Below are 57671 nucleotides of genomic sequence, written 5' to 3' on the forward strand. Positions count from 1 at the left end.
CTTTTCGGGAGGGGGCAGATTTCGGGAGGGCGGATACCGGGAGGCGCTTTTCGGGAGGGGCAGATTTCGAGATGAGCCGCGGGTCAGTGCGCCCCGACCGGCGAATGACCCAGGAACTCCAGGATCGACTGCCGCCGAAGCTGATACGACTCCTCGAACTGCGCCTTCGGGTCCCGCGGCCGGTCGATGGTGATGACGTCGGCGACGGTGGCCGGGCGATGGGTCAGCAGCACCACACGGTCGGCCAGCAGCAGCGCCTCGTCGACGTCGTGGGTGACGAAGAGAATGGTCATCTGGGTCTGCTCCCACACCGAGATCAGCAGTTGCTGCATGTCGAGGCGGGTCTGGGCGTCGAGCGCACCGAACGGTTCGTCCATCAGCATGACCTGCGGTTCGCAGGCCAGGGTCCGCGCCAGTTGAACACGCTGACGCATACCGCCGGACAGGTGGCTCGGCAGGTGATCGAGGTAGGAACCGAGGCCGACCTGTTCGAGATATCGGGTCGCGGCCTGCTTCGACTCGCGTCCCCGGACTCCGCGCAGACCGAGCGGGAACTGCACGTTCTTCAGAGCGGTACGCCACGGGAACAGCGCATCCTCCTGGAACACCATCGCGCAGTGCGCGTCGTTGCCGGTGATGGCTTTTCCGTTGACGGTGGCCTCGCCGCCCATCGGGGTCAACAGGCCGGCCAGGGCGCGCAGGATCGTCGACTTGCCGCAGCCGGACGGGCCGAGGAAGACCACGACCTCGCCGGGATCGATACCCAGCGTGACGTTCGCGGCGACCTTGCCGTCGAATCCGAGCCGGAGGTGGTCCAGGATGACCGAGGCACCGGCCCCGGTGCCGTGGACGGGGATGTCCGAGGTGGCCTTGGCGGAGGTGGTGGAGTGCGCAGTTGTCATGGTGGTCGTCCTCGTGAGGTCGGTGGGGGTGGAGGTCATCGCGATGCTCGCGGCAGCCAGTGGTTGATGCGCCGGCCGATCAGCTCGACGATCCACGCCGTGATCAGGCCGAGCGCTCCGATCGACAACATGCCGACGACGACGCCCGCATAGTCGAGCAGACCGTAGGACTGCCAGGTGTAGTAGCCGATGCCGAACTGACCGGAGATCATCTCCGCGCTGACCACGCAGATCCACGCAACGCCCATCGCGACGGAGAGGCCGGCGAAGATGCCGGGCATCGCACCCGGCAGGACGACGCTGCGCAGGATGGTCCACCGGCTCGCGCCCATCGTGAGCGCTGCCTCCTCCCACACCTTCGGCAGGGAGTCCATCGCGTGGATGGTGCTGACGAGCACTGGGAAGAATGCGGCGAAGAAGGTGATGAACACGATGCCCTGCTCGCTCGACGGGAACAGCAGGATGGTGAGCGGCACCAGTGCGATGGCCGGGATGGGCCGGACCATCTCGATGAAGGGGCGCAACGTCTTCCGCGCGATCTCGGATCGTCCGATCAGCATGCCGAGTGCGATGCCGACGATCGCGGCGAGACCGAAGCCGAGCAGGATGCGCTGGAGACTGGCGAACAGGTCGGCGTAGTAGCCGCCGCTGTTGACGCGGTCGATGAAGCTCTCGAGGACAGCACCCGGGGTGGGCATCCGGTTGAAGCGCAGCCACGCGACGACCTGGTTGTCGGTGAGGACATGCCAGATCACCACGAACGCGGCGATAGGGATCAACGGCAGCAGGATCGACATCGCGATCGTGCGCAATCGGTGGGACGGTCGCCTCGACGACGCGCTGTCGTCGGCCGGGGGCTGGTGCTCGCCCGCTGCGGGCACACCTGCCTGGCGGGTCTCGTCGGTCGCCGCGGGTCCGTCGTCAAGACGGTCCTGGGTCGGGGCCATGTGCGCCATGTCTGTCTCCTTCTGCGCGGAGACTCCTTCTTCACGGAGTCTCGATCGTGCGGGGGTGCGGGGATCGGGGTGGGTGGTCATCGGGCGTCGTGGATCAGAGGGTCGAGCAGGGTCAGACGGTCGAGCAGGTCAGGTGGTCGAGCAGGTCAGGTGGTCGAGCGGGACTGCGACACCGCCGTCTCGTACGACACCTCAGTCAGTTCGGGATGCGATGCCCGGTACGTCGCCGCGCCGGCTGCGGTGGCGAAGGGCAGGTAGCGACGGGACGCGGTCGCGGTCGGGTCGGCCAGCCAGGTGGCATGGGACGCGAAGAGTTTGGTCGCGGTCACCGCGTCGGGGACGTATGCTGCCCGCACCGCGGTGTCGGTGTCGGCGATCCGCCGCAGGGCACAGCTCGGTGTGGCCGCGACGTCGGTGGAGTCCTGCCCCGCGAACCACACCTCGGACGCGAGGGCAGGATCGCCGACGGGCAGACCGCAGAGGTCGTCGGTGCCGCGGAGCCGACTCGGATTGCCGACGTCGGAGGCTTTCGCCGCATACTCCGGGCCGTACAGGCGTCGGAGGTACTCGGTGTCGGTGAAGCGCGCGATGTCGAAGTCCTCGGCGACCGATCCCCGCGACACGAGGTAGGCCTTGACCTTCTCGAGTGCCGGACCGAACTGTTCCTTGATCGTCGGGTCGAAGGAGACGAGGCCGTTGGGACCGTTGTAGAGGTACACCACCTCGGGTTCGATGCCGGTGATCTCGCTGACCCGCTTCGCCGCCTGCATCGGCTGGCCGGTGATGTAGTCGGTGGTGTCCCGCAGCGCCTGCATGAACGCCGTCATCACCTCGGGGTTGGCTTGAGAGAACTGGCTGCGGGCGACGATGCCGTGGAACGTGGGGACTTCGTTGTCGCCACCGTCGTACAGCAGCCGGCCCTGGTTGCGGAAGATGACGAGTTGCGGCCACGGGACGAACTGGGCGAAGGCGTCGACCTGATGCCCTTCGACCGCGGCAGCGCCGATCGAGGGATCTTGATTGGCGACGTGGACGTCGTCCTTGCTGATGCCCGCCTGCTGGAGCGCGGTCGACAGCATGCCGTCGCCGGCCGAGCCGAGGCTCGTGGACACCGATGCGCCGCGCAGGTCGTCGAGGTCGGTGGCCGTCGACCCGGTCGGCACCACGACCTGGTTGAGCGAACCGCGCAGGTTGTAACCGGTGGTCGCGATGAAATCGGTCGTCGCGTCGTCGTACTTCTTGGTCTTGGAACCGTTGGTCAGCAGCGGATAGTCACCCATCGAACCGATGTCGACGTGCGAGGCGATCATCGCGGCGGTGAGCGGTGCCCCCGACGAGAAGTCCTGCCACACCACGCGGTACCGCTTGCCGGACTCCTCGCCCGCTTTCGCCAGGGCCTTCTCGAACTCGCCCCGGTCGCGCATCAGGGTGCCGGCGTTGACGGTGTTGATGGTCTTGGACTGATAGCCGACGTTGACCACGACCGAGTCGGAGTCGAACATCCCACAGCCGGTCAGCGCGAAGCTCAGCGCGACGGCCGCGGTGGTGATGGCCGTCGCAGCCAGAGCCCGGCGACCCGGACGCGCCGCGATGGTACGGGGTGCGGACTGCGAAGTGGTGTTCTTGGACATGACACAAGACTCGGAGCCGTCTGTTACATCTCTGCGACCCACCGTTGCATCACGGTTAAGCCACCAGGTCAGAGGCCCGGCCGGTGGGCGCAACTGAATCACAACGGTGTCAGATCGACCGTAAACCGCTGGTAGTAACCGTGTTTCGGCACCGCCGTCGTTCTCCACGCGATCCGCGTCATCATCGGAAGGCCGCGAAAACATGCCAACGCCACCATGATTCGGTGGCCTCGCGGGGCGCCGACGACAAGACTGGAGGGCATGGATCACACCAACTCCGCCACTCACTCGGACGCGGTCACGGCCGAACCCGACTACCGGTTCACCCTCGCGAACGAACGCACGTTTCTCGCGTGGCAGCGGACGTCCCTGGGCCTGCTGGCCGCGTCGGTGGGCGTCCTGCAGTTCCTGCCCGACGACAGCGGCCCCGGTCTGCGCTACGGCCTCGGTGGCGTCCTCGGTCTGCTGGCGGTCGTCACCGCAACCGGCGGCCTGCACCGCTGGCGCCGCAATGATCACGCCATCCGGCGCGATCAACCACTCCCCCGGTTGCAGATCGCCGGATATCTGTCCTTCACGTTGGTGGCGATCGGACTCGTGGCCGTCGCCGTCGCGGTGATCGCCACGATCACCCTGTGATGCACCCGCTGATGCAGCCACTGCCGATGCACCCACTGCCGCCCGACGACCCGGGCCTGCAGGCCGAACGGACGAGTCTGTCGTGGACGAGGACGTCGCTGGCGATCATGGCCAACGGCGTCCTGGTGGTGGGCCGTGACCTGACGCATCATCCGACGGAGTGGGGTCCCGCGCGCTGGCTCGCTGCGGGCGTGGCCGCGACGGTCGCCGCCGCGGTCTACGCGATCGGCCGTCGGCGCTGCCGCGACCTCGAGCGTCGCCCGCTGGCCCACCCGGTCACGGGTCGGGCGATGATCATCGGTTCGGGCATCGCCGTCGTGCTGCTGACCGCCACCCTGGTCACCGTCGCGCTCGCGTGACCGGGACACGACGAGACGGCCCGGGTGTCCGATCGCCGTGATCGGTCACCCGGGCCGTGCGGTGTGGGGACGACGCCGTCAGTTCGGCTCGACGCCGCTGGAGAGCCTGGTGTGCAGCGCTTCGGACGCTTCGTTCAGCCCGACGAACGTGACGGTGGTGCCGTGCTGTCGGTACTTGTCACGAATCGTGTCGAGGGTCGCCACCGTTGTCGCATCCCAGATGTGCGACGCCGAGAAGTCGACGACGACCCGCTCGGGATCACCGGCATAGTCGAACCGGTCGATCAGACCGTGACTCGACGCGAAGAAGAGGTCGCCCGTGACCCGGTACGTCCGGGGCATGTCGGGGCCGTCAACGTCGTCGATGTCGACGCGATCGGCGCCCTCGATCGACGCCCGCCCGGCGGCGCGGCTCACGAACAGGATCATCGCGCACAGCACGCCGACGATGACACCGTAGGCCAGATTGTGGGTGATAACGGTGACGGCGACCGTGGCCAGCATCGTCGCCGACTCCCCGATCGGCATACGACGCAATGTCTTCGGTGAAATCGATCGCCAGTCCATGGTCGCGACGGAGACCATGATCATCACCGCGACGAGTGCGGCCATCGGGATCGCCGCCAGCGCCGGGCTGAAGAAGAGCACCATGCACAGCAGTGCCGCGCCGGCCACGAATGTCGAGATCCGCGTGCGCCCTCCACTCTTCACGTTCATCATCGTCTGCCCGATCATCGCGCATCCGCCCATGCCGCCGAAGAACCCGGTCACGAGGTTGCCGACGCCCTGCCCCCAGCTCTCGCGCTTCAGATCCGACGACGTGTCGGTCAGATCGTCGACCAGTTTGGCGGTGATGAGGGACTCCAACAATCCCACCAGGGCGACGGCGAGGGCGTACGGGAAGATGATCCGCAGCGTGTCGAGGGTGAGATGAACGCCCGGCAGGCCGAGGGTCGGCATGTCCGAGGAGACCGTGCCCTCGTCTCCCACTCGGGGCACCGCGACGGTGAACACGACCGCGATCACGGTCAGGATGCCCGTCGCGACCAGCGGCGCAGGGACGACAGTCGTCAGTTTGGGCAGTGCGACCATCATGATCAGACCGGCCGCGGTCATCGGATACACCAGCCACGGGACACCGATGAGGTGGGGCAGCTGTGCCGTGAAGATCAGGATCGCGAGCGCGTTGACGAAGCCCGTCATCACGCTGTGCGGGATGAACCGCATCAACTTCGCGACCCCGAGGACCGACATCGCGACCTGCAGGAGTCCCGCCAGGATCACCGTCGCGATCAGGTAGTCCACTCCGTGGTCACGAACCACCGGAGCCACCACCAGCGCCACCGAGCCGGCCGCTGCGGAGACCATCGCCGGCCGGCCGCCGACCACTGCGATGGTCATCGCGAAGAGGAACGACGTGAACAATCCGACCGCCGGCCCGACCCCGGCGATGATCGAGAACGAGATCGTCTCGGGGATCAGCGCGAGCGCGGTCACCAGTCCGGCGAAGAACTCCGTCCGGAACCGCCGGGGATCGCGGAGGGCGGCCAGGGTCGACGACCCGCGGAGCCCACCCGCCGACCGGGTGACGGCCGACGCCACCCGGGACCGGAACTCCGAAGGCGGCGAATGTGGTTGTGTGTCAACACTCATCAGGATCTCCTCTCGATCGTCGACGGTGTGCGGTGTGCGACTCGAGCTGTCGGTGGCGCCGTGGCACCACCGACAGCTCGACGTAGGTACTAGACCGCGACCTCGGCCTGGCGTTTCGGGACGAAGTCGAGGGGGGCGCCCGGCGGGATCAGCTCCTCGCGCTCCACCGACTCGTCGTGTTCCCGGATGACACGGTGCGCGTGCTGCATGACCCACCACCGCACGAAGGTCTGATTGACCGGTTCCCGCTCCTTCGGGTCCTCCAGCAGGTTGATGATGCGGGCGAATCCCAGCGGGATCTCCGGATCATGGAAGTGCTGCTGGCGGACGAAGCTGATCTTGAACTGCGACCACTTCACCGCGTGGAGCTCGTCGTTGAGCCACACCATGCATGCCTCACGCGCCGATTCCTCTGCGCCGCCGAAGAACTCCCGCTGATCGATTCCGTCGATCAGTCGATCGTCGGGGACCTCACATCCCGCGTAACGCAGCAGGGTGGTGAACATGTCCGTCACGTGCACCATCTCGTTGCTCTCCCGCGGCGCGACGTGCCCGGGCCAGCGGATGATCGCCGGGGTGCGGATGCCACCTTCAGCGGAACTGAAGTACGAGCCGTCGAAGAAGCCCGCGGTGCCGCGACCGGCGAGGTGATCCTCGGGACCGTTGTCGCCGGCGAACACGACGATCGTGTTGTCGGCGATCCCGAGTTCGTCCAGTTTGTTCAGGATGCTCTGGAAGTCGTGGTCGAGCATGAGCAGCGCGTCGCCCCAGTCCCCATTGCTGCTCGTGCCGCGGAACTCTTCACGCACCTCGATCGGGAAGTGCAGCAGAGAATGGTTGTGGTACAGGAAGAACGGCTTGTCGTCGGCGACGCTGCGCTCCATGAAGGCATGGGCGCGACGGTCGTACTCGGCATCCATGCGGCCCTTGAGTTCGACAGTCAGCTGCTCGTCGGTGGTGTGGACGCCATTCTCTTTGGTGCCGTCGTACATGTAAGACCAGCCATCGCGTTCGCCCTTGTACCACGGGTCGTCGGGCCAGAGGCACTCGTCGTAGGTGCGGGCGGGGCCGTACCACTCGTCGAAGCCGTGGTCGGTGGGCCAGCGCCCGTCCTCGGCGCCGATGTGCCACTTGCCATAGCAGGCGGTCGCGTAGCCGGCGTCGGACAGGATGTCGCCCATGGTCCTCTCCCAGGCGACGAGGCCGCCGGCGTTGCCGCCCAGCGCGATGGTGTGATTGCCGGAACGGATGGGGTAGCGACCGGTCATCAGCGCCGAACGTGTTGGTGTGCACTGGGGTTCGACGACGAAGTGCGAGAGCTTCAGACTCTCCTCGGCGAAGGTGTCGATGTTCTTCGTGTCGGCGCCCCGGAGGATTCCACCGCCGTAGCAGCCGAGCTCGCCGAGACCGAGATTGTCGACGTGGAAGTACACGATGTTGGGTTGCTTGTCTGATGTGGACATGGGTATGCCTCACTTCCTTTCTGTTGATGACACTGGTGGTGCAGGTGTGGGGGTGACCGGCGAGGGCGGTCAGTGATCGGCGTCGGTATCCGCCGGGCGGACCCGGGGATTCACGGAGACCAGCGACAGCCGGTCACCGCGGTACCGAACGGATTCCAGATCGAACGGTGTCCCGTCCTCGAGATAGGACAGGCGGTGCAGGAGCAGAACCGGCGACCCGATGCGCACGCCCAGAAGACGTGCGGTGCCCTTGTCCGCGGCGACCGCCTCTACGGTGTTCTCGGCCTGCCCCAGGCGGACACCCAGCTTCTCCTCGAGAAGCCCGAAGACGTCCTCGTCGGCGAGATTGGCACCGGCGAGGGCATCGATGGCCTCGGGCCGCAGAGACGTGGTGTCCAGGGAGAGCGGGACGTTGGCGACCGACCGCAGCCGTTCGATGAACAGGATCGGGCTGCCCTCGGGAATCCGCAGTTTGTCGGCGACCGAGGGGGTCGCGGTCGCCTCCCGGGCCGACAGGACCTCGTTCTGCACCGACAGCTGATGTCCGGCCAGAGATTCCGCCAGCCCCTCGAGGCGATCGATGCGCTGCCGGAGCTTCGCACCGGTGACGAAGGTCCCCGCCCCCTGCACGCGGGTGATCAGGCCCTCGGCCCGCAGGAGGTCGAGCGCCTCACGGATGGCATTGCGACTGACGCCCCACTCCGCGGCGAGTTCGTTCTCCGGCGGCAGGAGCGGGCGCGGTGCCGCGAGTCCGCCGAAGGCGCCGTCGAGGATCTGGGTCCGTAGCACGTCCCGGACCCAGCGCGCGGCATCTTCCCGGGTCCCGGCGTACTTGCGTACCGGGGGCCGCGGGAAGTCCTTCGGCGGAATCCGTGGTCGCGATGTCATGTGATCACTTTCCCAACCGCACATTCCCGCGGATTTTCGTGGGAATTATCGATCGGTTACGCCACATCATGGTCGCACAAACTGCTGGCCAGCGCGTTTCCTCTGGCGCAATCGGGCGAGAAACGCCACCTGTACGCATCGTCGCCGTGGTCACCATCGACTTCACCGACCGCGATATGCAAGCGCGCCCCCTCCGCCACAGTGGCGGAGGGGGCGCGATGTGGACAGCACTCACACGTCGAGGAACCGCTCGTCGCCCGCGTTGCGAGTGATGAAGCTGCGCCGCGCATCGACGTCCTCGCCCATCAGGATGGAGAAGATCTCGTCGGCCATTGCGGCGTCGGTCACCGTCAGCCGCCGTAGGACGCGGGCCTGTGGGTCCATCGTCGTCTCCCACAGCTCTGTCGCACTCATCTCGCCCAGTCCCTTGTAGCGCTGGATACCGGTGTCGGAATCGAGCCGACGACCCGCTTCCCGTCCGGCGGAGACCAGACGATCGCGTTCTCGATCGGAGTAGGCGTACTCCGGTTCTCCGCGATGCCATTTGAGTTTGTACAGCGGCGGTTGCGCCAGGTAGACGTGGCCGTGCTCGATGAGCGGTCTCATGTAGCGGAACAACAAGGTGAGCAGCAGCGTCGAGATGTGCTGGCCGTCGACGTCGGCGTCGGCCATCAGCACGATCTTGTGATAGCGCAGCCTGGTGATGTCGAACTCGTCGTGGATGCCGGTGCCGAATGCTGTGATGATCGCCTGCACCTCGGTGTTCTTCAACACGCGGTCGATGCGGGTCTTCTCGACGTTGATGATCTTGCCGCGCAACGGGAGGATCGCCTGGTGGAGGGAGTCGCGACCGGATTTCGCACTGCCGCCGGCGGAATCGCCCTCGACGATGAAGATCTCACTGCGCTCCGGATCCGTGCTGCGGCAGTCGGCGAGCTTGCCCGGCAGTCCGCCGAGCGCGCCGGCGGATTTGCGACGCACCAGTTCCCGCGCCTTACGCGCAGCGATTCGCGCCTGCGCCGACGACGCCGCCTTCGTCAGGACCGTCTTGGCCTCGGCGGGATTGGCGTCGAACCACTCGGCCAGATGCTCGTGGCACACCTTGTGGACGAAGGACCGGATCTCGCTGTTGCCGAGCCTGGTCTTCGTCTGTCCTTCGAATTGCGGATCGGCGACCTTGACCGAGATCACCGCGGCGAGCCCCTCGCGGATGTCGTCGCCGGAGAGGTTGGGGTCCTTGTCCTTGATCACCTTGAGCGACCGCGCGTATCGGTTCACGACAGCGGTGAGCGCAGCGCGGAACCCCTCCTCGTGCACTCCCCCGTCGGGGGTGTTGATGGTGTTGGCGAACGTGTGGACCGATTCGGCGTAGCCGGTGTTCCACTGGAGCGCGACCTCGACCTCGTACCCCGTTCCCACAGAGGAGAATCCGATGACGGAGGGATGCAGGGCGTCCTTGGTGCGGTTGAGGTGGGAGACGAACTCGGTGAGACCACCGGGATGGTGGAAGCGGCGAGTCTGCGTGTCGCATCGGTCGTCGGCCAGTGTCAGGGCCAGCCCCTTGTTGAGGAAGGCCATCTCCTGCAGACGCCGCGCGACCACTTCGGCGTCGAGGTCCGTGGTCTCGAAGACATCCGGGTCCGGCCAGAACCTGACGGTCGTACCGGTCTCCGAGGTGGGCGTTCCGCGGCGGAGTGTGCCGGGCACCGACCGCTCGTATCGTTGGTGCCAGGTGTGACCGTCCCTCGACACGTCGACCTCGAGGCGGGTGGAGAGCGCGTTCACCACCGAGACGCCCACGCCGTGCAGGCCTCCGGACACCGCGTACGCGCCGCCCTCGGCGTCGAACTTCCCACCGGCGTGCAGCTGCGTCATCACCACGTCGATGGTCGGTATCCCGCTGGCGTGCAGGGCGACCGGGATTCCCCGTCCGTCGTCGATGACCTCGGCGCCACCGTCGGCCAGCAACCGCACCGAGACCCGCGTTGCGTGGCCGGCCATCGCCTCGTCGACGCCGTTGTCGATCACCTCCCACAACATGTGGTGCAGTCCTCGGGACGCGGTGGAGCCGATGTACATGCCCGGCCGCTTGCGGACGACGTCGAGACCCTCGAGAACGGTGATCGACTCGGCACCATAGGAACTCACATCGCGTTCGGTGGTCGTCACGTGGTCTCCCGGATGATGCAGCGGAAACCGATGTGTCCGGTCGATGCGTCCTCGGTGTGGCCTTGACGCGCCGCCGGTCGGTAGCGATTGCAGTAGTTCGGGGCGCAGAGGTGTGATCCGCCCTTCACCACCCGCCGCGCGAGATGCTCGGAGTCATCGGAGATGGACTCCTGCACGGGATTCCGCGGCACACAACAACTGCTCGCCGGGGCCGTGTTCTTGTCGCTCTCGGCGTGGCTCGCCGTGTAGCGATCCCGCGTCCACTCCCAGACGTTCCCGGCCATGTCGAAGAGGCCGTAGCCGTTGGGACGGAACCGACCGACCGGCGACGTCCCGGCGTAACCATCCTCCTCGAGGTTCTGCCAGGGGAACAGGCCCTGCCAGACGTTGCCGCCGGGGCGGCCGTGTGGTTCGTCGGCATCGCCCCAGACGTAGGGCATCCGGTCGAGCCCGCCGCGCGCGGCGAACTCCCATTCGGCCTCGGTGGGGATCGACTTGCCGGCCCATTCGGCGTAGGCGCACGCGTCGAGATAGGACACGTGGGTGACCGGGTGCCGATTCCGTTCCCCGACATCGCTGCCCGGACCTTCGGGATGACGCCACTGGGCTCCGGGTACGTAGGACCACCATCGCCGATGGTCGTCGAGGGGCACCGGACCGGTCGGCGGGGTGAAGACCATCGACCCGGGGGCCAGCAGGGCAGGGTCGGCGTCGGGGAAGTCCGCGGCGTCGGGCTGTAGCTCGGCGGTCGTCACGTAGCCTGTGTCGCGGACGAAGCGGCGGAACGCGGCGACCGTCACCTGCTGGGTGTCCATCCAGAATCCGTCGACCGCCACCTGGTGCACCGGCCGTTCCTCGGGATAGAAGTCCTCGGAACCCATCCAGAACGTCCCGCCCGGCACCCAGACCATGTTCTTGCGGGTCGTCGACGGGGTCGGCGTCATCAGCAACATGCGCCTCATCGTGCCAACCGGACGGGCCTTCGGCGTTGTCTGTCGTGTTACGCCACCTGGTCGTCGCCGAACCCGCAGCGCACGGTCATCGCGGAGGCGGAATCGGTACCGTTACGCCACCTCGTCGGGGGGTGCCGAACCCGCCCGCGTGCAGCACCGCCGACGGGAGCCGTCGACCGAAGACACCTTCGAGCCACGCACCCGCGTCTTGCAACGCCTCCGTGTCCAGACCGTGCGCGACACCTGTGCGGTCGAGCGCGTATGCGAGGTCCTCGGTGGCGATGTTGCCGGTCGCATTCGGCGCGAACGGGCATCCGCCGATACCGCCGAGGCTGGAGTCGAGAATCGTGACACCCGACTCGACCGCGGCAAGCGCGTTGGCGATGCCGCAGCTGCGGGTGTCATGGAAGTGGGCGCGCAGCGACATATCCGACGGCACGAGATCGGCGGCCACCGCGAACCGTTCGTGCACATCCCTCGGCACGGCGACGCCGATCGTGTCGGCCAGCGACAGCTCGGTCGGCGCCTCCTCGAGGACCCGGGCGAGGATCGAGCGCAGCCGTTCGAGGGACACCTCCCCCTCGAACGGACATCCGAACGCGACGGCGATGGTCAGGTTGGCGCTCACCCCCGCCTCCCTTGCCGTCCGCGCGATCCGATGCCAGATCCCGACACCGCCGTCGATGTCGGTGCCCTGGTTGCGCTCACTGAAGGTGTCGGTGCAGTGGACCACCGCATTGATCTCGCCGACCCCGGCCGCGATCGCACGATCGAGGCCGCGCTCGTTCAGAACGAGTGCGCTGTAGGCGATCCCGTCATCGGCGGGCAATCGGGCCACGAGGTCTTCGGCGTCGGCCATCGCCGGCACCTTGCGCGGATGCACGAAGCTCGTCACCTCGACACGGCGCGCACCGAAATCGACTGCACGGCTGACGAGTTCGCGTTTCTGCGCCGTCGTCAGCTCGACCTTCTCATTCTGCAGGCCATCGCGCGGGGCGACCTCGACGACGGTCACAGCAGGACCGGTGGCAGTCATGAGGTCAGCCTACTCATCGCGCTGAGCACGCCGTGCCCGCGCTCACCGATGCATAATTCAGACAATGTCGCCGCGAGCGTCGCCGCGCATCCACATGGCCGACCCGGCGGAGACCGGCAGGACGGGAGTCGAGGTTGGTGCCACCGACCACCAAGGGACGACGGACCGAGGCGGCGTTTCTCGACGCCGCCCGTCGGACGTTCGCCGAGAAGGGCTACCTGAACACGAAGATCGCCGATATCGCCGAGGCCGCGGGGCGGTCGACGGCCTCGTTCTACACCTACTACGACAACAAGGAGCAACTGCTCGAGGCATTGCTCGAGCAATTCAGCACCGGGGTCGTCGAGGACGCCCTGCGCGCCAAACACATCGACCCTGAGGCGGGTGTCCGTGCGGCGGTGTCCGCGTACTGGACCCATTACCGCGAGTACCTGCCGGAGATCATCGGACTGTTCCAGATGTCGATGCTCGACGAGACATTCCGGAAACGGTGGCGGGAGAAGCGGGCGTCCGGGATCGAGCAGATCCTCTCCGGGCTCGAGGGCGCCGACCGCGCGGGCCATCGCGTGGATCTGCCGCTACCGCTGCTCGCGTCGGCACTCGTGTCGACCCTCGAAGCGAGTTGCTGGATGTGGCTGACCGCCGACGGCGACATCGGCGTGGATCAGCCCGATGACGAGGCGGCGATCGATGTGCTCACCGCGATCTGGTTCCGCACCGTGTACGGCCGGGGACCGCAGGCAGGCCATCCGCGGACGGCCGAATAGATTACTGACCATGAGGACTGTGCGGCCCACGGATCGGGCTCACCGGCGTATCGGCATCGTGGTGTTCGACGGGGTCAAGATCCTCGACTACGCCGGACCGGCCGAGGTGTTCGTGGAGGCCAACCAGTTCTCCGGCGACTACGAGGTCGTCACGCTGTCGCCGTCGGGCGGCGAGGTGTCCACGTCGGTGGGCGCCCGGCTCTCCACCGAACCGATCGCCGGTTCGGGAGCCTTCGACACCGTTCTGATCGCGGGCAGTGAGCTGCCGCCGCCCGTCTTCGTGACCGACGATCTGATCGCGTCGGTGCGCCAGATCTCGACTCGCACGCGCCGGCTGGCCTCGATCTGCACCGGTTCGTTCGTGCTCGCAGCGTGCGGCCTGCTCGATGGGCGGGTGGCGACCACCCACTGGAAGTTCACCGCCGACCTGGCCCATCGGTATCCGGCCGTGCGCGTCGATCCGGACGCCATCCATGTGCGCGACGGCGACATCTACAGTTCTGCCGGCGTGGTGGCCGGCATCGACCTGAGCCTCGCGCTCGTCGAGGAGGACCACGGTGCCGAGGTCGCTCGCCGCACCGCACAGGGGTTGCTCGTCTACATGCAGCGCGGTGGCGGCCAGTCGCAGTTCTCCTCCTCGTTGGCCGGCCCCATTCCGCGGAGCAGTCCGGTGCGCGCGGTCACCGATCACGTGCGCGGCAATCCCCATCTCCCGCACACCGTCGGAAGCCTTGCCGCGCACGTCAACGTCAGTGCGCGTCACCTCACCCGGTTGTTCCGCGACGAACTCGGGACCACCCCGGCAGGCTTCGTGTCGACCACCCGATTCGAGGTCGCCCAGGATCGGCTGCTGTCAGGGCTCAGTGTGTCCGACGCCGCGCGCGCCGCAGGCTACGGCAGCGCAGAGGTGATGCGCCGGGCGTTCGTCACGCGTATCGGTATCTCGCCCCGCAAGTATCAGCAGCGATTCGCGACGACGCGACCGGTCCTGGTCGACGCCGGGAGCATGGCGGGCTGAGCGTCGGCGGCCACACTCGTGGTCGCAATCGTGGGATTTGTGTCGGGAGAAGTGGGACACGCGGACCCTCATCTGCGGCAGACTCGACTCTGTCGGTCCCGAATCGCCATCTGCGCGGGGTCGACGCGCCCATCCCCTTGCCGCATCTCATCACTCGAAGGAGTGCCACCATGCCCACGATCACCACCCCCGACGGCGTCGAGATCTTCTACAAGGACTGGGGAACCGGCCAACCCATCGTCTTCAGCCATGGTTGGCCGCTGTCCTCCGACGACTGGGACACGCAGATGATGTTCTTCCTCGACCATGGTTACCGGGTCATCGCCCACGACCGTCGCGGTCACGGACGCTCGACCCAGGTCGCCGACGGCCACGACATGGACCATTACGCCGACGATCTCGCCGCCGTCGTCGCACATCTCGATCTCTCGGACGCCATCCACGTCGGTCACTCGACCGGTGGCGGCGAGGTCGCGCACTACCTGGCGCGACACGGCCAGGACCGCGCCGCCAAAGCCGTCCTGATCAGCTCCGTCCCGCCGATCATGGTCAAGACCGACGCCAACCCCGACGGTATCCCCAAGGAGGCGTTCGACGACATCCAGGCGCAGGTGGCCACCCGACGCGCAGACTTCTTCCGTACCTTCGCCGAGGGACCGTTCTACGGATACAACCGCGACGGTGCAGAGCCGTCCGAGGGGATCATCGCGAACTGGTGGCGTCAGGGCATGATGGGCGGCGCGAAGGCGCATTTCGACGGCGTCGTCGCGTTCTCACAGACCGATTTCACCTCGGATCTGCAGTCGATCACCATCCCCACCCTGGTCCTGCACGGCGAGGATGACCAGGTGGTCCCGTATCAGAACACCGGTGTGCGTTCGGCAGAACTCCTGCCGAACAGCACCTTGAAGACCTATCCCGGATTCCCGCACGGCATGCCGACCACCGAGGCCGCCGTCATCAACGCCGACATGCTCGAGTTCTTCCGCCCCTGACGGATGGTGGACGGCGCCGGGAGCGAAGCGAGCGGGCCGAATCGGACCGGCGCCGGGAGCGAAGCGAGCGGGCCTATCGGACCGGCGCCGCGCCGCGCGTGCGGGGTCACGGTGGATCACGTTGCAGGATCCACACGGTCGGCCCTCCCGTGACCGTGTAATGCGCGCGCGGCGTCGTTCGCCATCGTCGCTCGTAGGTGACCGCGAGTTGTGGATCGCATGTCTGCACCACCACCGGCACCCCACCGTCGTCGGCCATCGCGATGACCGGGTCCACCAGATCGCCGAGCAATCCGCGCCGCCGAGAGGTCCGCTCGACGCCTGCGAAAACAATTCCCAGTGATGTTCCTGCAGGTGACGCTGCGGTTTCTGCCGTCACCATCTCCTCATACCGTTGCGTGAAGCCTGGTATTCGTGTGATCATCGCAGCGGTGGTCCGTCTCAGGTCCTCCGGATATTCGGTGGGACGTCGGTTCGGCGGCGACCACAGGATTACGCCGCGCATTGTTCCGTCGTCGCCGACCAATCCACGCGCCCCGTCGGCGACATGAGCGGCGAACAGCGAATCGGCCCACCAATGGATGACGTCGTCTCCCGGATCGGCCCCCAGTAGCCACCGATAGAGGGGCACCTCACCGATCCCGGTAGCCACGAGTGGCACCGCGATATCCCGATCTTCCCAGTTCAGGTCGCGTACCGAGACAGATTCGACCCCGACTGTGGAGGTCATTCGCGTTCACCCGACAAACGGGGCCACATCTGCGGAAAAGCCACCATTCCTGACTTCGTACCACACCGGGATGAATCCCCACAATGGTATTCACGCATCGTCGGAGTAATTGTTCGTCGCGCTACTCCGAGCGACAAGGATACGTCCAAACAATTCTCTGAAAGCGTTGAGATCTTATTCGTTTGAAATCTTCGTGAAATCGTTTTGTGTATGTACAGTGGGCCGCGTGATTCCATTCGCCCCGCTGCGAAGGAATTACAACAAATGTTGGATCTCAACCTCGAAGATAGGAGCAACCATGGCTGGAAGCATCGACCTCGAAGAGATCTTGGGCGCGGCTCTGAGCGATCTGGTCACCGGATCCCTCGAAGGTGGAACCGGTGGTGGCGAAACGGAGTAGTTCTCCGGCGCCATGCCAATACTCGGCGAGCCGTCTCGCGGCACTCCCCCGCGGGGCGGTTCGTCGGCGTCCACCGACCTCACCGACCAAGGAGCACACCGGCCGCGATGAACGACGTGTCCGTCACGGAGATCCGGGTCCTCGGCCGGGTCATCGTTCATGCGATCACCGAACATCGAAGGGCCACAGCGGCATTCGTTGTCTGCCAACTGGCTGCGGTGTTCACCACACTTGCGCAGCCGGCGCTGAACGCCCGCATCATCGACGACGGCATCCTGCGCGGCGACATCGACACGATCAAGCATCTCGCCGTGATCATGACCGGCGTTGCCGTCCTCAATCTTCTTGTCTCACTGGGCTCGACATATCTCGCCTCGCATATCTCAGCCTCGGCCGCCCGTGATCTGCGCACCCGTGTGCACACCACCGTCGCGGGCTTCGGCGACACCGAGGCAGCCCGATTCGGCGTGCCGAGCCTGCTGACACGTTCCACCGGTGACGTCATCAACGTCCAGGCATTCCTGTTCGCCTTCCTGACCATCACGGTGACCGCACCATTGATGCTGGTCGGCGCGACGGTGCTGTCGGTGGTCCAGGGCTGGCGGATGGCCCCGGTCGTCGCCGGTGCGGGTGTACTTCTCGTCATCGTCGTCTCGGTCATCGTGCGCAGGCTGCTCCCCCTGTCCGGACGGCTCCAGCGTTCGGTCGACGCGGTCAACCACACGGTTCGGGAACAGCTCTCCGGAATCCCCGTCATCCGGACATTCCGGCGCGAGACCACCGAGATCGCGCGGTTCGAAGCGGTGAACTCCCAGCTCACCGACATCTCGTTGCGTGTCGGCCGCCTGCAGACCGCTCTGCTGCCCGTCGTCACGGTGATCGCGAACCTGGCGACGATCGTGGTCGCCGGAGTCGGAGCCGTGCTCGTTGCCGGCGGCACGATGCAGGTCGGCCAGATCGCCGCGTCGACCGGCTATCTCCTGCACCTCCTCGTCGCCGTGTCGATGCTGTCGGTCCTCGCCGGTGTCCTTCCCCGCGCGGTCGCCAGCGCGTCACGGATCGACGAGGTGCTGCGCACGCCGATGTCCCACTCAGGCCCCTCTCGACGCCCCGCGAACGACGATCGTTCGGCGGGTTCGACGGGATCGGCGAGCATCGTCTTCGATTCGGTGACACTGCATCTCGACGGCGCCGAGGCGCCCGCTGTGCGCGACGTGTCGCTGGCGTGCCCCGCAGGACGCACCACCGGGCTGATCGGCGGGACGGGCAGTGGCAAGTCCAGCCTCCTGTCGATGGCGATCCGACTGTCCGAGCCCACCGGCGGATGCGTTCGCTTCGACGGGATGGATGTCGCCGAACTCGGAATCGACTGGTTGCGCGGACGGACCGCCTTCGTCTCGCAGGGCACCTCGCTCATCGCCGGCACCATCGGCGACAATCTCCGTCTGGGACGCGAGGACGCGTCCGACGACGACCTGTGGGCAGCGTTGTCGGTCGCCGCGGCGGAAGAGTTCGTCGCCACCCGTGCGGGCTGCCTGGACGCCCCCGTCGCGCAGGAGGGCCGCAACTTCTCCGGTGGCCAGCGCCAGCGTCTCTCACTGGCGCGGGCCATCGTGCGACGACCGATGGTGTATCTGCTCGACGATCCGTTCAGCGCACTCGACGTCGAGACCGAGCAGATGATCATCGCCGGACTCCGTGCAGCACAACCGGAGGCGACGATCGTGATCGCAGCGCAGCGTGTCTCGTCGGTCCGTCATGCCGAGACGATCGCCGTGCTCGACGCCGGGCGGATCACCGCGGTCGGCAACGATGACTCCCTGATGTCCGCTTCGCCGATCTACCGGGAACTGGCCGACGCGCAGGCGGCGACCAGTGCCTGACCGGTCTCGGGACGGTGCGCTTCGGTGGCTGTTGCGTCAGGTGCGCCTGGGCCGGGCACGCGGTGGTTGCGTCTCGGTCCTGGCGCTGCTGGCGGCCTGCGGAACCGCCTGTGCGCCGGTCCTCTACGGACTGATCACCGACGTGATCGTCGACGGCGCCGACGGCACCATGGCGTGGTCCTCCCTCTGGTGGCTGCTCGGGGCGCAGGTCGGCCTGTACTCCGCGGTGTTCGCCTGCACGTTCACCCAGAGCCGGTTGTTGAACACGGCCGTACAGCGCGCGGCGTATCGCCTGCGCTCGGAGATCGAGCGGGCCGTGCACCGCCTGCCGATGCGTTTCTTCGACTCCACCACGCGCGGCGACCTGCTCAGCACGATGACGGTGAACACCGACAACGCCACCACCGTCGTCGGGCCGGTCCTGGTGACATTGCCGACGAGCCTGTTCACCATCGTCACCGTCACGACACTGCTCTTCGTCCTGTCCCCGACGCTCGCTGCGATCGCGGTGGCCGCGGCTCCGGTGTCGGCGGTCATCGCGCTGCTGGTGGCACGCCGCGCCCGACCCCACCTGGTCGATCAGTGGACCACCACCGCAGCTCTCACCGGACATGTCGAGGAGGAACTGAGCGCACGGCGGATGATCAGCGCCTACGGTGCCGAAGAGGTCGCCGCGCGCCGATTCGAGGCCCTCAACGATCGGCTGTTCCGGTCGGTGCGGTCTGCGCAATGGTCGTCCGGAACCCTCGCACCGCTGGTGACGACGGTCAACGCGCTCGTCTTCCTCGTCCTCGCCGTCGTCGGCGGACTCCAGGTCGTCGACGGCGCGCTCAGCCTCGGTGCGGCCCAGGCCGTGGTGCTCTTCGCCCAGCAGCTGAGCAGTGCGCTGCGAGAGCTCGCGGGCTTCTATCCGCGTATCCAGTCGGGATCCGTGTCGGCCGGCCGGATCCGCGACCTGCTCGAGACTCCCGACGACGAGACGACGACGGGCCCGCCGGAGAGCAGTGGTGACCGGGACCCTGTCGACCCGCTCGGGCGAGGAGGCGGGCCGCCCGAAATCGTGTTCTCGTCGGTCGATTTCGGGTATCAGCCGGATACGCCCGTGGTGCGGTCGGTCGACATGACGCTGCCGTCCGGTACGACGACCGCGATCGTCGGTGCCACCGGGTCCGGCAAGACCACCCTCACCCGCCTGCTGCAGGGTTTCTACACACCGGACTCCGGGCGGATTCTGATCGATGGCGTCGACATCGCCCATCTCGGACCCGAGCGAACCCGATCGTCGATGGCCGTGGTCACCCAGGAGCCCTGGCTGTTCCATGGCACGATCCGCGACAACATCTCCTACGGTGCGGATACCGACGGCGACACCACGCGGGACGGCATGATCCCGGGTGGCGCGCCCGGGGACGACGTGGTGTCCCGGGCCGTCGCCGACGGGCATGTCGCCCAGATCATCGCCACACTGCCCGACGGGCTGGACACCGTCGTCGGCCCCGATGCCGACAACCTCAGCTCCGGTGAAAAGCAACTCGTCACCGTCGCGCGCGCGATCGCCGCACGACCGCGCATCCTCGTCCTCGATGAGGCGACCAGCGCCGCCGATCCGCGGACCGAACTCCTGATCCAGCAGGCCCTGCACCGCTTACGCAGCCACACCACCACATTGCTGATCACCCACCGTCTGAGCACGGCGGCCCAGGCCGATCGGATCGTCGTCCTCGACGACGGCCGGGTCGTCGAAACCGGTTCTCACCAGGAATTGCTGGCCGCCGACGGCATGTATGCGCGGCGATGCCGGACCGATGGAGTACGCGGTTCCGTTGCGCGCGCCGCCCTCGCCGGTAATCCTTGACACATGGCGATCGAGGTACGCCCGGCGACGCGATTCGCCGATGTCCGCACCATGGTCGGCCCGAAGCGGCCCGACGCGAATGTCTGCTGGTGTCTGAGCTACCGGATTCCCAACAAGCTCAACCAGGAACTGGCCCGCGAGGCGCGTGGGGAGTACGTGAAGAAACTGTGCCGCCGCACGCCACCTCCCGGGGTCCTCGCCTATGACGGCGACGAGGTGGTGGGCTGGGCGGCGGTCGCACCGCGCGCCGATACGACCTTCGCCGGCAACCGCCGGATCCCACACGTCGATGATGTCGATGTCTGGTCGGTGTGGTGCATCCGCATCCGGCCCGGGCACCGCAAACAGGGCATCTCTCATCCGCTGCTCGCCGGCGCCGTCGACTTCGCTCGTGACCGCGGCGCACCGGCCGTCGAGGGCTACCCGGTCGACAACAAGGGCGAGAAGGTCGACCTGACGATGGCGTACGTCGGAACACGAAAGTTGTTCGAGTCAGCCGGATTCCGCAAGGCCGCCGACACCACGTCGGTGCTCAACGGATTCCCGCGGGTGCTCATGCGACTGGATCTCGACTGATCGCCTGCGAGCGTCCCCTGGCCCCTGAGGAGCGAGCTTGCGAGCGTCACGAAGGGCCCTTCGTGACGCGACCACTCGCGCCCTACACCAGTTCCGACAGCGCCCTGTGCGGTACGTGAATCCAGCCCTCGCGCTCCGCGATCGGTCGGTCCGTGCCGTCGGGAAGGTGCGTCCCGCCCACCGCGGCAGCACGCGCGATCAGCGCTGTGATGACGGCGTCGAAGGCGTTGTCGTCGGCCATCAGCACCTCACGGTGTCCGGACAGATCCAGCCAGGGCGCCTGCTCGGTCAGCATCGCGCACGATGTCTGCAGCTGCGACCGCCGGGCCACGCCTTTGTAGCCGCGTGAGGCCAAACCCCAGACCTTCAGTGCCGCAGCCGGGTACGCCTCGACCGCCCAGCCGTCGACCCGGTCCGTCACGCCCAGGTCGGCGATGAGGCCGGCGGCGCGAAATGCCACGTGGGCGATCTGGTCGGCGGAGACACTGAGCGGACGGCCCCGACCTTGCTCGACGACGACGCGGTCGGTCCGCCGGTAGGCCAGCGGGCGGCGATTCTCGATCCGGTCCAGGGCACGACCTTCGGTGAGCTCACCCCGCTGTTGTGCGACAACGAAATCCACGAAGTCGTCGGGCCAGCCGAACGGGGCGTCGATCCCGATCCGATCGGCGCCCGATGCCAACTCGCGGATCCGGCCGTCGTCGGCGGGTAGCACCAGATCGGTGAGCCGCGCAGCACCCGATGACCACTCGACCGATGCCGCGGCGGTCAGCTTCGGCGAGGCCGCGAGATCGACACCGACAGTACGCATCACGAAAGCACCCTTCGTGACGTCCACTCGTACCTCGCGGACTCCTCAGGGACCAGGACGGACCGATCCCTGAGGAGCGAGCTTGCGCCCCACCGATCCCTGAGGAGCGAGCTTGCGAGCGTCACGAAAGGTCAGAACTTCCCGTCGAGAAACTCCGCGTACGCCGGCAGGTCGAGCTGGCCGTGCCCGGACAGTCCGATGACCACGACCTGCTCCTCATCGCTGTCGGCGACATGCGCTGCGCAGGCGGCGATCGCGTGGGTCGACTCGGGTGCCGGCACGATGCCCTGCGTGCGGGCGAACTGCACGCCGGCCGAGAACGCATCGTGTTGGCTGATCGCCGTGGCCTGGACGAGACCCAGTTCGACGGTGTGGCTCAGCGCAGGTGCCATGCCGTGATAGCGCAGGCCGCCGGCATGGATCGGGTCCGGGACGAAATCCATGCCGAGCGTGTGCATCTTGAGGAGCGGCGTCAGCCCCGCGACATCGCCGTGGTCGTAGCGGTACTCGCCCTGCGTGATGGACGGACAGGCCGCCGGTTCCGCGGCGATCACCCGCGGGGTCGAGCGCTGATGGATCCGTTCCCGAAGGAACGGGAACGACAGCCCGGCGAGATTGGAACCGCCACCTGCACAACCGAACACCACGTCCGCACCTCCGGGCTCGACCGCATACAGCTGCTCGACGGCCTCCTGCCCGATGACACTCTGATGCAGCACAACGTGATTGAGCACGCTGCCCAGCGCGTACCGGGTGTCGGGATCCCCGGCGGCCACCTCGACCGCCTCACTGACTGCCATGCCGAGACTGCCGGTGGTGTTCGGATCCTTGGCGAGCATCGCGCGACCGGACTCGGTCAGATCGGACGGCGACGGGTGCAGTGTGCCGCCGTACGTGCGGATCAGGTGACCTCGATACGGCTTCGAGTCGTAGGAGGCGCGTACCTGCCACACCTCGATGTCGATGCCGAACTGGGCGCCGGCGAACGCCAGAGCGCTCCCCCACTGACCCGCTCCGGTTTCCGTCGTCAGCTTCTGCACGCCGTCGACGCTGTTGTAGTAGGCCTGCGCGACAGCCGAATTGGTCTTGTGACTGCCGACGGGGCTCACACCCTCGTACTTGACGTAGATGCGCGCCCTGGTGTTGAGCGATTCCTCGAACCGTCGTGCTCGGATCAGCGGGGACGGACGCCACATCCGGTAGATCTCGCGCACCGGCTCGGGGATCTCGATGTAGGGCTCCGTGGACACCTCTTGCGCGATCAGTCCCGACGGGAAGAGCGCGACGAGGTCGTCGGGGCCTACCGGTTCCTTGGTCCCCGGGTGCAGGTGCGGCGGGATGGGCTGATCGAGTTCGGCCGCGAGGTTGTACCAGTGGGTGGGCACACCGACGGTGACCAGATCGGGGTTGGTGGCGTCCACGTTCATCGTCATGCGAACACCATAGCCAGACTTACGGTCGGTGATGCAGCGAAGTCCCAGCTCACGAAGTCCCAGCTCACCAACCCACCGTCACGAATCCCCCATCACGAACCCCACTGTCACGGACCCCCCGTCACGAACGCCGCCGGGCCGCGGAGTTCGCCGCGTCCACCTGTTCGAGCGCGGCGATCAGCGTCCGTGCGTCGTGGGGTCCGCGGTGGCGGTGCCCGTTGAGGAAGAACGTCGGCGTACCCCGGGCGCCGCTGTCGAAGGCGCTCTGTTCGTTCGTGGCGATGACGACCGCGATCTCCTCGCTCTCGAGATCGCTGACGAACCGGTTCATGTCCAGCTCGAGCCGCTCGGCATAGCTGAGCAGGTGATCGACCTCGAGCTCGGATTGGTGGGCGAACAGGATGTCGTGCATCTCCCAGAACTTGCCCTGATTCGCGGCCGCCTCGGCCGCGGTCGCGGCGAGCAGGGCGTGCGGGTGATAGTCGTGCAGGGGCAGGTGGCGCACGATGTAGCGCACACGATCACCGAAGTGGGCGTGCACGTCGTTCCACATCCCGGTCGTCTTGGCACAGAACGGACACTCGAAGTCCATGAACTCGACGACGGTGAGCGGCGCGTCGTGCGGGCCGCGGATGTGATCGCCGACGGCGTCGACGGGCGGGTCGAGCGTGACCGGCAGGTCGGCCGACGTCTCACCCCACTTCACCCGTGCGCGTGTGAAGACCAACCACCCGAGCAGGGCCGCGAGGACCATGGCCGCCAGCACGCCGACGGTCGCCTTCGCGGCGTCGTCGGAGTCGGTGAACGCGAGTCCCACGATCAGCAGCGAGACCGTGAAGCCGATCCCGGACAGGGCAGCGCCGCCGAGCACGCTGCCACGGCCCACACCGTCGGGCAGTCGTCCGAGCCCGGCCCGGATCGCCAGCCATGTCCCCAGCGAGATGCCGACGAACTTGCCGAGGACCAGCCCGACGACGACACCCCAGGTGATGGTCGAACTGAACGCCTCGGCCAGTACGCCACCGCCGAGGTCGATACCGGCGTTGGCCAGCGCGAACACGGGGACCACGAACAGGGAAACCGGTCCTCGCAGGACGTCGTGCAGGCGTTCGTTCACCGAGATCGAGCGAGCCAGACCGCGGCGGGCCGTACGGGCGACGGTCGCCTCGGGCGACTGCCAATAGTCGCGGAACAGGGTCTTGGCCTTCTCGACGTGTCCGCGCTCGGTCGGCCTGGCCGGCACGAGCAGTCCGGCCGCCATGCCGGCCAGCGACGGATGGACGCCGGAGGCCAGGGTCGCGGCCCACACGATGACGACGAGGAGCACGTACGGCGCACTGCGCCATTCGGAGGTGCGGGAGAGCAGCCAGAGTCCGACCAGACCGACGAGCGCGACCACCAGCGGACCGATCTTCAGGTCCTCGGTGTAGACGACACCGATGATCGAGACGGCGAGGAAGTCGTCGACGACGGTCAGGGTCAGCAGGAAGATGCGCAGCTGATTCGACATCCGGGGACCCACGATCGCCAGGGCGCCGAGCAGGAAGGCGGTGTCGGTGCCGACCACCACCCCCCACCCGTTGACGGCGTCGCGACCGGCGATCGCCAGGTAGATCACCGCCGGGACGATCACGCCGGTGATCCCGGCGACCATCGGCACCATCGCCCGTCGCCGATCGCGCAACGATCCGATCGCGAATTCCTGGCGCACCTCCAACCCGATGACGAAGAAGAACACCACCATCAGGCCGTCGTTGATCCAGTGATGCAGGTCCATCTCGAAGTCGTGCTCGCCGAACACGATGCCGAGACTCGTATGCCAGAGTTCGGTGTACGAGTGACCCATCGGGGAGTTCGCCCAGACGAGCGCGATCACCGTCACCAGCACGAGCAAGGCCGCGCTGCCGGATTCAGTCCGCACCCAATCCACCATCCGCCGGGCGTTGGTCACCACCTGAACCCACACTCCTCTCGGGCGCCACCCGCCGTCGGGCGACGTCCGATCAGAACGTTAATGCGCCGCCCGATCATCCGCGGGTCGACGGGTGCGCGGAAATCCGGCGCTCAGGACCAGGTCCAGTCCCTGATCTCGGGTAGATCCTCGAAGTGTTCGCGGACGTACTCGTGATGACGCGCCAGTTGACGCCGGCAGTACTCGGCCAGATCGTCGCCGCGTTCCGGAACGCGGCGGGAGCGCCGCAGCGCCTCGAGGACGAGGTGATAGCGGCTCATCTTGTTCAGCACGACCATGTCGAACGGTGTGGTCGTCGTGCCCTGTTCGGTGAATCCGCGGACGTGGAACCTGTCGGCGTCCGGTCGGCCGTGCAGGAGTTGATGGACCGCGCGCGGATAGCCGTGGAACGCGAAGACGACGTGACCGGTCTCGGTGAACAGGTCGGCGAAGTCGTCGTCGGACATGCCGTGGGGATGATCCGCGGGCGGCAGCAGTGCCATCAGATCCATCACGTTGACCACGCGCACCCTCAGGTAGGGAACCCATTCGCGCAGGATCTGGGCGGCGGCGAGGGTCTCCTGCATCGGCACGTCGCCGGCGCCGACCAGCACGATGTCGGGATCGTCGGTGCTGTCGCCGTCGGTGCCGGCCCACGTCCAGATCGACGCCCCGGCGGCCGCCTGGTCGTTGGCCTCCTCTAGGGTCAGGTACTGCAGGTGCGGTTGTTTGTCGACGACGAGCAGGTTCACGTGATCGCGACTGCGGAAACAGTGTTCGGCGATCGACAGCAGCGAGTTGGAATCCGGCGGCAGCCAGATCCGGACCACGTCCGGCGCGAGAGGCAGGACCGCGTCGATCAACCCGGGCCCCTGGTGGGAGAACCCGTTGTGGTCGTTGCGCCAGCAGGTCGACGTCAGCAGGATGTTCATCGAGGCGACGGGTTCGCGCCAGTCGAGAGTCGCCGCGTGTTGGAGCCACTTGGTGTGCTGGATGACCATCGACGCGCTCACCATCGCGAACGCCTCGTAGCTGGCGAACAGCCCGTGGCGCCCGGTCAGGAGATACCCCTCGAGCCAGCCCTGGCAGAGGTGTTCGCTGAGCACCTCCATGACCCGGCCGGACGACGACAGCTGGTCGTCGTAGTCGGTGACCGGCAGCTGCCAGCAGCGGTCGGTGACGTCGAAGACGGCGGCGAGACGGTTGCTGGCGGTCTCGTCCGGACAGAACAGGCGGAACGATCCGCCACCGTCGGACGTGGTGTTCTCGGCGTAGATGTCGCGCATGTATTCGCCGAGGACACGGGTCGTCTCGTGAAGGGTCGCGCCCGGGTTGTCGATGTCGAGGGCGTACCGCGCGATCGGCGGCAGCCGTAGCGGCGTGAGCAGGCGGCCGCCGTTGGCGTATGGCGTCGCACCGAGCCTGCGGTCGCCGGTCGGCGCCAGAGCGGTGATCGACTCGATCACGGCACCGTCGTCGTCGAAGATGTCCTCGGGACGGTACGAGCGCATCCAGTCCTCGAGTTGCCGGAGGTGAGCAGGATTGTCGCGCACCCCCGACAACGGGACCTGGTGTGCCCGGTGGGTGCCCTCGACGAGCTGCCCGTCGACTTCGTGCGGACCGGTCCATCCCTTCGGGGTGCGGAACACGATCGCCGGCCAGCGGGTGTTCGGCGTCGGTCCGTTCGCCCGTGCGTCCGCCTGGAGTTCGCGAATGATCCTGTGTGACCGATCGATTGCTGCTTTGAGCGCGGTGAAGACCTTTCGCGGGTCGTCGCCCTCGACGAAGATCGGGTTCCATCCCTGCCCACCGAGATAGTCGGTGACCTCCTGGTCGGTGCTGCGTCCGAGAACGGTCGGCGAGGCGATCTTGGCTCCGTTGAGGTGCAGGATCGGCAGCACCGCGCCGTCTCGGGCGGCGTTGAGGAATGCCGGGATCTTCCACGATCCCGAGAGCGGTCCGGTCTCGGCCTCTCCGTCGCCGACGACACACGCCACGGTCAGATCGGGATGGTCATACGCGGCGCCCGCGGCGTGGACGAGCGCGTAACCGAGCTCGCCGCCCTCGTGGACGCTGCCCGGGGTCTGCACACTCACGTGGCTGGGAATGCCACCGGGAGTGGAGAACTGGCGGCACAGGCGGCGGACGCCACGCGCATCCGGGGACACCGGCGGATAGATCTCGCTGTAGGTGCCCTCGAGGTAGACGTTCGCGACGAGTGCGGGTCCCCCGTGTCCGGGACCCGTGACATACAGCCACTCCGAATCGGTCTCGCGGATCACCCGGTTCAGGACGGTGTAGATGGCCGACAGGCCCGGACTGGTCCCCCAGTGGCCGAGCAGCCGGGGTTTGATGTGCTCGCGCATCAGGGGTTCGCGCAGCAACACGTTGTCCTGCAGATAGATCTGGGCGACGGTGAGGTAGTTGGCTGCCGCCCACCACCGGAGATCGGCGTCGAGTTCGGCGTCGGTGTAGGGGGTGTCGGCCGGTGGGGCGTCGGCGGCTGCGTGATCGTCGGCTGGGCGGTCGGTCGCGGGGAGATCGGTCATCTCCACTCCTCTGGCGCTCGGGGATCAGATCCGTTCGAGAAGGTCCTGCAGGTTGTGCCGTATCCGTTCGATGGGTGCTGCGGTGGGTTCGGTCGCGGCGAACGCGCGTCCGGTCTCCGAATCCAGGAAGTCGCCTGCCGCCTCTGCCGACGGGCGCAGGTGATATCCGGTCTCCAGCCAGAACTCGTTGCCATGTCGATCGAGTTCGACAAGGGGGCGTGGTGTGGAGAAGAAGGTCGACGACGCGTACGTGCGGATGCGGTTGATGACGTCCGCCCCGAAGTGCACGTGCTGCATCGCGCGGAGGACGTCGGTGTCGTACTCGATGTCGAGCACGATGAAGCCGGTGTCACTGTCGGAGTCGTAGCCGACCGCGGGAACGACGACGGCTGTCACGATCTCGAACCACCATGCGTTGTTGTATTCGACGAAGAACCGCAACGGCATCCGCGAGTCGTCCGAGAGGGTGGTCTGCAGATAGCCGCCGTCGAGGTCATAGTGCTCGTCGAGAAAATGCCGGTCGCGGTAGGTCTGGGCGAACTCGCGCATCAGGTCGAGACGCTGTGCTGGATCGGGCGCGGACACGGCGACGGTCACGCCGACAGCTTACGTTTTCGTCGACACCGGCGCCGGACATCGGCGCATCACACCGGGCTGATCACACATCCGCTCGCGCTCACCGATCTCGTTCCCGTTCACGCGGCCGGATGCGCGGGAACGGACACCGTGCGCGCCGAACCGCGGCGCGGACTACTCGACCAGTCGATACTCCTGCCGCGGCCGGCCGGTGGTGCCGTACTGCAGCGACATCGCCAGCCGGCCCGAGGAGACGAGACTCGCGAGATGCCGCCGCGCGGTCGCGGGGGAGACTCCGACGGCCTCGGAGACCTGGTCGGCGACGAGCGAACCGTCGACCGTGGCGAACAGGTCGAGGATCTTCTGCTCTGTGTGCGATCCCGCCTCGGCACGGTCCGATCCGCGGGTTCCGAATCGCAGCGCCGACAACGCCGCGTCGACGGCACGCTGATCGACATTCTCGGCGTCGAGCACACGCCGATACTGCGCGTAACCGGCCAAGCGACGTGCGAGCTCGGTGTCGTCGAACGGTTTGATCATGAACGCCAACGCCCCCGACCGCATCGCGCGGCGCACGGCAGCAGCCTCGGTCTCCGCGCCGACGATGAAAGCGTCGCAAGACAATTCGGAGACGAGATCGATCCCCGACCCGTCCGGCAGATAGACGTCGAGAAGTGCGAGATCGATGTCGACAGCACGATCGGCCATCGCGGCCCGGGCCGCGGCCACGCTGCCGGCTCGTGCGATCACCCGGAAGCCGCGTACGGCGTCGACGATGGTGGAATGCAGTGCGGCGACGCGGAAGTCGTCGTCGACGATGAGGACTCCGAGATCGCGGGCCACGTCAGATACCTCCTGTGTCGTCGGCCATCACCGCGGGCAACCGTGCGACGAGGACCGCACCGCGGAGCTCCCCGGCATCTCCATCATCGTCTCCGCCGGGATCGGCGACCCAGATGTCACCCCCGATGCGGCGCACTATCTGCCGCGACAACGACAGGCCCATCCCTCGCCCGCCGACGACCCCCGTCGGCGACTTCGTCGTCACTCCCTCGTCGAATATCTGTGCAGGATCGTCGAATCCGATGCCCGGCCCGCTGTCGGCGACCGTGATGAACATGTCGTCGCCGTCGGTCAGCACCTCGACCTCGACGACTGCGGCCGCGGCCCCGTCCGCGGCCGCCTCTGCGGCCCCTTCTGCGGACGCATCGATCGCGTTGTCGATGAGATTGCCGAGCACGGTGGTGACCACGACCGGCTCGCGCAGCGCTCCCTGCACCCAGGTCTGGTCACCCAGGCGCAGCGTCGCGCCGCGCTCGCGGGCGTGAGCGGATTTCGCATCGAGGAATGCGTGCAGATGTGGTTCGCCGACGTTGTCGAGCCCGTCGAGCAGTGTGCTGTCGGGTCCGCTCCCGGTCAGCTGATCGAGATAGCGTGACGCCTCGTCGGTGTGGCCGTGACGCACGAGCCCGGCCAGCACGTGCATCCGGTTGGCCGTCTCGTGCCGATGGGCCCGCAAGGCTGTGCTCATGGCGCGGATCGAATCCACCTCCTGCGTGAGTCGTTCGACGTCCGTGCGGTCGATCACCGACAGCACGGTCCCCAGATCGCGGCCGTCGGCCTCCACCGTGTGCGAGCTGACCAGCACCACCCGGTCGCCCACGGTCGCGGCCACCGGCTCGGGCGTCGGTTCGGCCAGCACTCCACGGATTCGCGGGGTCAGCCCGAGTTCGTCGACGTCCCGGCCGATGGGGTCGGTCAGACCCAGCAGAGTGAGGGCGGTGTCGTTGGCGACCCGGACGACCCCGCCGCTGTCGACCGCGAGCACACCGTCGGCGAGCGAGTGCAGGACCGCACGCTGCTCACGGACGAGCTCGGTGAGCTCGTCCGGCTCCAGGCCGAGCGTCAGCCGACGCCACCGACGCGCCAGCAGCGCCGAACCCACCGCGCCGACACCGAGCGCGGCGAGCGCGATGAGGACGGTGGCGATCGTGTCCCGTCGTGTCTCCGACGCCAACCGCTCGGTGGATACTCCGACGCTGACGAACCCGACGACCCGCCCGCCATCGAACACCGGCACCTTGGCCCGCACCGACTCGCCGAGGGTGCCGCGGTCCGTGGTCACCTCCTCGTTGCCCGACAACGCGTTGGAGGGATCGGTCGACACCGTCTTGGCGAGCTCGTCGAGCTCGGGGTGGGCGAGTCGCAGGCCGACGTCGTTGCCGATGACCACGAACAGCGCACCCGTCCGTTCACGCACCGACATCGCCTCCGCCTGCAGCGGACCGGACCCGAGTTCTGCGGCATCGAGGTTCTGTCCCTGATGGGCGGCAACCTCGGCCTGGACATCGGCGTCGGCGGCGACCGACTGCGCGATCGCCAGCGCGCGCTGGGCGTACTCGTCGCGCACACGATCGTCGGCGCCGGAGATCACCAGCCCGAAGCCGACGGCAAGGCTGACCGCGATGACGGCGAGCTGCAGGAGAAGTACCTGCGTTCGCAATCGCATGCGGTCAGCCTAGGCCCGCGGGTGGACGGCGCCGGTCAGAACGGGATCGCGCCGACCAGGCCGCCGACGACGAGCATCACGATCGACACCGCGGCGGCGCGCCACAGCACCTTCTTGTGGTGATCGGCGAGACTCACACCGGCCAGTGCGACCAGGAGCAGGATCGCGGGAACCAGCGGGCTCTGCATGTGGAACGGCTGACCCGTGATGGAGGCGCGGGCCATCTCGGCGGGATCGATGCCGTACCGGGTGGCCGTCTCCGACAACACCGGCAGCACTCCGTAGTAGAAGGCGTCGTTGCTCATCAGGAAGGTCAGCGGGATCGACAGCACACCGATGACGATCGCCATGTGCGGGCCCATCCACGACGGGATGCCGGAGGCCAGCCAGTGCGCGATCGCATCGACCATCCCGGTTCCACTGAACACACCGGTCAGCACGGCCGCCGCGAGGACCATCGCCACCACCGAGACGATGCTCGACGAGTGCCGCGTGATCGCTTCCTGCTGATCCTTGATGTGCGGGAAGTTGATCGCCAACGCGATACCCGAGGCGATCATGAACAGCACCGGGATGGCGACGATGTCGAGGCCGAGCACGGCCAGCAGGGCGACCGTCAGTCCGGCGTTGAGCCAGAACAGCTTCGGGCGCAGAGTGGGGCGGTTCGGATCGAGAACCCCCGTGAAGCTCGATTCGCCGTCGTCGTCGTCGTCGTCCGAACCGGTTGCGGCCGGGCCCGCGCCGGATGCGCCGCGCCCGCGTCCGGACCGGCCCGTCGAGACCGGGGTGTCCGTGCCAGAGCCACCGCCCGCGGCGACCAGCACCTCCTCACGCGGCATCAGCATCGACTCCTTGATCTCGATCCGGCCGATCCGGCGACGCTCCAGCACACCGAGGTGATACGAGAACAGCAACACGACGACCAGACCGGCGACGAGCGCGGGCACCATCGGCAGGAACACCGCATTGGTGTCGATCTTCAATGCGCTCGCGGCGCGGGCGGTGGGGCCGCCCCACGGCAGGATGTTCATCGTGCCGTTCGCCAGGCCGGCCGCCACGGTCAGCACCACGGGACTCACGCCGAGCTTGAGGTAGAGCGGCAGCAACGCGGCCGTGGTGATGATGAAGGTGGTCGATCCGTCACCGTCGAGCGACACGACCATCGCCAGCACGGCCGTGCCGACGACCAGCCGGGCCGGGTCGTTGCGCACCATCCGCACGACGAAGCGGACCACGGGATCGAATAGTCCGACGTCGATCATGATGCCGAAGAAGATGATCGCGAAGAACAGCATCGCCGCGGTCGGCGCGAGTTCCTTGATCCCGTCGGTGATCATGTCGCTGATGTCGAGGCCGGCACCGGCGAACAGACCGAACGCCACTGGCACCAAGATCAGCGCGACCACCGGCGTCGCACGTTTCGTGATGATCAGGAACATGAAGGTGGCCACCATTCCGAGGCCGAGTGCTACCAACATTTGTCATGCTCTTTTCTGCGTGTGGGGAACGGCTGGGAGGTACACCGCCGGCAGATCCGGACTCGACGTAGCAGCCGTTACACACGCAGTTTTCGGGTAATCCAGGTCACAGTCACGCTTGTGCTCATAAGTCGTCTTTTGCGCATTGTGCGCACGGACGCACCGCAAGATCTCGACCGCGACGACGACACCCCACCCGCGTGATCGACGCGGATGGGGTGTCGGCTGGATCCCTCGGAATCCCGGCAGGTGGCGGCCTACTCGGCCGGGACCACCTCACCGTTGACGGTCACCTCGACCTTGTCAGTCGCGGAATCCCACGTAATCGTGCCGTTCTCGAAGGTCGACTTCTTCACGGTGCCCTCCTCGGTCTCATCGCTGGTTGCGACACCGAGCGGGCCCTGGGACCCCCCTTTTCCATTCGCCGAGGGCTTGCCGGACTCATCGCGGGGCACGTTCCATGCGTCTCGGATCTTCCCCCAGGTGATGTATGCGGGCGTACTGCCCTCGTCGTTCTTGGCAGTGATCACACCCCCATCGAACTGCTGGAACACCACTCCGTTGTCGCCGGTGCCGGAGGCGTCCTCACCCACCTTGACCGCGCCGAGATCGGACTTCTGCGCCTCGGTGGCGGACTGATACTTGGCCGCGATTGGGCCGCTCAGCGTGACTTTCGTTCCGTCAGCTGCGGTCAGCTCGACCGACCCCCCTTGGTCGGCTGCATCGCCGGATTCCGACATCGCGGACTCACTCACCGCGGCCGGAGACGACGACGCCGAGGACGTGTCGTTGCTGTCGTCGCTGCATCCTGCAGCGACGAGCACGGCGATGGAGGCGGCGGCGGCAACACCGACCACCCGTCGAATTGACTGCTTCATGATCTCCCTCTCGGTATCTCAGAGCATTTACCAAACTGGATGCATTTCACTGAAGCACATCCACGGTGAGGCTAGCCGTATCCGTCGTCGAAGGCGAGACCTCGGCCCGGTCGGCGCGTGAACCGCACGGACGACGATCAGTCCGGCAGCATCGGCGCGTCGTCGCCGTGGTGGCGTCCGACGAGGACCGCACGAGTGACGGCGTCGCGGCCGAACCGGTCGCGGAGCTGATCCATCGCGATGTCGAGTTCCGCACCGTGGTCGGCCTCGAACGGAAGTGCGAGCTGGATGTTGTCGTGGTCGTCGAGATTCGTCAGCGACAGTCCGATCAGGGTGCATCCGCGGTCCCGGATGAGCGGCATCGCATCATCGAGCAGTCCTCGGGCGACGGCCATGATCACATCGGTCCGATCCGTCGGCTCCAGGAACGACCGCGACCGTGTCGCGCGGGCGAAGTCATCGAATCTCAGCCGCAGAACGACTGTGCGACAGAGACGTTCGGCACCACGCAACCGCTTGCCCAGTCGTTCGACGATGGCCACCAGCGTCGCCTCGAGGTCGGCTTCGGACTTGGGGCGCCGACCGAGCGCGCGCTGGGAACCGATCGACCGGCGCCGGCGGCCCGTCTCCACCCGGCGCGGATCGCGCGCCATCGACAACGCGTAGAGATGCCGTCCCGAGCCGCGCCCGAGCAGGTTCGTCAGCCCGTGCTCGCCGAATGACGCCAGATCGCCCACCGACCGGATCCCGGCGTCCGCGAGTTTCGCCTCGGTGACCGCCCCGACACCCCACAGCCGCCGGACCGGCAGCGGGTGGAGGAAGTCCAGTTCGGTCCTGGCGGGCACCTCGAGCAGACCGTCGGGTTTGCCGACGGCACTGGCGACCTTGGCGAGGAACTTGGTGCGGGCGATCCCGACGGTGATGGGCAACCCGACCTCGGTGGCCACCCGCGCCCGCAGTCGAGCGGCGATCTCGACGGGCGAGCCGGCGATGCGCCGCAACCCGCCGACGTCGAGGAAGGCCTCGTCCACCGAGATCCCCTCGACCACCGGCGTGATGTCGTGGAAGATCTCGAACACCGCCCTGCTCGCGTCCATGTACGCGTCGAATCGGGCCGGCACCTCGACCGCACCCGGACACAGCGCGCGCGCCTCACGCCCGGACATCGGGGTCCGCACCCCGTAGGCCTTCGCCTCGTAGCTGGCCGCGAGCACCACCCCACCACCGACGAGCACGGGCCGCCCCCGCAGTTCCGGATTGTCGCGCTGCTCGACCGAGGCATAGAAGGAGTCCAGGTCGGCGTGCAGAATCGTCGCCTCCGCCCGCTCCTTCCGCTCGATACGCATAGAACATATGTTCGCATGCCGGTCCGACAGGTTACCGTCGAATCATGAGCGAGCACACACCGGATGATCACTCCGCGGCCGAATGGGATGAGCGGTATCGGAGCGCGGACCGCCTGTGGACCGCCGACGTCAATCCCGCACTGGTCGCCGAGGTCTCCGACCTCCCGGCCGGAACCGCTCTCGACGTCGGCTCCGGCGAGGGCGCCGACGCCCGCTGGCTCGCCGATCAGGGTTGGCAGGTGACCGCGGTGGACATCTCGCAGGTGGCGATCGACCGGGCGCGGGAGGCCGACACGCGCGAAGCGATCACCTGGCTGCGTGCCGATCTCAGCGCGGACGAGGTGCCGGGCCGTGACTTCGGCCTCGTGTCGTTGCAGTACTTCCCCATCGCCCGCACCGACGACGCCACGGTGCGCCGGCTGCTCGATGCCGTCGGCGCCGACGGGCACCTCCTGGTCGTGTCGCACGAGGCCGAAGGCGTTCGCGCCCATGGCCGCAACCCCGACGACTACTTCCAGCCCGCCGACGTCGCCGCACTCCTCGACGACGGGTGGACGGTGATCACCGACGACACGCGTGAGCGCGGGGTTGCGGCGGGCGGCGGCGCACACACGCACGACGTCGTCCTGCACGCGCGCAAGACGCGCTCCTGACCTCCGCTCCTCCGTCGTCTCCCGCGCGTTAGACTCGGGCTCCCACGTCCGGGGGAACGACGGAAGGGAGTGCCGGTGTCACTCTCCGCGCGTATCGACGGCTTCCAGCGTCGTCATCCCGCGACCGGGTTCCCGCTGGCAGTCGTCTACAAGTTCGTCGACGACCAGGGCGCCTACCTCGCGGCGCTGATGGCCTACTACGCCTTCATCTCGCTCTTCCCGCTGCTGCTGCTGTTCGCCACCGGACTGGGCATCGTCCTCGCCGACAACCCGGAGCTGCAGGAACGGATTCTCGACTCGGCACTGAGCCAGATCCCGGTCATCGGCGGCCAGCTCGAGCAGCCCGAACAGCTCAGTGGCGGCGTCCCGGCGATCACGATCGGCGTGCTCGGCTCGCTGTACGGCGGGCTGGGTGTGGCGGTCGCGGCGCAGAATGCGATGAACACCGTGTGGGCGGTCCCGCGCAACGAACGCCCCGACCCGATCCGCGCCCGCCTGCGTGGACTGGTCCTGCTGTCGACGGTGGGTACGGCGGTCATCGGGTTGACGGTCATCAACGGCGTCGCCGCTGCTTTCGAACTGGGTACGGCCGGGCGCGCCTTCGCCATCGTCGGCTCGGTCGTGCTGAACACCGGCGTCTTCACCGCCGCGTTCCGCATCGGGACCGCCCGTGACGTCACGATCCGGCAGGTGCTGCCGGGCGCCCTGGGCGCGGCTGTCGGGTGGCAGGTTCTGCAGACGTTCGGCAGCGTCTACGTCCAGCACGTCATCGGCAACGCGAGTGCCACCAACGGGGTGTTCGCGGTGGTCCTCGGCCTGCTGGCCTTCCTCTACATCGCGGCGCTGCTCATGGTGATGTGCCTCGAGTTCAACGCGGTTCGCGTCGACAAGCTGTTCCCCCGATCGCTGCTCACCCCGTTCACCGACAACGTCCAGCTGACCGCGGGCGACGAGGCCGCCTACGCAGCCCAGGCACAGGCACAGCGCAGCAAGGGATTCCAGGACATCGCGGTCACCTTCGACAACCCGGCCGGCACCCACGGGGCAGACACGGTGGCTACGGACGAGCCGGAGCACTCGGCGGCTCCCGCGACCACCGATGCCGACGTGATCCAGCCGGTCGCGCGGGATCAGACGCCGTAACGCTTGTCCAGCAGCCGGATTCGCCCGCCGACGACGGGCCGGTCGGGATGGCCGGGCGGCAGACGATGCTCGAGGCGACGCCACGCGGCGAGGTCGTCCCGTCCGTGCGCCGACGACGTCCACTTGCGCAACGCGGCGACATCGCCCTCGGCGATGATCCGGGAACGCAGGTCCTCACGAAGTTCCTCGAACATCTCGGCGACGCCGGGCGCCGACGATTCGGCGAGCAGCCCGCCTCGTCCCAGGACGTCGATGACGGCGCTCAGGTCACCCCCTCCCGCGATCCGGTCACGGATCTCGGAGACATCGGACACCAGCGCCACGGTCAGTCGATAGGGTCGGGATTCGACCACGTCGGTGCCGAGATCGCGTCGTAGGCGGGAGATCTCGGCACGAACGGTGACCGGGTCGACGCCGTCCTCGGCGAGCATCACGGCGAGCTGTTCGGTGTTGAGGCCTTCGGGATAGGCCTGCAGCAGGAGCAGGATCTCCGCGTGCCGCCGCGACAGTGCGCGCTCGGGCGTACCGTCACCCGCACGCCGCCAGCGATAGGCGCCGCCGAGCACGGTCAATCGGGCACCGCTTTCGGCGAGGAACGTCGAGGGATCGGCGAGATCGACTGCACGGGATTGCATTTCACGTTCCACCGCCGCCACGACGGAGCGCACTGCGGCCAATGCGAACGGCGCGGCGACCTCCCGCCCGCCGGTGACGTCGATGACTCCGATGACGTGGCCGGTGATCGGATCGTGTACGGGGGCAGCGGCGCAACTCCACTCCTGGACCGCCCCGGCGAAGTGTTCGGGTCCCACCACCTGCACACCGCGGTCGACGGCCAATGCGAGACCGGGGGCGTTCGTGCCGACGATCTCCTCGCTCCACATCGATCCCTCGACGAAGTTGATGTCGGCCGCGCGGTCGCGGGCGTCGGTCGCCCCTTCGACCCACAGCAGTCGACCGGCCTGATCGGTGAGGGCGACGACCACACCGGAGTCGGCGATGTCGTCGAGCATGAGCGACTGGACGAGTGGCCGCACCGCCGTGATCGGATGGGCGTCGCGGTACTCGGCGAACTCGGTCGCCGACATCGACGTGCCGTCGTTCTCGGGCACGACGTCGCCGGGATCGACCCCCCGCTGGATCGAACGGGCCCACGAATCACGGACGACCGACCGCACCGAATCATCGGTCGGGGTGATCCCCGACAGAAAGTCCTCGTACGCGCGACGGACGCGCGACGATGTCGAGGCGGAATCGCTCATTCGTCCTCCGTCAATGGCCACATCCGTGTTCGGATCACGCCGCGCCGACTGTGATGGGAGCAACATCCCATGATGCCAGGGTAGTCGATCGTTCGGCCGACCCCCGCCGTCACGCCTGGTCGAAGCGTGCCGCGAACTGGCCCGGGGTCATCCCGGTGACGGTCCGGAAGTCCCGCACGAGGTGCGCCTCGTCGGCGTAGCCGAGTTCCGCGGCGACCATCGCCAGCGTCGTCTCGGGTCCGCGGAGCCGCTCGGCCGCCTCGTGCAACCGGCGGCGTTGGATCAACCATTTCGGGGTGAGCCCGAGTCGTCGCTGTGTCAGACGCTGCAGCGTGCGTTCGGTGACGTGGAAACGGTCGCAGATCTGGGTCACCGAGGTGACGGTCGAGTCGTTCTCGACGAACTCGACGATCGCGTTGATCAGCAGGCCGTCGTCGTCGGCGGGCAGCATCGGACGGATCCAGGCCTCCACCAGGTCCGTCGCCTCGTGCTGCCGCGACGGATCGTGCGGATCGGGACCCATGAGAGCGCGGACGTCGGCGGTCAGCGTCCGGCCACCGCCGACGACGGACAGGTCGTCGTGGCGGTCGGTCCACTCGGCGACCGCGCCGCCGGTGATCACCGACCCGGCGGCCGGGGCGAGCATCGTGCCGATCGCCCAACCGTCGCCGGTCAGTTCGGTCTCCGACAGCCCTGACGTCGGGCCGTAGAACCTCGAATAGTCGGCGGTCACCACGACCAGGCACACGGGGTACTGCAGCACCCGCTGCGGTGCGGTGGTCCCGGGCGGCACCGACCAGGTCGGCACCCAGAAGCGGCGGACCAGATCCGTCAGATCCGGCGACGGAGCCCAGCGCCCGATGCTGAACGAGGTGTCTGCGGGGTCGACGAGGTGGGCGCGTTCGACATCATCGATGCGCGTCCCCGCCGATCCTGATCTGTCGGGTTTCATCAATCGCCACTCCGGTCGCCGTCGTTAGGTTTCCATCATGACCACTTCATCCGACATCGCACCCGACGACCATGATTTCGCAGACGACCTCAGCACACAGTTCCGGCAACTCGCCGGTGGTTTCGGCGAGGTCCTCGACGCCCTCGATGCGGACGCCTGGTCCGCACCATCCCCCTGTGACGGCTGGACCGCGCGAGAGGTCGTCGGCCACGTGATCGAGACGCAACGCGACTTCTTCGCCGGACATGGCGTCGATCTCGGCGACGCGCCGTCCCTCGAGGATCCCGCAGCGGCCTGGCGCACGCACAGCACCGTCGTCGCCGACCGGCTGGCCGACCCCGCCGTCGGCGACAAGGCCTTCGACGGCCACTTCGGCCCGACCACCGTCGGCGAGACCTTGCTCCGTTTCTACGGATTCGACATGGTGGCGCATCGCTGGGATGTCGCCACGGCCGCCGGCCAGGACCTCCGTTTCACCGACGACGAGCTGACCATGATGGAAACGGCGGCAGACGGTTTCGGCCCCGCGCTGTACAGCGACGGGGTGTGCGCAGCGGGCGTGGAGGCTCCTGCCGACGCCGACCGTCAGACCAGGCTGTTGGCCCGGCTGGGCCGTTCGGCCTGATCACGCCGGGCCTCGTCCCCGGGTATCTCATCGTCCGCCGCGAGTCGATGGCGGATGGGGTGATGCCCGGGGGCGAACCAGTAGGCGATGGCCGCGCCGGCACCCGCCCCCTACGGAATCCAGCCGTTGCGGCGTGGGTACCGGGCGCGCAGAAGGCTGTACAGGTACGTGCTCCCCAGCAGGACCGCGGCGGTGATCACGGCCGGCCAGAGGAACGAGTTGTCCATCGACCCGCGCACCGACATCAGCGCCCAGCCGATCGTGAGCAGCACGAGGGCGATCGTCGCGATCAGGCGGACCACCAGCACGAGTGTGGTGATCACCGCCCACACCGCTTCACGTCCCCGATCGGCCATGGCGTCAGGGTATCCGGCAAGGCCGGTCCCGCCCACCGGCCGAGGCGTCCGTTCGCCGACGCACACCCGCGCGGTGGCGGACAATGAGCGCATGAAGACGATCCTCAACGTGATCTGGCTCTTGCTGTGTGGCGTGTGGATGGCGATCGGCTACGCGGTGGCCGGGATCATCTGCTGCATCCTGATCATCACCATCCCGTTCGGCATCGCATCGTTCCGGATGGCCAACTACGCCCTGTGGCCGTTCGGCCGAACGGTCGTGCGCAAGCCGACGGCCGGCGCGATGTCCCTGGTCGGCAACATCATCTGGCTGATCGTCGCCGGGATCTGGCTGGCCATCGGTCATATCGGGACCGGGATCGCGATGTGCCTGACCATCATCGGCATCCCCCTCGGGATCGCGAGCTTCAAGATGGTGCCGGTCTCGCTGCTGCCGCTCGGTGCCCAGATCGTGTCCACCGACCAGGACATCCGGGCCGGCGGCCCGATCGGCACCACCGGGTACTGAGTCCATCGGACGCGGACTCGCCCGAGGTCACCGGGCGATTCGGACCCATCCGGACCGCGGTCGGTACCGAACACCGGACATGAACCTTTCCGTGTCCCCCCGGCCGGCTCCCCGATCGGTCGCGATCGTCGGCGCGGGTGTGTCCGGGCTCACCGCCGCACATCTTTTGAGCGCTGCGGATCGGGTCACCGTCTTCGAGGCCGACGACCGCCTCGGTGGCCACGCCCACACCCACGATGTGACGTTCCCCGACGGCGCCGTCGTCCCCGTCGACAGCGGTTTCATCGTCCACAACGACCGGACCTACCCGACGCTGCTGCGGCTGTTCGACGATCTGGGTGTCGCGACCCAGGACACCGACATGTCGATGTCGGTGCGATCGGAGATCACCGGCCTCGAGTACGCCGGTGCCAAGGGCCTGCGCGGTCTCATCCCGACGGCCCGCACCCTGACCCGCGGCCGGTATCTCCGGATGCTCGTCGAGATCACCCGATTCCACCGGTCCGCACGCGCCCTTCTCGACGCCCCCGACTCCGACGAGCCATTGTCGGAGTTCGTGGCGCGCGAGAACTTCTCGCCGTATTTCGTGGACAACTTCCTCGTCCCGCTCGTGGCCGCCGTCTGGTCGTGCGATGCGGATGTCGCCGCCGACTACCCGGCGCGCTACCTGTTCACCTTCCTCGAACACCACGGGATGCTGTCGGTGTTCGGCTCGCCGACGTGGCGCACGGTCTGTGACGGATCGGCACGCTACGTCGAGAAGATCGAGGAGCGCATCCTCGGGGCCGGCGGGACCATCCACGTGGGGACACCGGTCCGATCGGTACGCACCCGGTCCGGTGGCGGCGTGCAGATCGGCACCGACGGTGCCGATCAGGATTTCGACGCAGTCGTCATCGCCACCCACCCGCATCAGGCACTCACCATGCTCTCGGCACCGACCGCCATCCAGCAGCGCGTGCTGTCGGCGATCCCCTATTCGGTCAAACCCGCCGTACTGCACTCCGACATCTCGCTCCTCCCGCGCGCGCACCGCGCCTGGGCGTCGTGGAACTACCAGATACGCAGCGACGGTTCTGATGTGGCGGTCACCTACGACCTGACCCGACTCATGCGGCTGCCGAATCCGACGCCGCGCATGCTGGTGACGATGGGTCGCACCGACCTCGTCGACGAATCCACCGTGATCGCCGAGATGACCTACGAGCATCCGGTTTACACCACAAACTCCGTTGCCGCACAGGCACTTCTCCCCGATGCCTGCACCGACGACATCGTGTTCGCCGGCGCGTATCACGGGTGGGGATTCCACGAGGACGGCGCACTCTCAGGCGCACGGGCCGCCGAACGTCTCGGCGCCTCCTGGTCTCCGGTCACCCGATCACAGGTGAGCGCATGACCCCGATCCCCGCGGTGGTCCACACCCGCATCACCCACACCCGGACGACACCGATCCGGCATTCCTTCGTCTATCGCAGCGCCTCGTGGCTGATCGACATCGACGACCCACCTCGGCTGCCCTGGCTGCTGCGGATGTTCGCACGATTCGTCGCGGCCGACCACTTCCCCGAATCCGACAGTCCCGGTGACACTCTGCGCTCACGTCTGGACGCGCATCTGGATGCTGCGGACGTGGTACCCCCGAACGGCCGGGTCGTCGGTCTGCTGTCGCCGCGGGTGGCGGGACACGTCTTCAATCCGCTGAGCGTCTACTGGTGCCACGACCTCGATGGCACCCTGCGATGCGTGGTGGCCGAGGTGCACAACACCTACGGCGAACGGCACTGTTATGTGACGACCCCCGACGCACGCGGAGACGCCCGGGTACGCAAGGAGTTCTATGTCTCCCCGTTCAACGACGTCGACGGCACGTACCGGCTGCACGTACCCGAGCCCGACCCCGACGGCCGCGTCGCCGTGTCCATCATCCTCGACCGTGAGGACCAGGGCTCGTTCGTCGCGTCGCTGACAGGGCGGGCGAAGCCGGCGACCGTGCGAGCGATTCTGACGACACAACTCGTCGCGCCACTCGCCCCACTGCTCGTCACCGCACGTATCCGCATCCAGGGAATCCGTCTGTGGCTCAAGCGACTTCCTGTCGTTTCCCGGCCCGTCCACGATCATGCGACGACCATCGCCGATGACACCCGACTCTCCCTCACCCCCTCTCGGAAGGACTTCGATGAACGCTCCGCTTCGTGACCTCCCCGGCGACTTCACCCCCGACGAGGCCGCTCGCTGGCCCGATGTCGCACACGCACCGCGCCGACGCACGACCGCGATACGCAGCGCGGCGGCGGCCTGGTTGTTCCGGAACGCCACCCGTCGCGTCGACGTCCGCGTCGAGTTCCCGGACGGCTCCACCTCGGGCCGCGACGACGAACGGGTACTGCCGCGCATGATCATCCGACGCCCCGATGCCTTCGCCCGGCGCGTCGGCACCGACGGCCTCATCGGGTTCGGGGAGTCGTTCATGGCCGGCGACTGGACGACCGACGACCTCGTCGGCGTCCTCACCCCGTTCGCCACCCGCCTGGCCCGACTCGTCCCGCGACCGCTGCAAGTCCTCCGCACCGCCGTCCTGCCGAAACAGCCCGACACAGAGGACAACTCGACCGCCAACACCCGGTCGAACATAGCCCGGCACTACGACCTGTCCAACGACCTGTTCGCTCTGTTCCTCGACGAGTCGATGACCTACTCGAGTGCCTTGTTCGCCGACCTCGAGCGTGGCACGCGTCCGCCGTGGTCGGATCTCGCCTCCGCGCAGCACCGCAAGATCGACCGACTGCTCGACCTCGCGGGAGTCGGCGAGGGAACGCGCCTGCTCGAGATCGGGACCGGTTGGGGCGAACTCTGTCTGCGTGCCGCCGCGCGCGGAGCAACGGTGCATTCCGTCACGTTGTCGTCGGAGCAGCAGGAGCTGGCACGGCAACGCGTCGCCGACGCCGGGCTGTCGGACAAGGTGACGATCGACCTGTGCGACTACCGCCACGTCGAGGGCAGCTACGACGCCGTGGTGTCGGTGGAGATGATCGAGGCGGTGGGCGAGAAGTACTGGCCCGTCTACTTCGAGACCATCGACCGCGTCCTCGCCCCCGGGGGTCGGGTGGCCATCCAGGCCATCACGATGCCGCACGACCGTATGGTCGCCTCCCGCAGCACCTACACGTGGGTGCACAAGTACATCTTCCCCGGCGGACAGCTGACCTCGCTCAAGGCGCTCGACGCGGTGACCCGCCGCAACACCACGCTGCGATTGACCGATCAGCTCGGCATGGGCATGCACTACGCGGAGACCCTCCGGCTGTGGCGTGAGCGTTTCACCACCCGGCGCGACGACGTGGCAGCGCTCGGCTTCGACACCACGTTCCGCCGGATGTGGGAGTTCTACCTCGCCTACTCCGAAGCAGGGTTCCGCGCCGGCTATCTCGACGTGCACCAGTTGCTGTTCACCCGCCCGGACGGGGACGGCCGTCGTCGGAGGTCACGGCGATGATCGACACCGGCTCGGCATGGACAGCGTTCGCGATCGTCACGATCGCGTCGCTGGTGCTGCTCGTCGTGCTGCAGACCATCACCCTGGTCATAGGGCACCGCATCGGACGCTACAACGTCGTCGACGTCACCTGGGGACTCGGATTCGTCCTGGTCGCCTGGCTCGCCCTGATCATCGGACCGGGCGACGCCACACGCCGGTGGGTTCTCGCAGCCCTGGTGTCGGTGTGGGGTCTGCGGCTCTCGTGGCACATGTTCGTCAAGTCCAAGGGCAAGGGTGAGGATCCCCGCTACACCGATCTGCTGACCCGCACCGGCGGCAGTCCGCTGGCCACCGCGGCCCGCAAGATCTTCGCCACCCAGGCGATCTCCCAGTGGTTCGTCTCGCTGCCGATCCAGGTGTCGGCCGTCGTCGGCGCCACCCAGGGCGGATGGATCACGGTGTTCGTGGCCGGTGTGGCGTTGTGGCTGCTGGGATTCACGTTCGAGGCGGTGGGCGATGCGCAGTTGCGGCGCTTCAAGGCCGACCCGTCGAACAAGGGCGCGATCATGGACCGGGGGCTCTGGTCGTGGACGCGTCACCCGAACTACTTCGGCGACTCGAGTGTGTGGTGGGGACTGTGGCTCATCGCGGCGAGCGCGTGGCCAGGTGTGCTGACCGTGTTGTCACCGGTCGCGATGACGTACTTCCTGGTCTATGCCACCGGTGCGCGTCTGCTCGAGGAATCGATGAGCAAACGCCCCGGCTATGCCGACTATCAGGCACGTACCTCCTACTTCCTGCCGCGTCCGCCCCGCCGGGCCGGACGCACCTCGGTGTGATGACCACCCTCGCGCCGCGCGTATCTCCGGGACCCGTTTCGTTGAGGCGTTCCGTTCTGCCGGATATCCTGATCGACGATGACGACCGAGTGCTCGCGGTGACAGCAGACCCCGCATCCGACACAGCCGCCCTGCCGGCCCTGCTCGATCGGATCGCATCCGGCGACTCCGATGCCTTCGCCCGTTTCTATGACCTGACGTGCGACCGCGTGTACGGCATGGTGCTGCGGGTGCTGCGCGATCCGGGCTACTCCGAGGAGACCACCCAGGAAGTCTTCCTGCAGGTGTGGCGATCTGCGGAGAACTTCGACCCGCAAGCGGGGTCAGCGCTGTCATGGCTGATCACACTGGCCCACCGTCGGGCGGTCGACCGGGTCCGTGCGGAGTCGGCCGCGAGCCGACGGAACGTCACCTACGGTCTCGAGTCGGTGCAGTCGACCTTCGACGAGGTCACCGAGACGGTGGCCACCCGAGAGACCACCCGCGAGGTGGTGGGGTGTCTGGAGACGTTGTCCGACGTCCAGCGCCAGTCGGTGGACCTCGCCTACTACCACGGCCTGACCTACCGCGAGGTCGCCGAACGACTGACCGTGGCGCTGCCGACGGTGAAGTCCCGTATCCGCGACGGCCTCAAACGCCTGCGCAATTGTCTGGGAGATCGCGATGTCTGACGACGAACTCCTCGATCTCGCTCCGGCCGTCGGTCTCGACGCCGTTCAGGGCGCTGAACTCGACGACGTGCACCGGCAGGTCGGGGCCGCCTCCCCCGAGGTGCGCACCGAATTCCACCGTCAGGTCGCCGCGACCCGGGAGGCCATGGCCAACGTCAGCGCCGTGACGGCGTCCGCACCACCGGAGACGTTGCGCGACCGCATCCTGGCCGCCGCGCGCTCGGACGTGTCGTCGGCGCCGACGCCGCCGACCCCGGTGACGCCGCCGACTCCGGTGACCCCTGCCGAGAATCCGGCGGTCACCGCACCTGCGGCCGCGACCGTCACCCCGCTGCACCGCCGGCGCCGCGTCGCCTACCTGGCCGCGGCCGCCGTCGTCGCGATCGCGGTGGGCGCGGTCGGATGGGTGATCGGCGCATCGTCGAGCCCGGACCAACAGCAGCAGCCACCGACCGCCGAGCAGGTGTTCGCCGCCAAGGACGTCCGGACCTCGTCCGGGGACGTGGCGACCGGTCGTGCAACCGTCACCTACTCACCGACCGCAGATGCCGGCGTGCTGGTGATGAACGACGTCCCGCCGCCACAGCCGGGGACGGTCTACCAGATGTGGCTGGTCGGCCCCGGTGGCGAGACGTCGGCGGGCACGATGACCGACAAGGATGTCGCACCGTCGACCACCGCGGTGATCAAGAACCTCGGCGGCGCAACGTCGTTGGCGTTCACGGTCGAACCTCCCGGCGGATCCGCCGCGCCGACCGGACCGTTCGTCGCGCAGCTGCCGCTGAGCTGAGCCGCCGCCCTTCGTGACGCTCGGCTGGCGCCTCGCTCCTCAGGGATCGGTTTTCACACACCGCGAGCCTGCGAGCGTCACGTCACGATCCCTGAGGAGCGAGCTTGCGAGCGTCACGACCCCTGAGGAGCGAGCCTGCGAGCGTCACGAAGGGTCACGGCAACAGCCCACGAATCGTGTCGATGGTGTCGGCCTGGGCCGCGTCCTTGTCCGGCCGGTAGCGGACCACCCGGGCGAACCGAAGCGCCACGCCACCCGGGTAACGCGAACTGCGCTGCACCCCATCGAGTTCGATCTCGACGACGATCTCGGGTCGCATGTACACGGTGTAGTTGTCGCGGTGCGTCTCATGCTTCGGGAACTGGTCCGTCTGCCATTGCAGGAGCGCGTCGGTCAGCCCCTTGAACGTCTTGCCGACCATGACCGGCGGACCTCCGTCGGGATCGCGGGCGCCGAGGTGCAGATTCGACAGGAATCCGGTCCGACGACCCGATCCCCATTCCGCGGCCAGCACGACGAGATCGAAGGTGTGCACGGGTTTGACCTTCTGCCAGGTCTTTCCGCGTCGTCCGGCGGCGTACGGTCCCGACAGCGACTTCACCATGACACCTTCGTGCCCGGCGGCGAGCGCGGCATCGAAATGGTCCTGCGCCTGTTCGACGGAGGGGTTGACCACGTAGGGGATTCGCATGTCGGGTGCGACAGACGTCAACGCGTCCAACCGGTCTCGCAGCGGACTGTCGATCAGGTCGACACCGTCGAGGTGTAGGCAGTCGAAGAAGAAGGGGCGCAGCAGACCGAGCGGGTCGTCGGTCAGTTCGCCCGCCGAGCCGAAGCGACTCATCGTGTCCTGAAACGGCCGTGGCCTGCCGTCCGCGTCGAGGGTGAGAGTCTCGCCGTCCAGGATGATTCTGTCGCAAGGCAATTCACGGATGACCGCGACCAGGTCGGGCACCGCCCCGGTGATGTCACGCAACGTGCGGGTGTACACCGACACTTCGTCTCCGCGACGATGCACCTGGATACGCGCGCCGTCGAGCTTGAAGTCCACCACCACATCCGGGCCGAGCGCGAGGACCGCCTCGGCGAGCGAATCGGCGGGGGTCGCGAGCATGGGGGCGACCGCTCGGCCGACCTCGAGGCCGACGTCGGCGAGTGCCTCGGCCCCTCCGTGCACCGCCAACGACGCCGTCTGCGGCAGCGAACCGGTGAGCATGTGCGCTCGGCGCACGAGATCGAGCGGCTTCCCGGACGCCGAGGCGATCGCGTCGACCATCACTCCGGCCAGCGCCCCCTGTCGCAATTCACCGGTCATCAGTCGTCGCAGGAAACTCTGCTCGACATCGGTTGCGGCGCCGAACAACTCCTCGAGGATCTGCTTACGCAGCGCAGCCGATCCGGGTCCGGCGGCACCGGCGAGGCGGGTGAACAGCTCGTCGACATCACTCACGTCGAGCGTGGTCACGTCGGCGGGCGTCGGCACCGATGACAGCGATCGCCAGCCGACGCCGAGCCGGCCCTGGCCGATCACGCCGGAGAGCCATGCGACGACGGTCGGGATCTCATCGGCGAGCGCGTCGTCGAGCAGTGCACGCAGCGTAGCGGTCTTCTGCTTGCGCGATCGGGTCGCGGCGATGTCCGCCGACGCGTCGACGATCCGGGAGAGCCTCACCGCTCCGAGGCTACCGGCCGGTGACGCACCAGCGGACGCGATTGTGTGGTGCGGACGCGCGCACTGCGAGCGTCCGCACCACGTGGTCTGTCAGGAAACCGGTTCGGCGACCTTGCTTTCCACCGTCGAAGCACTGGTCGCACCACGACGCGCGACGACGTTGTCCAGAGCGAGCTTGCCGCCGCCGATGAACACCAGGAGGAGCAGCGCCCAGCAGTACAGCGCCGCCGAGTCACCGTCGTTCTGGATCGGCAGCAGTCCGTCCCCCTGGTGCTTCCAGAAGTACGCCACCGCCATCGAGCCCGATCCGATCAACGCGGCGAGTCGCGTCTGCAGGCCCACCATGACCAGCAGACCACCGATCAGCTGGATGGCGCCGGCCCACCACGACGGCCAGGCACCGAGAGCCGCGGTCTCGCCGCCGTACGGTGCCACCGGCCACGCGAAAAGCGTCGACGTGCCATGACAAAAGAAGATGAAGCCCACGACGATCCGAAAGACACCGATCGCCCACGGCGATTTACTCTGGAGGAAGGTAAGCATTACCTAACTGAAGCAGTAAACCGACCTTCGGTCCACATACGGGCCCCATCTGTGAGCGTTCCCACAGCAATCGCTCAGTTTCCGCGTGCGATCCACTCCTCGAGGTGCGGCGACTCCGTGCCGACGGTCGTGCCGTCGCCGTGCCCGGTGTGCACCGTCGTCTCCGGATCGAGAGTGAAGATCTTCTCCTGGATCGAGGCGATGATCGTCGGGAAGCTCGAGTACGACCGGCCGGTGGCGCCCGGCCCACCCTGGAACAGGGTGTCGCCGGAGAACAGCACTCCGGCCTCCGGCACGTGGATCACCGACGACCCGGGCGAATGTCCGGGGGTGTTGATGACCACGAGCGATGTGCCGGCGACCTCGATCCGCTGGCCGTCCTCGAGGTCCTGATGGGAGACGTCGGGGTGGGTCTCGTTCCACAGCATGTCGTCGCCGGGATGCAGCCAGATCGGCGCGCCGGTCGCCTCGGAGAGTTCCGGCGCGACGGTGATGTGGTCGTTGTGTCCGTGCGTGAGCACGATGGCCTTCACCGTGCGGTCGCCGACGGCGTCCAGGATCGGCGCGGCCGAGTGTGCCGCGTCGATGATGACGACCTCGTCGTCGTTCCCGACGAGCCAGATGTTGTTGTCGACGTCCCAGGTGCCGCCGTCGAGCGAGAACTGACCGGACGTGACGACGTTGTCGATGCGCAGTGTGTTCGCCATCGCTACAGCTCCACCACCGAACGCAGGACCTTGCCCGCTTCCATCGCCTCGAAGGCGGCTTCGACGTCGGTCAGCCCGACCCGCTCGGTGACGAACTTGTCCAGCGGCAGACGACCCTGTTCGTAGAGGTCGATCAGCATGGGGAAGTCCCGCTCGGGCAGGCAGTCGCCGTACCACGAGGATTTCAATGCGCCACCGCGAGAGAAGAAGTCGATGAGCGGCATCTCCAGGGTCATGTCGGGGGTCGGCACACCGACGAGAACCACGACGCCGGCGAGATCGCGCGCGTAGAACGCCTGCTTGTAGGTCTCCGGACGGCCGACCGCGTCGACGACCACGTCGACCCCGTTGCTGTCGGTGAGATCCTGCACGGCGGTCACCACATCGTCGACCTCCGCACCGTTGATGGTGTGCGTGGCACCGAGATCGGTTGCCCACTCGAGCTTGGCCGGGTCGCGGTCGATCGCGATGATCGTCGTCGCCCCGGCCAGGCGCGCTCCGGCGATCGCGGCGTCACCGACACCGCCACAGCCGATCACCGCGACCGAGTCACCACGACCGACGTTGCCGGTGTTCATCGCGGCGCCGAGTCCGGCCATCACACCGCAGCCGAGGAGCCCGGCCACTGCCGGATCGGTCTCGGGATTGACCTTGGTGCACTGCAATTCGTGGATGAGGGTCTTCTCCGCGAATGCGCCGATGCCCAGCGCCGGCGTCAGTTCGGTGCCGTCGGCGAGGGTCATCGGGATGCTCGCGTTGAAGGTGTCGAAGCAGTACCACGGTCGACCACGCTTACAGGCCCGACACTGCCCGCACACCGCACGCCAGTTCAGGACGACGAAATCGCCGACCTCCACGTGCGTGACATCGGAGCCGATCGACTCGACGACACCGGCCGCTTCGTGGCCGAGGAGGAAGGGGTACTCGTCGTTGATGCCGCCCTGCTTGTAGGCGAGGTCGGTATGGCACACACCGCATGCCTTGATCGCCACCACGACGTCTCGTGCACCCGGGTCGGGGATCACCACATCGACGATCTCCGTCGGCGCGCCCTTGCTCCGTGAGATGACTCCCTTGACCGTCTGCGACATATCGGTTTCTCGATCCTCTCGGTGACAACTGTGGACTGCCGATGGGCAGTCCGCTACGGTTCCCAGTCTCGCGGCGCCCCTCGACACATGCATCCGTCCGAATGGATGGTTCTACCTAGACGAAAGTACAGCCCGCTTCTCCGTCGCGCTGTCGGCCTGCGGTCAGCTCGCCGTGATCCCGGCTTTGGCCGCCAACAGACCGGCCTCACCGCGATTGGACACCCGCAGCTTCTGCAGGATCGCCGTCACATGGAACTTCACCGTGCTCTCGCTGACGCCGAGTTCGGTGGCGATCGACTTGTTGCGCCGGCCGAGCGCGAGATGGCCGAGCACCTCGAGTTCGCGGGGGTTGAGTGTCGACAACAGGTCTTCGGCGGGACGCTCCCCGGGGCTGTCCAACGGGATGCGCGCCGACACCCGGCTTCCCCAACCGGCCAGGGTCTCCACCTCCAACCGTCCGTCGAGTGTTCGTAGGCGGCCGGACAGTTGCCGGGTCAGCGCGTCACCATCGAGTTCGCCGGCCCCCTGGTCCCGGACGTCGACGACGAGGTCGTCGCCCACGCATTCCCACGCGACCCGCACCCGGGTGACCGCCCGTTGGGTACCGAACGCCACCGCGACCACCCGCACGATCGCGCGCGCCGCGTGCGCGATCTCGCCGGGCAGCGACCGGCTCTCGCCCGGCGGTCGTAAGTACTCGACGTCGACATGCAGTTGATGAAGGACGGGTTCGAGTTCGGTCTGCATCCGGGCGAACGCGGCGGACAGCGCCTCGGTGGCCAGTTTTCGGTCGGTGTCACCGACGGAGCGCAGGGTGATCAGGGCCGACGACGCCGTCTCGGCGGCCGTTGCGCGGGCCGTCCGATCATCGAGGTCGCGCGATCGCAGTGTTCCCAGGATCGAGGCCAGTGCGTCCTCGTGGGACTGTGTGAGCTGGACGATCGTGCGAGCCCGCTCGCTGGACGCGGCGCGCGACTCGGCCAGATAGTCCGGGCTCGCCTGCGCGACCTGCTGACGGATCGATGTCGCGACGATGGCGAAGCGCGCCCGCAGCAGATCCATCGAGACCGGAGTCCGTGGGACCGGGGAGGTTCTGCTCGGTTTCGGGATGAGGACGAGCAGGGTGTCGGTCTCGTCGCGGACGGCATGCAACGTCCTGCTCACACCTCCGACCACGGCGGTGGTGGTCAGCACGTCGCCCGGTGGCGTCGCGTCCTTGAGCGCGTCGAGTTCGTCGATCGAGACGCGGTCCACGATGTCGCGGTCCCCGGCGACCTTCCGTGGCCGTCCGGTGCACTCGCGGGTGAAGATGACCAGAGCCTGATGCGGCCAGTCCGGGGACAGGAAGCGGGAGAAGCGAACCGCGATCTGGGGCAGCGGACCGTCGATCACCGCGCGCAGCTGCTCCCAACGCTCAAGGACTGCACCAGCCTCCTGAGCGGCGTCGTCGGTCACCTCAGTCGAGCGCGTCGAGCAGCTGGGCCTTCGTCATCGACGAATACCCTTTGACCCCTTGGGCCTTCGCTCGGCGCCGCAACTCGGCCACCGTCGGCGCGGCCGATGATGACCGAGCCGCCTTCTTCGCGGGTGTCGTGGTGGACGCGGTCTTCGTCGCCGGCTTTGTTGCCGGCTTCTTCGTGGCCGGTGTCGACGTGGCCGGCGTCTTCGCGGCGGAGGTTTTCTTGGCGGGCGCCTTCTGCGCGGGTGCCGTCTTCGCGGGGGTCGACGAGGCGGGGGTTGTCGCCACAGGGGTCGTCGCGGCCGGCGGGTTCTTGGCCGGGACCTCCTGCGACGTCGACGTCACGCGAGCGGCGGGCTGCGGCAACCCGGGGACGCGAGCCGGTGTCGGGGTCTCCACGATCGCCGTCGACGTGTTGTCGTCACCGGCACCGCCTGCCAGCGGATCAACGGGTTCGGGCTCGGTGGGGGTACTCGGCACGGCCGTCTGATCGGGGCCCTTGCCCTGACCGATCATCCGCAACACCTCGTCGCGCAGCGCGGTGGCGTCCTTCTCCGCTTGCCGGATCCGCTTCTTGGCTTCCTTGTCGACGCGGGCGAGTTCACTGCGGAGTCGGTCGACCTCCTTCTCGAGCCGGCCGATCAGCTTCTTCTTCTTGCCCATCTGGAGTCCCCTTGTCCGTGATGTCCGAGTCACCGGGTGGTGTTTCCACCCTAGTGCGCCGATTCGCCGCGATGATGTGTGACGCGTGAGGGATCTGGGTAATTTCGGAATCGGGTAGTGACCCGGAACGACTGAGACGACGTCATCAGGAGGTAGCGATGCCGGAACGTGACCCAGGCCCGTCGGTCAAGGACGACGAGCTGTACGAAAAGTTGCGCGACGAGGGCAATTCGAAGGAGAAGTCGGCGCGGATCGCCAACGCCGCCGCCAACGAATCCCGATCCGAAGTCGGCGAGAGAGGCGGCAGTTCCGGCTCGTACGACGACTGGACGGTCGACGAATTGCAAGACCGCGCAAAAGAACTCGATATCAGCGGTTACTCGTCGATGAAGAAGGACGAGCTGATCGACGCGTTGCGCAATCACTGACGTCAGCTGGGGAGAATGCCCGCGCGACGCGCGGTGACCACTGCTTCCAGACGTGTGCTGGCACCGAGTTTGGACATCGCGTCACGCATGTAGCCCTTCGCGGTCTGGACGCCGACTCCCAGGCTCTCGGCGATCCGGGCGTTGCTGTGTCCGAGCGCGGCGAGGGCGAGCACGTCCTGTTCGCGCCGGGTGAGCGCGACCGCCGGCGCCGGCGCGGCACCGTCGAGCAGAGCGTCGGTGATCCTGTCGAGTTCGGCCGCCAGGTCCTCGTCGTCGACCGTCCGGCCGAGCAGCCGCAGCCGCCCGTACGCCTCGGTCAGACGATCGCGGAGTTCGTCCAGATCTGCCGTTCCCGGGTGATCGCGCCCGGACAGCCGTGTCACGGCACGGCTGCTCACGATCTGCTGCTCGAGCGCTCGGGCCTCGCCCGCGAGGACGTCGAAGGTCCGGTCCCCCAGCGGATCGCCGGTGTGCAGCGCACCGTAGAGCACCGCGATGGGTCTGCGGTCGACGATGACCGGGACCGCCGCCATGGCACGCAGCCCCTCCGTCGCGATGATCGTGTTGTACCGGTGCGTGATCCGCGGTGTGCGCAGGTAATCGTCGACGGCGACAGGACGCTGCACACTGATGACCTTGCCGCCGAGTCCGTGTCCGACATCGACCGATACCCCGGCGAGCGCCCCGTTGGTCCGCCCGACGAAATGCTCGAGGCGCACGGTCTGGCGGGCGGCGGTGGTCGTCGGCGACACCATGCCGGCGAACGCCAGCGACACCCCGCTGCCGCGGCGGACGCGACGAAGTGCGTCGAGCACCATCGAGGCCTCGCTCATGTCACCTCCGAACCCTGCTCCCCCTCTTCCGGGGGTGTTCCTGCACGCCCTCCGCGCGGAGAATGTGACCCACATTACCGGCTCGACGGGCTCATCCTGCCCGCCCGCAGCAGGCATCCGCATCCACGGAGGTCCCCCGATGACGCACACAGCTCCCACCCCCGCCGACGACACATCCGTCGCCGACACGCTGAGCTCCTGGCTGGCCACCTTCGGCGACGGTTCCGCGAATGCCGCCGAACTGTTGGTCGACCGGCATGATCCGTCGGCGGTCGCCTTCACCACCATCGACGTCGACGGCGACCGCCTGATCACGGTCGACCTCACCTACGGGGAACTCGCGGACGCGTCGAAGCGGTTCGCGACGGCGCTCGCCGCGCGCGGTGTGGGGCAGGGCGACACAGTCGGGGTGTTGATGGGCAAGCGCGCGGAACTGGTCATCACGCTGCTCGCCATCGCGCGCCTCGGTGCCGTGTACATCCCGCTGTTCACCGCGTTCGCACCCCCGGCGATCGAGATGCGCGTGAGGGCGGGCGGGGCGAAGGTCGTCGTGACCGAGCCGGGTCAGGCCGCCAAACTGGACGACATCGACGGCATCACCACGATCGTGGCCGGCGAGCAGTTCGATGCGCTCGTCACCGGCAGTCAGCCCCTCGACCGTTCGGTCGCCGTCGGCGGCAACGGGGCACTCGTCCTGCTGTTCACCAGTGGCACCACCGGCTCTCCCAAGGGGGTCGAGGTCCCGGTGCGGGCGCTGGCCGCGTTCTCCTGCTACATGCACTACGGACTCGACGTGACCGCCGACGACGTGTTCTGGAACGCCGCCGACCCCGGCTGGGCGTACGGCCTCTACTACGGAATCCTCGGGCCGATGGCCGTGGGCCGACGAAACCTGTTGCTGCACGCCGGATTCTCGGCGGATCTCACCACCCGCATCATGGCCGAGCTCGGGGTCACCAACTTCGCGGCCGCGCCGACCGTCTACCGCTCCCTGTCGAAGGACCCGTCGTTCACCGGGCTCACGTTGCGGCGCGCGTCGTCGGCGGGCGAGCCCCTGACCCCGGACGTGATCGCGTGGGCCCAGATCGCCATCGCCTGCGAGGTCCGCGACCACTACGGCCAGACCGAACACGGCATGTTCATCAACAACCACTGGCACCCCGATGTCGCGCAACCGCTGGTCCCCGGGTCGATGGGTACCCCGATGCCCGGCTTCTCGACCGGCATCGTCGACGGACAGGTTGCCATCGAGGTCGCCCAGAGCCCGCTCATGTTCTTCACCGGCTACCTCGACGCCCCCGACAAGACCGCGGCGCGCTTCACCGCCGACGGCGCCTGGTATCTGACCGGCGACACCGGACGGATCGACGACGACGGTCGCTACTTCTTCACCGCCCGCGACGACGACGTGATCATCATGGCGGGTTACCGGATCGGGCCGTTCGATGTCGAGAGCGTGCTGATCACCCATGCGTCCGTGGTGGACGTCGCCGTCGTCGGGCGGCCCGATGAGCTGCGTGGCGAGGTCCTCGAGGCGTTCGTCGTCCTCGCCGACGGCGTCACCGGTACCGACGACCTCGAACGCGAGCTGCAACAGCTGGTCAAGACCGGCTTCGCCGCGCACGCGTACCCGCGTGCGGTGCACTTCGTCGACGCCCTGCCCAAGACACCGAGCGGCAAGATCCAACGGTTCCTGTTGCGTCAGTGAGGGGTCACCGGATCCCTGAGAAGAGCCTGCGAACCTCACCCGACCCCTGAACAGCGAACCTCGCGAACCTCACCCGATCCCTGCGAAGCGAACCTCGCGAACCTCACCCCGACCCCTGAACAGCGAACTCGCGAACCTCACCCCGATCCCTGAGGAGCGAGCTTGCGAGCGTCACGAAGGGTCATCCCCACACCCATTTCTCAACGCGGACCGAACCTGTCCTCAATTCCTCATAACGTAGTCCTCACCAGCAAGGACAACGAGAGGGAAGATCATGGCCGGCACCTATACCCCCGTCACTCTGCCGTTCACGGTGAGCGGTGAGAAGGAAGACCTCCTCACGCTCATCGCGGATCAGCGGGCGCTCTTCAAGGTCACTCTGAAGGGCATCACCGAGGAGCAGGCGCGTCAGCGCACCACCGTCAGCGAGCTGACCCTGGGCGGTCTGGTCAAGCATCTCGCGATGGGCGAACAGGGCACCCTGCAGGAGCTCGTCGACCGCGACGAGACGGCGGAGTTCGACATGGAGCAGGCCGCCCATGCCTACGATCTGACCGACGGCGAGACGTTCGCCGACTGGGTGGAGGAGTACGACCGCGCGGCCGCGGCTCTCGACGCGTACGTGGCCGAGGTGGACAGTCTGGATGTGCTGATCCCCCAGATGACCGCCCCGTGGCAGCCCGAACGCGAATGGTGGACGATCCGGAAGATGATGCTGCACAAGCTTCGTGAGACCGCCCACCACGCCGGGCACGCCGACATCATCCGCGAGGCCCTTGACGGTCAGAGCACGATGGCGGCCCTCTACGACGGTCCCGAACTCGCCGAGTGGGGCCTGGACTGACGGTCAGCGCGTCGAGACCGCCGTCTGACGACGTCCATCCGCGTCGGCGGCGGGATCGAGCAGGGCGACCTCGATCGGGACACCGGTCATGTTGGCCATGCCGGCCAGTCGTTCCAGATCCTCCGGATCCGACGAGATGAGTGCGTTCACGTTGGCGCCGCCGCTGCCGAGTTCCGTGGCCGCGGCGGCGTTCGCGCGTGTCCACCCGCCGGAGCCGTTGTGACCCCAGCCGTGCGGGACTGCGACGACCCCGCGTTTGATGTCGTCGGTGAGCGACACAGGTAGCTCGATGTGACCGTGCGCCGAGGTCACCCTGATCAGATCTCCTTCGGCGACCCCGCGTTCCTGGGCGTCGTCGGGATGCATGCGAGCACAGTGCCGCCGGCCGCCACGCAGGAGCATGGGCGCATTGTGCTGCCAGCTGTTTTCCGATCTTATCTCGCGCATGCCGATGAGCCGCAACGGAAGTCGTGGATCGTCGTCGACGGCGAGGCGGTCGAGTTCGGCGAGGATTTCGGGTGCGTCCAGGCGCACCTTGCGGTCGCGGAAGGTGACCGTGTCGCGCAGGCGGCCGGCCTCGAGTCCGTCGGCGATGACCACGCCGTGCGGATTGTCCTGCACCAGTTTTCGGTAGGACAGTCCACCGCGGCGTAGGCCGAAGCGATCACCGCCGGAGCCCATCCGGAGCACCAGATCCGACAGTTGACGCGGCCCCCACATCCGGCCGACCCTGGCCCCGGCGGAGTTCATCAGGTGCAGCGCACCCACCAGCGGCGAGCGTCGCGACAGCGCCGCGATCAAGTCGTTGATGACCGTCCACTCCTCGCGCGCCTCGCCGCGCGGGCTGATGACGGGATCTGTCGCCTGCTTGAACGGTGTCGTGAACAGGGCCTGGAAGGGCAACAGGAAGTCCCCACGCTCGTACATCGTCGTGGCAGGCAGGATGTAGTCGGCGTGTGCGTTGGTCTCGTTCCGGTAGATGTCCAGCGACACCATCAGGTCGAGATCATCCAACGCAGAACTCAATTCCGCCCCGTTGGGTACCGACAACACCGGATTTCCCGCGCTGACGAACAGAGCGCGCAGCTGTCCGTCACCCGCGGTGGTGATCTCCTTGGCCATGACCGAAGCCGGGGCGGTCCCGAGAACCTGCGGCAGATTCCCGACCCTGCTCCGCCGACCGGACCACGTGAATCCCGAGAGCCGCTGCAGTGCAGACACTCCCAGTCGCTGTCCCGGGATCCCGAGATCGCCGAACATCGAACCGCCGACGACGTCGAGATTGCCCGCGACCAGATTCACCATGTCCAGCAGTGCCGTCGTCAGGGTTCCCGTGCGCCCCAGACACGTTCCGACTCTCCCGTAGACCGCCGCCCGTTCGGTCCGGACCAGCGACCTCGCGAGTTCACGCACCACCTCGGCGGGGACGTCCGTGCGTGACTGCGTCGTCTCGGGCGAGTAGCCGGCGACGACGCGTTCGATCGTGTCCACCCCCGACGCCTGCCGGCGCAGCCGCTTCTCGTCCACGAGTCGTTCGTCGAACATCACGTGCAGCAGCGACAACAGGAAGAGTGCGTCCGTGTCGGGCACGATCGGCAACCACTCGTGCTCACGCGCGGTCTCGGTGCGCCGCGGGTCGACGACGAGCACACGGCCTCCGCGTGCAGTGATCGCGTTGAGCCCCTCCCGGATTCGCGGTGAACTCATCACACTTCCGTGCGAGACCACGGGATTCGCCCCGATGACGACGAGGAGGTCGGTCCGGTTGACGTCGGGCACGGGAGCCGCAACCGGATTCCCGTAGAGGAAGTGGCTCGCGACGAAACGATTGTTCACGTCCTGCGAACCGGCCGAGTACACGTGCGGGGAGCCCAGCAGCGCCATGAACGCCGCCGCCCAGATCGTGTGGCCCGTCGAGAACGTCGCCGGATTGCCGAAGTACCAACCGATCCCCGAACTCCCGTGGCGGCGATGGACGCCGCGCAGCCGTTCACCGATGTCGGCCAGCGCGGTGTCCCACGACACCTGCTCGAACTCGC

52 protein-coding genes (1 of these 52 running past the window's edge) are annotated in these 57671 nt (G+C 67.5%); 21 read left to right on the forward strand and 31 right to left on the reverse strand.

All coding sequences use genetic code 11. From position 1 onward, the window contains the following. Positions 1 to 83: 83 nt before the first annotated feature. The 3 genes from EEB19_RS09245 to EEB19_RS09255 form a co-directional block, all read right to left on the reverse strand. On the reverse strand, positions 84 to 902 hold the full coding sequence (locus EEB19_RS09245) for an ABC transporter ATP-binding protein (protein ID WP_187585426.1): 819 nt from the start codon (positions 900 to 902) through the stop codon (positions 84 to 86). 35 nt (positions 903 to 937) lie between these two features. Then, on the reverse strand, positions 938 to 1858 hold the full coding sequence (locus EEB19_RS09250) for an ABC transporter permease (protein ID WP_262365536.1): 921 nt from the start codon (positions 1856 to 1858) through the stop codon (positions 938 to 940). A gap of 146 nt (positions 1859 to 2004) precedes the next feature. Further along, the gene (locus EEB19_RS09255; RefSeq protein ID WP_187585428.1) at positions 2005 to 3489 is read right to left on the reverse strand and encodes an ABC transporter substrate-binding protein; all 1485 of its coding nucleotides are present in this window, start codon (positions 3487 to 3489) and stop codon (positions 2005 to 2007) included. Positions 3490 to 3750: 261 nt separating this feature from the next. On the opposite strand from EEB19_RS09255, the gene EEB19_RS09260 reads away from it, so the two are divergent. Continuing rightward, positions 3751 to 4128, forward strand: a complete 378-nt coding sequence (locus EEB19_RS09260) for a YidH family protein (RefSeq protein WP_187585430.1) — start codon at positions 3751 to 3753, stop codon at positions 4126 to 4128. Further along, positions 4128 to 4487 (forward strand): DUF202 domain-containing protein, encoded by a 360-nt coding sequence (locus EEB19_RS09265; RefSeq protein WP_262365561.1) that lies wholly within the window; start codon positions 4128 to 4130, stop codon positions 4485 to 4487. The genes EEB19_RS09260 and EEB19_RS09265 overlap by 1 nt, the downstream gene beginning before the upstream one ends. A gap of 78 nt (positions 4488 to 4565) precedes the next feature. On the opposite strand, the gene EEB19_RS09270 is transcribed toward EEB19_RS09265, so the two are convergent. From EEB19_RS09270 to EEB19_RS09295, 6 genes are all read right to left on the reverse strand, one after another. Then, complete coding sequence (locus EEB19_RS09270; protein WP_187585434.1) at positions 4566 to 6140, reverse strand: SulP family inorganic anion transporter; 1575 nt, start codon at positions 6138 to 6140, stop codon at positions 4566 to 4568. An 89-nt stretch (positions 6141 to 6229) separates the two neighbouring features. Further along, positions 6230 to 7603, reverse strand: a complete 1374-nt coding sequence (locus tag EEB19_RS09275; protein ID WP_187585436.1) for an arylsulfatase — start codon at positions 7601 to 7603, stop codon at positions 6230 to 6232. A 69-nt stretch (positions 7604 to 7672) separates the two neighbouring features. Beyond that, positions 7673 to 8491, reverse strand: coding sequence for a GntR family transcriptional regulator (locus EEB19_RS09280; protein WP_187585438.1), 819 nt, complete (start codon positions 8489 to 8491; stop codon positions 7673 to 7675). Positions 8492 to 8722: 231 nt separating this feature from the next. Then, entirely contained in the window at positions 8723 to 10660 is a 1938-nt protein-coding gene (gene gyrB, locus EEB19_RS09285; RefSeq protein ID WP_187585440.1) for a DNA topoisomerase (ATP-hydrolyzing) subunit B, read from the reverse strand. Further along, positions 10657 to 11613 (reverse strand): formylglycine-generating enzyme family protein, encoded by a 957-nt coding sequence (locus EEB19_RS09290; RefSeq protein ID WP_262365562.1) that lies wholly within the window; start codon positions 11611 to 11613, stop codon positions 10657 to 10659. The genes gyrB and EEB19_RS09290 overlap by 4 nt, the downstream gene beginning before the upstream one ends. Positions 11614 to 11698: 85 nt before the next feature. Continuing rightward, positions 11699 to 12649, reverse strand: a complete 951-nt coding sequence (locus EEB19_RS09295; protein WP_187585442.1) for a hydroxymethylglutaryl-CoA lyase — start codon at positions 12647 to 12649, stop codon at positions 11699 to 11701. A 137-nt stretch (positions 12650 to 12786) separates the two neighbouring features. Here EEB19_RS09295 and EEB19_RS09300 point away from each other — a divergent pair, with 137 nt between their 5' ends. The 3 genes from EEB19_RS09300 (at position 12787) to EEB19_RS09310 (ending at position 15429) form a co-directional block, all read left to right on the forward strand. Next, positions 12787 to 13416, forward strand: a complete 630-nt coding sequence (locus EEB19_RS09300; RefSeq protein ID WP_187585444.1) for a TetR/AcrR family transcriptional regulator — start codon at positions 12787 to 12789, stop codon at positions 13414 to 13416. 10 nt (positions 13417 to 13426) lie between these two features. Then, the gene (locus EEB19_RS09305) at positions 13427 to 14434 is read left to right on the forward strand and encodes a GlxA family transcriptional regulator (RefSeq protein WP_187585446.1); all 1008 of its coding nucleotides are present in this window, start codon (positions 13427 to 13429) and stop codon (positions 14432 to 14434) included. A 170-nt stretch (positions 14435 to 14604) separates the two neighbouring features. Continuing rightward, positions 14605 to 15429 (forward strand): alpha/beta fold hydrolase, encoded by an 825-nt coding sequence (locus EEB19_RS09310; protein WP_187585448.1) that lies wholly within the window; start codon positions 14605 to 14607, stop codon positions 15427 to 15429. A gap of 106 nt (positions 15430 to 15535) precedes the next feature. Here EEB19_RS09310 and EEB19_RS09315 read toward each other — a convergent pair whose 3' ends face one another. Then, positions 15536 to 16159: a hypothetical protein gene (locus tag EEB19_RS09315; protein WP_187585450.1), complete on the reverse strand. Its 624-nt coding sequence runs from the start codon at positions 16157 to 16159 to the stop codon at positions 15536 to 15538. Between the two features lie 507 nt (positions 16160 to 16666). On the opposite strand from EEB19_RS09315, the gene EEB19_RS09320 reads away from it, so the two are divergent. From EEB19_RS09320 to EEB19_RS09330, 3 genes are read left to right on the forward strand one after another with little or no spacing between them, the layout of a single operon-like run. Beyond that, positions 16667 to 18442, forward strand: coding sequence for an ABC transporter ATP-binding protein (locus tag EEB19_RS09320; protein ID WP_187585452.1), 1776 nt, complete (start codon positions 16667 to 16669; stop codon positions 18440 to 18442). Further along, positions 18435 to 20297, forward strand: a complete 1863-nt coding sequence (locus tag EEB19_RS09325) for an ABC transporter ATP-binding protein (RefSeq protein WP_187585454.1) — start codon at positions 18435 to 18437, stop codon at positions 20295 to 20297. Before EEB19_RS09320 ends, EEB19_RS09325 begins: the two co-directional genes overlap by 8 nt. A 3-nt stretch (positions 20298 to 20300) precedes the next feature. Next, complete coding sequence (locus EEB19_RS09330) at positions 20301 to 20873, forward strand: GNAT family N-acetyltransferase (RefSeq protein ID WP_187585456.1); 573 nt, start codon at positions 20301 to 20303, stop codon at positions 20871 to 20873. Between the two features lie 82 nt (positions 20874 to 20955). On the opposite strand, the gene EEB19_RS09335 is transcribed toward EEB19_RS09330, so the two are convergent. The 10 genes from EEB19_RS09335 to dinB all read right to left on the reverse strand — a co-directional run bounded on the left by EEB19_RS09335 (position 20956) and on the right by dinB (position 34404). Then, positions 20956 to 21684 carry a DUF429 domain-containing protein gene (locus EEB19_RS09335; protein ID WP_187585458.1) on the reverse strand — a complete coding sequence of 243 codons (729 nt, stop codon included), beginning with the start codon at positions 21682 to 21684 and terminating at the stop codon, positions 20956 to 20958. A 131-nt stretch (positions 21685 to 21815) separates the two neighbouring features. Further along, entirely contained in the window at positions 21816 to 23117 is a 1302-nt protein-coding gene (locus EEB19_RS09340; protein WP_187585460.1) for a TrpB-like pyridoxal phosphate-dependent enzyme, read from the reverse strand. 121 nt (positions 23118 to 23238) lie between these two features. Beyond that, the gene (gene nhaA / locus EEB19_RS09345) at positions 23239 to 25050 is read right to left on the reverse strand and encodes a Na+/H+ antiporter NhaA (RefSeq protein ID WP_187585819.1); all 1812 of its coding nucleotides are present in this window, start codon (positions 25048 to 25050) and stop codon (positions 23239 to 23241) included. Positions 25051 to 25181: 131 nt separating this feature from the next. Continuing rightward, on the reverse strand, positions 25182 to 27617 hold the full coding sequence (locus tag EEB19_RS09350) for a phosphoketolase (RefSeq protein ID WP_187585462.1): 2436 nt from the start codon (positions 27615 to 27617) through the stop codon (positions 25182 to 25184). 24 nt (positions 27618 to 27641) lie between these two features. After that, on the reverse strand, positions 27642 to 28214 hold the full coding sequence (locus EEB19_RS09355; RefSeq protein ID WP_262365538.1) for a hypothetical protein: 573 nt from the start codon (positions 28212 to 28214) through the stop codon (positions 27642 to 27644). Positions 28215 to 28367: 153 nt separating this feature from the next. Continuing rightward, on the reverse strand, positions 28368 to 29036 hold the full coding sequence (locus EEB19_RS09360; RefSeq protein ID WP_187585464.1) for a response regulator: 669 nt from the start codon (positions 29034 to 29036) through the stop codon (positions 28368 to 28370). Between the two features lies 1 nt (position 29037). Beyond that, positions 29038 to 30702, reverse strand: a complete 1665-nt coding sequence (locus EEB19_RS09365) for a sensor histidine kinase (protein WP_187585466.1) — start codon at positions 30700 to 30702, stop codon at positions 29038 to 29040. A 35-nt stretch (positions 30703 to 30737) separates the two neighbouring features. Beyond that, positions 30738 to 32180 carry a CitMHS family transporter gene (locus EEB19_RS09370; RefSeq protein WP_187585468.1) on the reverse strand — a complete coding sequence of 481 codons (1443 nt, stop codon included), beginning with the start codon at positions 32178 to 32180 and terminating at the stop codon, positions 30738 to 30740. 257 nt (positions 32181 to 32437) lie between these two features. Continuing rightward, positions 32438 to 33058, reverse strand: coding sequence for an LGFP repeat-containing protein (locus EEB19_RS09375; RefSeq protein ID WP_187585470.1), 621 nt, complete (start codon positions 33056 to 33058; stop codon positions 32438 to 32440). Between the two features lie 137 nt (positions 33059 to 33195). Further along, a complete protein-coding gene (dinB, locus tag EEB19_RS09380; RefSeq protein ID WP_187585471.1) occupies positions 33196 to 34404 on the reverse strand; it encodes a DNA polymerase IV in 1209 nt (402 codons plus the stop codon). A 44-nt stretch (positions 34405 to 34448) separates the two neighbouring features. Here dinB and EEB19_RS09385 point away from each other — a divergent pair, with 44 nt between their 5' ends. Together EEB19_RS09385 and EEB19_RS09390 are read left to right on the forward strand one after the other, a co-directional pair. After that, positions 34449 to 35057, forward strand: a complete 609-nt coding sequence (locus tag EEB19_RS09385; RefSeq protein ID WP_187585474.1) for a bifunctional 2-polyprenyl-6-hydroxyphenol methylase/3-demethylubiquinol 3-O-methyltransferase UbiG — start codon at positions 34449 to 34451, stop codon at positions 35055 to 35057. Positions 35058 to 35132: 75 nt separating this feature from the next. Beyond that, entirely contained in the window at positions 35133 to 36200 is a 1068-nt protein-coding gene (locus EEB19_RS09390) for a YihY/virulence factor BrkB family protein (protein ID WP_187585476.1), read from the forward strand. Here EEB19_RS09390 and EEB19_RS09395 read toward each other — a convergent pair. Then, the gene (locus EEB19_RS09395) at positions 36188 to 37462 is read right to left on the reverse strand and encodes a GAF domain-containing protein (RefSeq protein ID WP_187585478.1); all 1275 of its coding nucleotides are present in this window, start codon (positions 37460 to 37462) and stop codon (positions 36188 to 36190) included. The two genes, EEB19_RS09390 and EEB19_RS09395, sit on opposite strands and share 13 nt — an antisense overlap. A 109-nt stretch (positions 37463 to 37571) precedes the next feature. After that, positions 37572 to 38414, reverse strand: a complete 843-nt coding sequence (locus EEB19_RS09400) for a helix-turn-helix domain-containing protein (protein ID WP_187585480.1) — start codon at positions 38412 to 38414, stop codon at positions 37572 to 37574. Positions 38415 to 38451: 37 nt separating this feature from the next. Here EEB19_RS09400 and EEB19_RS09405 point away from each other — a divergent pair, with 37 nt between their 5' ends. Then, a complete protein-coding gene (locus EEB19_RS09405) occupies positions 38452 to 39039 on the forward strand; it encodes a maleylpyruvate isomerase family mycothiol-dependent enzyme (protein ID WP_187585483.1) in 588 nt (195 codons plus the stop codon). 110 nt (positions 39040 to 39149) lie between these two features. On the opposite strand, the gene EEB19_RS09410 is transcribed toward EEB19_RS09405, so the two are convergent. After that, positions 39150 to 39395, reverse strand: coding sequence for a hypothetical protein (locus EEB19_RS09410; protein ID WP_187585823.1), 246 nt, complete (start codon positions 39393 to 39395; stop codon positions 39150 to 39152). Between the two features lie 91 nt (positions 39396 to 39486). Here EEB19_RS09410 and EEB19_RS09415 point away from each other — a divergent pair, with 91 nt between their 5' ends. The 7 genes from EEB19_RS09415 (at position 39487) to EEB19_RS09445 (ending at position 45684) form a co-directional block, all read left to right on the forward strand. After that, entirely contained in the window at positions 39487 to 39903 is a 417-nt protein-coding gene (locus EEB19_RS09415; protein WP_187585485.1) for a YccF domain-containing protein, read from the forward strand. 79 nt (positions 39904 to 39982) lie between these two features. Further along, entirely contained in the window at positions 39983 to 41302 is a 1320-nt protein-coding gene (locus EEB19_RS09420) for an NAD(P)/FAD-dependent oxidoreductase (protein WP_187585487.1), read from the forward strand. Beyond that, positions 41299 to 42105, forward strand: coding sequence for a DUF1365 domain-containing protein (locus tag EEB19_RS09425; RefSeq protein WP_187585489.1), 807 nt, complete (start codon positions 41299 to 41301; stop codon positions 42103 to 42105). Before EEB19_RS09420 ends, EEB19_RS09425 begins: the two co-directional genes overlap by 4 nt. Next, positions 42086 to 43402, forward strand: coding sequence for a cyclopropane-fatty-acyl-phospholipid synthase family protein (locus EEB19_RS09430; RefSeq protein WP_187585491.1), 1317 nt, complete (start codon positions 42086 to 42088; stop codon positions 43400 to 43402). The genes EEB19_RS09425 and EEB19_RS09430 overlap by 20 nt, the downstream gene beginning before the upstream one ends. Then, complete coding sequence (locus tag EEB19_RS09435; protein ID WP_187585494.1) at positions 43399 to 44223, forward strand: DUF1295 domain-containing protein; 825 nt, start codon at positions 43399 to 43401, stop codon at positions 44221 to 44223. Before EEB19_RS09430 ends, EEB19_RS09435 begins: the two co-directional genes overlap by 4 nt. A 98-nt stretch (positions 44224 to 44321) precedes the next feature. After that, the gene (gene sigK / locus EEB19_RS09440) at positions 44322 to 44894 is read left to right on the forward strand and encodes an ECF RNA polymerase sigma factor SigK (protein ID WP_262365539.1); all 573 of its coding nucleotides are present in this window, start codon (positions 44322 to 44324) and stop codon (positions 44892 to 44894) included. Next, a complete protein-coding gene (locus EEB19_RS09445; protein ID WP_187585498.1) occupies positions 44887 to 45684 on the forward strand; it encodes an anti-sigma factor in 798 nt (265 codons plus the stop codon). Before sigK ends, EEB19_RS09445 begins: the two co-directional genes overlap by 8 nt. A gap of 154 nt (positions 45685 to 45838) precedes the next feature. On the opposite strand, the gene EEB19_RS09450 is transcribed toward EEB19_RS09445, so the two are convergent. The 6 genes from EEB19_RS09450 to EEB19_RS09475 form a co-directional block, all read right to left on the reverse strand. Next, positions 45839 to 47356, reverse strand: a complete 1518-nt coding sequence (locus EEB19_RS09450; protein ID WP_187585500.1) for an ATP-dependent DNA ligase — start codon at positions 47354 to 47356, stop codon at positions 45839 to 45841. Between the two features lie 90 nt (positions 47357 to 47446). After that, entirely contained in the window at positions 47447 to 47899 is a 453-nt protein-coding gene (locus EEB19_RS09455) for a DoxX family protein (protein ID WP_187585502.1), read from the reverse strand. Positions 47900 to 47973: 74 nt separating this feature from the next. Beyond that, positions 47974 to 48606, reverse strand: coding sequence for an MBL fold metallo-hydrolase (locus tag EEB19_RS09460; protein WP_187585504.1), 633 nt, complete (start codon positions 48604 to 48606; stop codon positions 47974 to 47976). 2 nt (positions 48607 to 48608) lie between these two features. Beyond that, positions 48609 to 49697: an S-(hydroxymethyl)mycothiol dehydrogenase gene (locus EEB19_RS09465; protein ID WP_187585506.1), complete on the reverse strand. Its 1089-nt coding sequence runs from the start codon at positions 49695 to 49697 to the stop codon at positions 48609 to 48611. A 162-nt stretch (positions 49698 to 49859) separates the two neighbouring features. Then, positions 49860 to 51152, reverse strand: coding sequence for a LuxR C-terminal-related transcriptional regulator (locus tag EEB19_RS09470; protein WP_262365540.1), 1293 nt, complete (start codon positions 51150 to 51152; stop codon positions 49860 to 49862). Between the two features lies 1 nt (position 51153). After that, the gene (locus EEB19_RS09475; RefSeq protein WP_187585508.1) at positions 51154 to 51819 is read right to left on the reverse strand and encodes a hypothetical protein; all 666 of its coding nucleotides are present in this window, start codon (positions 51817 to 51819) and stop codon (positions 51154 to 51156) included. Positions 51820 to 51977: 158 nt separating this feature from the next. Here EEB19_RS09475 and EEB19_RS09480 point away from each other — a divergent pair, with 158 nt between their 5' ends. Then, a complete protein-coding gene (locus tag EEB19_RS09480) occupies positions 51978 to 52247 on the forward strand; it encodes a Rho termination factor N-terminal domain-containing protein (RefSeq protein WP_187585510.1) in 270 nt (89 codons plus the stop codon). Between the two features lie 2 nt (positions 52248 to 52249). Here the strand turns inward: EEB19_RS09480 and EEB19_RS09485 are convergent, their stop codons facing one another. Next, the gene (locus EEB19_RS09485; protein WP_187585512.1) at positions 52250 to 53080 is read right to left on the reverse strand and encodes a LuxR C-terminal-related transcriptional regulator; all 831 of its coding nucleotides are present in this window, start codon (positions 53078 to 53080) and stop codon (positions 52250 to 52252) included. A gap of 139 nt (positions 53081 to 53219) precedes the next feature. Here EEB19_RS09485 and EEB19_RS09490 point away from each other — a divergent pair, with 139 nt between their 5' ends. Next, entirely contained in the window at positions 53220 to 54788 is a 1569-nt protein-coding gene (locus EEB19_RS09490) for an AMP-binding protein (RefSeq protein ID WP_187585514.1), read from the forward strand. A 274-nt stretch (positions 54789 to 55062) separates the two neighbouring features. Continuing rightward, the gene (locus EEB19_RS09495; protein ID WP_187585516.1) at positions 55063 to 55632 is read left to right on the forward strand and encodes a DUF664 domain-containing protein; all 570 of its coding nucleotides are present in this window, start codon (positions 55063 to 55065) and stop codon (positions 55630 to 55632) included. A 3-nt stretch (positions 55633 to 55635) separates the two neighbouring features. Here EEB19_RS09495 and EEB19_RS09500 read toward each other — a convergent pair whose 3' ends face one another. Then, on the reverse strand, positions 55636 to 57671 hold the 3' portion of the coding sequence (locus EEB19_RS09500; RefSeq protein WP_187585518.1) for a molybdopterin-dependent oxidoreductase. It continues 208 nt past the right edge of the window; 2036 of the gene's 2244 nt are visible here — the last part of the coding sequence; its start codon lies beyond the right edge, outside the window; it ends in the stop codon at positions 55636 to 55638.

This window comes from Gordonia sp. OPL2 (assembly GCF_003797825.1).
GTDB lineage: Bacteria > Actinomycetota > Actinomycetes > Mycobacteriales > Mycobacteriaceae > Gordonia.

What these genes read in the sequence shown, in the direction of transcription:
- EEB19_RS09245 (WP_187585426.1), bottom strand. Translation starts at nt 902, where the DNA reads ATGACAACTGCGCACTCCACCACCTCCGCCAAGGCCACCTCGGACATC.
- EEB19_RS09250 (WP_262365536.1), bottom strand. Translation starts at nt 1,858, where the DNA reads ATGGCGCACATGGCCCCGACCCAGGACCGTCTTGACGACGGACCCGCG.
- EEB19_RS09255 (WP_187585428.1), bottom strand. Translation starts at nt 3,489, where the DNA reads ATGTCCAAGAACACCACTTCGCAGTCCGCACCCCGTACCATCGCGGCG.
- EEB19_RS09260 (WP_187585430.1), top strand. Translation starts at nt 3,751, where the DNA reads ATGGATCACACCAACTCCGCCACTCACTCGGACGCGGTCACGGCCGAA.
- EEB19_RS09265 (WP_262365561.1), top strand. Translation starts at nt 4,128, where the DNA reads ATGCACCCGCTGATGCAGCCACTGCCGATGCACCCACTGCCGCCCGAC.
- EEB19_RS09270 (WP_187585434.1), bottom strand. Translation starts at nt 6,140, where the DNA reads ATGAGTGTTGACACACAACCACATTCGCCGCCTTCGGAGTTCCGGTCC.
- EEB19_RS09275 (WP_187585436.1), bottom strand. Translation starts at nt 7,603, where the DNA reads ATGTCCACATCAGACAAGCAACCCAACATCGTGTACTTCCACGTCGAC.
- EEB19_RS09280 (WP_187585438.1), bottom strand. Translation starts at nt 8,491, where the DNA reads ATGACATCGCGACCACGGATTCCGCCGAAGGACTTCCCGCGGCCCCCG.
- EEB19_RS09290 (WP_262365562.1), bottom strand. Translation starts at nt 11,613, where the DNA reads ATGTTGCTGATGACGCCGACCCCGTCGACGACCCGCAAGAACATGGTC.
- EEB19_RS09295 (WP_187585442.1), bottom strand. Translation starts at nt 12,649, where the DNA reads ATGACTGCCACCGGTCCTGCTGTGACCGTCGTCGAGGTCGCCCCGCGC.
- EEB19_RS09305 (WP_187585446.1), top strand. Translation starts at nt 13,427, where the DNA reads ATGAGGACTGTGCGGCCCACGGATCGGGCTCACCGGCGTATCGGCATC.
- EEB19_RS09310 (WP_187585448.1), top strand. Translation starts at nt 14,605, where the DNA reads ATGCCCACGATCACCACCCCCGACGGCGTCGAGATCTTCTACAAGGAC.
- EEB19_RS09315 (WP_187585450.1), bottom strand. Translation starts at nt 16,159, where the DNA reads ATGACCTCCACAGTCGGGGTCGAATCTGTCTCGGTACGCGACCTGAAC.
- EEB19_RS09320 (WP_187585452.1), top strand. Translation starts at nt 16,667, where the DNA reads ATGAACGACGTGTCCGTCACGGAGATCCGGGTCCTCGGCCGGGTCATC.
- EEB19_RS09330 (WP_187585456.1), top strand. Translation starts at nt 20,301, where the DNA reads ATGGCGATCGAGGTACGCCCGGCGACGCGATTCGCCGATGTCCGCACC.
- EEB19_RS09335 (WP_187585458.1), bottom strand. Translation starts at nt 21,684, where the DNA reads ATGCGTACTGTCGGTGTCGATCTCGCGGCCTCGCCGAAGCTGACCGCC.
- EEB19_RS09340 (WP_187585460.1), bottom strand. Translation starts at nt 23,117, where the DNA reads ATGACGATGAACGTGGACGCCACCAACCCCGATCTGGTCACCGTCGGT.
- nhaA (WP_187585819.1), bottom strand. Translation starts at nt 25,050, where the DNA reads ATGGTGGATTGGGTGCGGACTGAATCCGGCAGCGCGGCCTTGCTCGTG.
- EEB19_RS09350 (WP_187585462.1), bottom strand. Translation starts at nt 27,617, where the DNA reads ATGACCGATCTCCCCGCGACCGACCGCCCAGCCGACGATCACGCAGCC.
- EEB19_RS09365 (WP_187585466.1), bottom strand. Translation starts at nt 30,702, where the DNA reads ATGCGATTGCGAACGCAGGTACTTCTCCTGCAGCTCGCCGTCATCGCG.
- EEB19_RS09370 (WP_187585468.1), bottom strand. Translation starts at nt 32,180, where the DNA reads ATGTTGGTAGCACTCGGCCTCGGAATGGTGGCCACCTTCATGTTCCTG.
- EEB19_RS09375 (WP_187585470.1), bottom strand. Translation starts at nt 33,058, where the DNA reads ATGAAGCAGTCAATTCGACGGGTGGTCGGTGTTGCCGCCGCCGCCTCC.
- dinB (WP_187585471.1), bottom strand. Translation starts at nt 34,404, where the DNA reads ATGCGTATCGAGCGGAAGGAGCGGGCGGAGGCGACGATTCTGCACGCC.
- EEB19_RS09385 (WP_187585474.1), top strand. Translation starts at nt 34,449, where the DNA reads ATGAGCGAGCACACACCGGATGATCACTCCGCGGCCGAATGGGATGAG.
- EEB19_RS09395 (WP_187585478.1), bottom strand. Translation starts at nt 37,462, where the DNA reads ATGAGCGATTCCGCCTCGACATCGTCGCGCGTCCGTCGCGCGTACGAG.
- EEB19_RS09400 (WP_187585480.1), bottom strand. Translation starts at nt 38,414, where the DNA reads ATGAAACCCGACAGATCAGGATCGGCGGGGACGCGCATCGATGATGTC.
- EEB19_RS09405 (WP_187585483.1), top strand. Translation starts at nt 38,452, where the DNA reads ATGACCACTTCATCCGACATCGCACCCGACGACCATGATTTCGCAGAC.
- EEB19_RS09410 (WP_187585823.1), bottom strand. Translation starts at nt 39,395, where the DNA reads ATGGCCGATCGGGGACGTGAAGCGGTGTGGGCGGTGATCACCACACTC.
- EEB19_RS09415 (WP_187585485.1), top strand. Translation starts at nt 39,487, where the DNA reads ATGAAGACGATCCTCAACGTGATCTGGCTCTTGCTGTGTGGCGTGTGG.
- EEB19_RS09420 (WP_187585487.1), top strand. Translation starts at nt 39,983, where the DNA reads ATGAACCTTTCCGTGTCCCCCCGGCCGGCTCCCCGATCGGTCGCGATC.
- EEB19_RS09425 (WP_187585489.1), top strand. Translation starts at nt 41,299, where the DNA reads ATGACCCCGATCCCCGCGGTGGTCCACACCCGCATCACCCACACCCGG.
- EEB19_RS09430 (WP_187585491.1), top strand. Translation starts at nt 42,086, where the DNA reads ATGAACGCTCCGCTTCGTGACCTCCCCGGCGACTTCACCCCCGACGAG.
- EEB19_RS09435 (WP_187585494.1), top strand. Translation starts at nt 43,399, where the DNA reads ATGATCGACACCGGCTCGGCATGGACAGCGTTCGCGATCGTCACGATC.
- EEB19_RS09445 (WP_187585498.1), top strand. Translation starts at nt 44,887, where the DNA reads ATGTCTGACGACGAACTCCTCGATCTCGCTCCGGCCGTCGGTCTCGAC.
- EEB19_RS09455 (WP_187585502.1), bottom strand. Translation starts at nt 47,899, where the DNA reads ATGCTTACCTTCCTCCAGAGTAAATCGCCGTGGGCGATCGGTGTCTTT.
- EEB19_RS09460 (WP_187585504.1), bottom strand. Translation starts at nt 48,606, where the DNA reads ATGGCGAACACACTGCGCATCGACAACGTCGTCACGTCCGGTCAGTTC.
- EEB19_RS09465 (WP_187585506.1), bottom strand. Translation starts at nt 49,697, where the DNA reads ATGTCGCAGACGGTCAAGGGAGTCATCTCACGGAGCAAGGGCGCGCCG.
- EEB19_RS09475 (WP_187585508.1), bottom strand. Translation starts at nt 51,819, where the DNA reads ATGGGCAAGAAGAAGAAGCTGATCGGCCGGCTCGAGAAGGAGGTCGAC.
- EEB19_RS09480 (WP_187585510.1), top strand. Translation starts at nt 51,978, where the DNA reads ATGCCGGAACGTGACCCAGGCCCGTCGGTCAAGGACGACGAGCTGTAC.
- EEB19_RS09485 (WP_187585512.1), bottom strand. Translation starts at nt 53,080, where the DNA reads ATGAGCGAGGCCTCGATGGTGCTCGACGCACTTCGTCGCGTCCGCCGC.
- EEB19_RS09490 (WP_187585514.1), top strand. Translation starts at nt 53,220, where the DNA reads ATGACGCACACAGCTCCCACCCCCGCCGACGACACATCCGTCGCCGAC.
- EEB19_RS09495 (WP_187585516.1), top strand. Translation starts at nt 55,063, where the DNA reads ATGGCCGGCACCTATACCCCCGTCACTCTGCCGTTCACGGTGAGCGGT.